Origin of the sequence: Microbacterium sp. CH-015 (assembly GCF_049707015.1) — a bacterium.
Lineage (GTDB): Bacteria > Actinomycetota > Actinomycetes > Actinomycetales > Microbacteriaceae > Microbacterium > Microbacterium aurum.
This window is the reverse complement of the sequence record NZ_JBNAFJ010000003.1, coordinates 1-54333: the sequence shown is the minus strand read 5'-3', so window position 1 is coordinate 54333 and position 54333 is coordinate 1. Positions and strand designations below refer to the sequence as shown.

General features: G+C 68.6%; 63 protein-coding genes, 2 tRNA genes and 3 pseudogenes (1 of these 68 only partly in view). 46 read left to right on the top strand and 22 right to left on the bottom strand.

The features are described from left to right. The 4 genes from ACPYN4_RS06775 to ACPYN4_RS06760 form a co-directional block, all read right to left on the bottom strand. On the bottom strand, window positions 1-814 hold the 5' portion of the coding sequence (locus ACPYN4_RS06775) for a diacylglycerol/lipid kinase family protein (protein WP_424445965.1). Its footprint begins 191 nt before the window's first position; the window shows 814 of its 1005 coding nt (coding positions 1-814); its start codon is at window positions 812-814; its stop codon lies beyond the left edge, outside the window. Window positions 815-902: 88 nt separating this feature from the next. Next, the gene (locus ACPYN4_RS06770; protein WP_076688952.1) at window positions 903-1328 is read right to left on the bottom strand and encodes a type II toxin-antitoxin system VapC family toxin; all 426 of its coding nucleotides are present in this window, start codon (window positions 1326-1328) and stop codon (window positions 903-905) included. 4 nt (window positions 1329-1332) lie between these two features. Continuing rightward, entirely contained in the window at window positions 1333-1596 is a 264-nt protein-coding gene (locus ACPYN4_RS06765) for a type II toxin-antitoxin system Phd/YefM family antitoxin (protein WP_076688954.1), read from the bottom strand. 148 nt (window positions 1597-1744) lie between these two features. Then, window positions 1745-2011 carry a helix-turn-helix domain-containing protein gene (locus ACPYN4_RS06760; RefSeq protein WP_076688956.1) on the bottom strand — a complete coding sequence of 89 codons (267 nt, stop codon included), beginning with the start codon at window positions 2009-2011 and terminating at the stop codon, window positions 1745-1747. 104 nt (window positions 2012-2115) lie between these two features. Between ACPYN4_RS06760 and ACPYN4_RS06755 the strand changes: the two genes are divergently transcribed. The 7 genes and pseudogenes from ACPYN4_RS06755 to ACPYN4_RS06725 all read left to right on the top strand — a co-directional run. Then, the gene (locus tag ACPYN4_RS06755) at window positions 2116-2742 is read left to right on the top strand and encodes an N-6 DNA methylase (protein ID WP_424445964.1); all 627 of its coding nucleotides are present in this window, start codon (window positions 2116-2118) and stop codon (window positions 2740-2742) included. Further along, complete coding sequence (locus ACPYN4_RS06750) at window positions 2739-4334, top strand: Eco57I restriction-modification methylase domain-containing protein (protein ID WP_424445963.1); 1596 nt, start codon at window positions 2739-2741, stop codon at window positions 4332-4334. Before ACPYN4_RS06755 ends, ACPYN4_RS06750 begins: the two co-directional genes overlap by 4 nt. Continuing rightward, complete coding sequence (locus ACPYN4_RS06745; protein ID WP_424445962.1) at window positions 4327-6906, top strand: restriction endonuclease; 2580 nt, start codon at window positions 4327-4329, stop codon at window positions 6904-6906. The genes ACPYN4_RS06750 and ACPYN4_RS06745 overlap by 8 nt, the downstream gene beginning before the upstream one ends. Continuing rightward, window positions 6903-7490 (top strand): hypothetical protein, encoded by a 588-nt coding sequence (locus tag ACPYN4_RS06740; protein WP_239281747.1) that lies wholly within the window; start codon window positions 6903-6905, stop codon window positions 7488-7490. Before ACPYN4_RS06745 ends, ACPYN4_RS06740 begins: the two co-directional genes overlap by 4 nt. Before the next feature lie 11 nt (window positions 7491-7501). Further along, window positions 7502-8734, top strand: a complete 1233-nt coding sequence (locus ACPYN4_RS06735) for a hypothetical protein (protein ID WP_424445961.1) — start codon at window positions 7502-7504, stop codon at window positions 8732-8734. Between the two features lie 264 nt (window positions 8735-8998). Beyond that, the gene (locus ACPYN4_RS06730) at window positions 8999-10513 is read left to right on the top strand and encodes a DUF222 domain-containing protein (RefSeq protein WP_424445960.1); all 1515 of its coding nucleotides are present in this window, start codon (window positions 8999-9001) and stop codon (window positions 10511-10513) included. A gap of 112 nt (window positions 10514-10625) precedes the next feature. Then, window positions 10626-10754, top strand: a pseudogene (locus ACPYN4_RS06725) (Fpg/Nei family DNA glycosylase); the annotation flags it as partial. Between the two features lie 15 nt (window positions 10755-10769). Here the strand turns inward: ACPYN4_RS06725 and ACPYN4_RS06720 are convergent. Beyond that, window positions 10770-11060: a hypothetical protein gene (locus ACPYN4_RS06720; protein WP_424446055.1), complete on the bottom strand. Its 291-nt coding sequence runs from the start codon at window positions 11058-11060 to the stop codon at window positions 10770-10772. A gap of 93 nt (window positions 11061-11153) precedes the next feature. Between ACPYN4_RS06720 and serS the strand changes: the two genes are divergently transcribed. From serS to ACPYN4_RS06695, 5 genes are all read left to right on the top strand, one after another. After that, window positions 11154-12419: a serine--tRNA ligase gene (serS, locus tag ACPYN4_RS06715; protein WP_424445959.1), complete on the top strand. Its 1266-nt coding sequence runs from the start codon at window positions 11154-11156 to the stop codon at window positions 12417-12419. Beyond that, the gene (locus tag ACPYN4_RS06710; protein ID WP_424445958.1) at window positions 12416-13339 is read left to right on the top strand and encodes an HAD family hydrolase; all 924 of its coding nucleotides are present in this window, start codon (window positions 12416-12418) and stop codon (window positions 13337-13339) included. The genes serS and ACPYN4_RS06710 overlap by 4 nt, the downstream gene beginning before the upstream one ends. A 118-nt stretch (window positions 13340-13457) precedes the next feature. Next, window positions 13458-13542 (top strand) — tRNA-Ser (locus tag ACPYN4_RS06705). Window positions 13543-13575: 33 nt separating this feature from the next. After that, window positions 13576-14883, top strand: a complete 1308-nt coding sequence (locus ACPYN4_RS06700; protein WP_424445957.1) for an LCP family protein — start codon at window positions 13576-13578, stop codon at window positions 14881-14883. Window positions 14884-15108: 225 nt separating this feature from the next. Beyond that, window positions 15109-15200 (top strand) — tRNA-Ser (locus tag ACPYN4_RS06695). A gap of 245 nt (window positions 15201-15445) precedes the next feature. Here the strand turns inward: ACPYN4_RS06695 and ACPYN4_RS06690 are convergent. Next, a complete protein-coding gene (locus tag ACPYN4_RS06690) occupies window positions 15446-15781 on the bottom strand; it encodes a hypothetical protein (RefSeq protein WP_424445956.1) in 336 nt (111 codons plus the stop codon). On the opposite strand from ACPYN4_RS06690, the gene ACPYN4_RS06685 reads away from it, so the two are divergent. From ACPYN4_RS06685 to ACPYN4_RS06605, 17 genes and pseudogenes are all read left to right on the top strand, one after another. Further along, window positions 15758-16300: a sensor histidine kinase gene (locus ACPYN4_RS06685; RefSeq protein ID WP_424445955.1), complete on the top strand. Its 543-nt coding sequence runs from the start codon at window positions 15758-15760 to the stop codon at window positions 16298-16300. The genes ACPYN4_RS06690 and ACPYN4_RS06685 overlap by 24 nt on opposite strands. Window positions 16301-16645: 345 nt before the next feature. Further along, window positions 16646-18511 carry a molecular chaperone DnaK gene (dnaK, locus tag ACPYN4_RS06680; protein ID WP_179608810.1) on the top strand — a complete coding sequence of 622 codons (1866 nt, stop codon included), beginning with the start codon at window positions 16646-16648 and terminating at the stop codon, window positions 18509-18511. An 18-nt stretch (window positions 18512-18529) separates the two neighbouring features. Continuing rightward, window positions 18530-19069, top strand: coding sequence for a nucleotide exchange factor GrpE (locus ACPYN4_RS06675; RefSeq protein WP_331791340.1), 540 nt, complete (start codon window positions 18530-18532; stop codon window positions 19067-19069). A 3-nt stretch (window positions 19070-19072) separates the two neighbouring features. Next, window positions 19073-19960, top strand: coding sequence for a DnaJ C-terminal domain-containing protein (locus ACPYN4_RS06670; protein ID WP_424445954.1), 888 nt, complete (start codon window positions 19073-19075; stop codon window positions 19958-19960). Next, window positions 19957-20268 carry a chaperone modulator CbpM gene (locus tag ACPYN4_RS06665; RefSeq protein ID WP_424445953.1) on the top strand — a complete coding sequence of 104 codons (312 nt, stop codon included), beginning with the start codon at window positions 19957-19959 and terminating at the stop codon, window positions 20266-20268. The genes ACPYN4_RS06670 and ACPYN4_RS06665 overlap by 4 nt, the downstream gene beginning before the upstream one ends. Then, entirely contained in the window at window positions 20259-22886 is a 2628-nt protein-coding gene (gene clpB / locus ACPYN4_RS06660) for an ATP-dependent chaperone ClpB (protein WP_424445952.1), read from the top strand. The genes ACPYN4_RS06665 and clpB overlap by 10 nt, the downstream gene beginning before the upstream one ends. Further along, window positions 22883-23335, top strand: a complete 453-nt coding sequence (gene trxA / locus ACPYN4_RS06655; protein WP_424445950.1) for a thioredoxin — start codon at window positions 22883-22885, stop codon at window positions 23333-23335. The genes clpB and trxA overlap by 4 nt, the downstream gene beginning before the upstream one ends. After that, on the top strand, window positions 23332-23592 hold the full coding sequence (locus ACPYN4_RS06650) for a UBP-type zinc finger domain-containing protein (RefSeq protein WP_424445949.1): 261 nt from the start codon (window positions 23332-23334) through the stop codon (window positions 23590-23592). The genes trxA and ACPYN4_RS06650 overlap by 4 nt, the downstream gene beginning before the upstream one ends. After that, on the top strand, window positions 23589-25301 hold the full coding sequence (locus tag ACPYN4_RS06645) for an FAD-dependent oxidoreductase (RefSeq protein ID WP_424445948.1): 1713 nt from the start codon (window positions 23589-23591) through the stop codon (window positions 25299-25301). The genes ACPYN4_RS06650 and ACPYN4_RS06645 overlap by 4 nt, the downstream gene beginning before the upstream one ends. 77 nt (window positions 25302-25378) lie before the next feature. Beyond that, window positions 25379-26203 (top strand): alpha/beta fold hydrolase, encoded by an 825-nt coding sequence (locus ACPYN4_RS06640; protein ID WP_424445947.1) that lies wholly within the window; start codon window positions 25379-25381, stop codon window positions 26201-26203. A 139-nt stretch (window positions 26204-26342) separates the two neighbouring features. Further along, complete coding sequence (locus ACPYN4_RS06635; protein ID WP_424445946.1) at window positions 26343-26756, top strand: Hsp20/alpha crystallin family protein; 414 nt, start codon at window positions 26343-26345, stop codon at window positions 26754-26756. 257 nt (window positions 26757-27013) lie between these two features. Next, window positions 27014-27541 (top strand): general stress protein, encoded by a 528-nt coding sequence (locus ACPYN4_RS06630; RefSeq protein ID WP_424445945.1) that lies wholly within the window; start codon window positions 27014-27016, stop codon window positions 27539-27541. Between the two features lie 115 nt (window positions 27542-27656). Next, window positions 27657-27881: pseudogene (locus ACPYN4_RS06625) on the top strand (IS3 family transposase); the annotation flags it as partial. Next, complete coding sequence (locus tag ACPYN4_RS06620; protein WP_424445944.1) at window positions 27778-28422, top strand: zinc ribbon domain-containing protein; 645 nt, start codon at window positions 27778-27780, stop codon at window positions 28420-28422. The pseudogene ACPYN4_RS06625 and the gene ACPYN4_RS06620, both read left to right, overlap by 104 nt. A 245-nt stretch (window positions 28423-28667) precedes the next feature. Beyond that, entirely contained in the window at window positions 28668-29288 is a 621-nt protein-coding gene (locus ACPYN4_RS06615; RefSeq protein WP_424445943.1) for a hypothetical protein, read from the top strand. Between the two features lie 549 nt (window positions 29289-29837). Beyond that, window positions 29838-30431: an RNA polymerase sigma factor gene (locus tag ACPYN4_RS06610; RefSeq protein WP_424445942.1), complete on the top strand. Its 594-nt coding sequence runs from the start codon at window positions 29838-29840 to the stop codon at window positions 30429-30431. Further along, on the top strand, window positions 30397-31482 hold the full coding sequence (locus tag ACPYN4_RS06605; protein WP_281653557.1) for a CU044_5270 family protein: 1086 nt from the start codon (window positions 30397-30399) through the stop codon (window positions 31480-31482). Before ACPYN4_RS06610 ends, ACPYN4_RS06605 begins: the two co-directional genes overlap by 35 nt. 173 nt (window positions 31483-31655) lie before the next feature. On the opposite strand, the gene ACPYN4_RS06600 is transcribed toward ACPYN4_RS06605, so the two are convergent. Next, window positions 31656-32648, bottom strand: a complete 993-nt coding sequence (locus tag ACPYN4_RS06600) for a Fic family protein (protein ID WP_232321702.1) — start codon at window positions 32646-32648, stop codon at window positions 31656-31658. A gap of 278 nt (window positions 32649-32926) precedes the next feature. On the opposite strand from ACPYN4_RS06600, the gene ACPYN4_RS06595 reads away from it, so the two are divergent. Beyond that, entirely contained in the window at window positions 32927-33226 is a 300-nt protein-coding gene (locus tag ACPYN4_RS06595) for a hypothetical protein (RefSeq protein ID WP_281653556.1), read from the top strand. Window positions 33227-33342: 116 nt separating this feature from the next. Here the strand turns inward: ACPYN4_RS06595 and ACPYN4_RS06590 are convergent, their stop codons facing one another. After that, window positions 33343-34596 (bottom strand): hypothetical protein, encoded by a 1254-nt coding sequence (locus ACPYN4_RS06590; RefSeq protein ID WP_287270650.1) that lies wholly within the window; start codon window positions 34594-34596, stop codon window positions 33343-33345. Window positions 34597-34615: 19 nt separating this feature from the next. Between ACPYN4_RS06590 and ACPYN4_RS06585 the strand changes: the two genes are divergently transcribed. From ACPYN4_RS06585 to ACPYN4_RS06575, 3 genes are all read left to right on the top strand, one after another. Then, complete coding sequence (locus tag ACPYN4_RS06585) at window positions 34616-35035, top strand: hypothetical protein (RefSeq protein ID WP_239281565.1); 420 nt, start codon at window positions 34616-34618, stop codon at window positions 35033-35035. 273 nt (window positions 35036-35308) lie between these two features. Then, window positions 35309-35680, top strand: a complete 372-nt coding sequence (locus ACPYN4_RS06580) for a helix-turn-helix domain-containing protein (protein WP_239281564.1) — start codon at window positions 35309-35311, stop codon at window positions 35678-35680. Between the two features lie 25 nt (window positions 35681-35705). Continuing rightward, on the top strand, window positions 35706-36290 hold the full coding sequence (locus ACPYN4_RS06575) for a PIN domain-containing protein (protein ID WP_239281563.1): 585 nt from the start codon (window positions 35706-35708) through the stop codon (window positions 36288-36290). A 296-nt stretch (window positions 36291-36586) separates the two neighbouring features. Here the strand turns inward: ACPYN4_RS06575 and ACPYN4_RS06570 are convergent, their stop codons facing one another. The 4 genes from ACPYN4_RS06570 to ACPYN4_RS06555 all read right to left on the bottom strand — a co-directional run bounded on the left by ACPYN4_RS06570 (window position 36587) and on the right by ACPYN4_RS06555 (window position 38758). Beyond that, entirely contained in the window at window positions 36587-36976 is a 390-nt protein-coding gene (locus tag ACPYN4_RS06570; protein WP_239281562.1) for an MmcQ/YjbR family DNA-binding protein, read from the bottom strand. Between the two features lie 47 nt (window positions 36977-37023). Further along, window positions 37024-37602, bottom strand: a complete 579-nt coding sequence (locus ACPYN4_RS06565) for a hypothetical protein (protein WP_239281561.1) — start codon at window positions 37600-37602, stop codon at window positions 37024-37026. Between the two features lie 90 nt (window positions 37603-37692). Then, window positions 37693-37920, bottom strand: coding sequence for an RNA-binding S4 domain-containing protein (locus ACPYN4_RS06560; protein WP_239281559.1), 228 nt, complete (start codon window positions 37918-37920; stop codon window positions 37693-37695). 238 nt (window positions 37921-38158) lie between these two features. Continuing rightward, the gene (locus ACPYN4_RS06555; RefSeq protein WP_239281557.1) at window positions 38159-38758 is read right to left on the bottom strand and encodes a TetR/AcrR family transcriptional regulator; all 600 of its coding nucleotides are present in this window, start codon (window positions 38756-38758) and stop codon (window positions 38159-38161) included. A 137-nt stretch (window positions 38759-38895) separates the two neighbouring features. On the opposite strand from ACPYN4_RS06555, the gene ACPYN4_RS06550 reads away from it, so the two are divergent. Both ACPYN4_RS06550 and ACPYN4_RS06545 read left to right on the top strand, forming a co-directional pair. After that, a complete protein-coding gene (locus ACPYN4_RS06550) occupies window positions 38896-39138 on the top strand; it encodes a hypothetical protein (RefSeq protein WP_424445941.1) in 243 nt (80 codons plus the stop codon). After that, the gene (locus ACPYN4_RS06545; protein ID WP_239281553.1) at window positions 39135-39572 is read left to right on the top strand and encodes a type II toxin-antitoxin system VapC family toxin; all 438 of its coding nucleotides are present in this window, start codon (window positions 39135-39137) and stop codon (window positions 39570-39572) included. Before ACPYN4_RS06550 ends, ACPYN4_RS06545 begins: the two co-directional genes overlap by 4 nt. A 56-nt stretch (window positions 39573-39628) precedes the next feature. On the opposite strand, the gene ACPYN4_RS06540 is transcribed toward ACPYN4_RS06545, so the two are convergent. Next, the gene (locus ACPYN4_RS06540; protein WP_239281576.1) at window positions 39629-40006 is read right to left on the bottom strand and encodes a hypothetical protein; all 378 of its coding nucleotides are present in this window, start codon (window positions 40004-40006) and stop codon (window positions 39629-39631) included. Between the two features lie 14 nt (window positions 40007-40020). Here ACPYN4_RS06540 and ACPYN4_RS06535 point away from each other — a divergent pair. Continuing rightward, a pseudogene (locus tag ACPYN4_RS06535) lies at window positions 40021-40194 on the top strand (acyl-CoA desaturase); the annotation flags it as partial. A 9-nt stretch (window positions 40195-40203) separates the two neighbouring features. Here ACPYN4_RS06535 and ACPYN4_RS06530 read toward each other — a convergent pair. Next, window positions 40204-40359, bottom strand: coding sequence for a hypothetical protein (locus ACPYN4_RS06530; protein WP_239281551.1), 156 nt, complete (start codon window positions 40357-40359; stop codon window positions 40204-40206). 231 nt (window positions 40360-40590) lie between these two features. Here ACPYN4_RS06530 and ACPYN4_RS06525 point away from each other — a divergent pair, with 231 nt between their 5' ends. From ACPYN4_RS06525 to ACPYN4_RS06515, 3 genes are all read left to right on the top strand, one after another. Then, window positions 40591-40863 (top strand): hypothetical protein, encoded by a 273-nt coding sequence (locus tag ACPYN4_RS06525; protein WP_239281550.1) that lies wholly within the window; start codon window positions 40591-40593, stop codon window positions 40861-40863. A gap of 23 nt (window positions 40864-40886) precedes the next feature. Continuing rightward, the gene (locus ACPYN4_RS06520) at window positions 40887-41213 is read left to right on the top strand and encodes an ATP-dependent DNA ligase (RefSeq protein WP_239281549.1); all 327 of its coding nucleotides are present in this window, start codon (window positions 40887-40889) and stop codon (window positions 41211-41213) included. Between the two features lie 79 nt (window positions 41214-41292). Then, a complete protein-coding gene (locus tag ACPYN4_RS06515) occupies window positions 41293-41613 on the top strand; it encodes a hypothetical protein (RefSeq protein WP_424445940.1) in 321 nt (106 codons plus the stop codon). On the opposite strand, the gene ACPYN4_RS06510 is transcribed toward ACPYN4_RS06515, so the two are convergent. The 5 genes from ACPYN4_RS06510 to ACPYN4_RS06490 form a co-directional block, all read right to left on the bottom strand. Next, entirely contained in the window at window positions 41557-42378 is an 822-nt protein-coding gene (locus ACPYN4_RS06510) for a glycosyltransferase (protein WP_239281548.1), read from the bottom strand. The two genes, ACPYN4_RS06515 and ACPYN4_RS06510, sit on opposite strands and share 57 nt — an antisense overlap. After that, complete coding sequence (locus ACPYN4_RS06505; protein WP_239281547.1) at window positions 42375-43772, bottom strand: PIG-L family deacetylase; 1398 nt, start codon at window positions 43770-43772, stop codon at window positions 42375-42377. Before ACPYN4_RS06505 ends, ACPYN4_RS06510 begins: the two co-directional genes overlap by 4 nt. Further along, window positions 43769-44869 (bottom strand): acyl-CoA dehydrogenase, encoded by a 1101-nt coding sequence (locus ACPYN4_RS06500; protein WP_424445939.1) that lies wholly within the window; start codon window positions 44867-44869, stop codon window positions 43769-43771. Before ACPYN4_RS06500 ends, ACPYN4_RS06505 begins: the two co-directional genes overlap by 4 nt. Then, complete coding sequence (locus ACPYN4_RS06495; protein ID WP_239281545.1) at window positions 44866-45459, bottom strand: Dps family protein; 594 nt, start codon at window positions 45457-45459, stop codon at window positions 44866-44868. Before ACPYN4_RS06495 ends, ACPYN4_RS06500 begins: the two co-directional genes overlap by 4 nt. 110 nt (window positions 45460-45569) lie before the next feature. Beyond that, window positions 45570-45923 (bottom strand): hypothetical protein, encoded by a 354-nt coding sequence (locus ACPYN4_RS06490; protein ID WP_076689346.1) that lies wholly within the window; start codon window positions 45921-45923, stop codon window positions 45570-45572. Between the two features lie 95 nt (window positions 45924-46018). Between ACPYN4_RS06490 and ACPYN4_RS06485 the strand changes: the two genes are divergently transcribed. Continuing rightward, window positions 46019-46525, top strand: a complete 507-nt coding sequence (locus ACPYN4_RS06485) for a hypothetical protein (RefSeq protein ID WP_239281544.1) — start codon at window positions 46019-46021, stop codon at window positions 46523-46525. Beyond that, entirely contained in the window at window positions 46522-47481 is a 960-nt protein-coding gene (locus ACPYN4_RS06480; protein ID WP_239281543.1) for a cation diffusion facilitator family transporter, read from the top strand. The genes ACPYN4_RS06485 and ACPYN4_RS06480 overlap by 4 nt, the downstream gene beginning before the upstream one ends. A gap of 24 nt (window positions 47482-47505) precedes the next feature. Here the strand turns inward: ACPYN4_RS06480 and ACPYN4_RS06475 are convergent, their stop codons facing one another. Then, window positions 47506-48093, bottom strand: a complete 588-nt coding sequence (locus ACPYN4_RS06475; RefSeq protein WP_239281542.1) for a flavin reductase family protein — start codon at window positions 48091-48093, stop codon at window positions 47506-47508. 83 nt (window positions 48094-48176) lie between these two features. On the opposite strand from ACPYN4_RS06475, the gene ACPYN4_RS06470 reads away from it, so the two are divergent. The 4 genes from ACPYN4_RS06470 to ACPYN4_RS06455 all read left to right on the top strand — a co-directional run bounded on the left by ACPYN4_RS06470 (window position 48177) and on the right by ACPYN4_RS06455 (window position 52253). Then, window positions 48177-48671: a sulfurtransferase gene (locus tag ACPYN4_RS06470; protein WP_239281540.1), complete on the top strand. Its 495-nt coding sequence runs from the start codon at window positions 48177-48179 to the stop codon at window positions 48669-48671. Window positions 48672-48862: 191 nt separating this feature from the next. Further along, window positions 48863-49867: a pyridoxal-phosphate dependent enzyme gene (locus ACPYN4_RS06465; RefSeq protein ID WP_239281539.1), complete on the top strand. Its 1005-nt coding sequence runs from the start codon at window positions 48863-48865 to the stop codon at window positions 49865-49867. Then, complete coding sequence (locus tag ACPYN4_RS06460) at window positions 49864-51030, top strand: cystathionine gamma-synthase (RefSeq protein WP_281653548.1); 1167 nt, start codon at window positions 49864-49866, stop codon at window positions 51028-51030. The genes ACPYN4_RS06465 and ACPYN4_RS06460 overlap by 4 nt, the downstream gene beginning before the upstream one ends. 242 nt (window positions 51031-51272) lie before the next feature. Further along, the gene (locus ACPYN4_RS06455; RefSeq protein ID WP_281653547.1) at window positions 51273-52253 is read left to right on the top strand and encodes a Gfo/Idh/MocA family protein; all 981 of its coding nucleotides are present in this window, start codon (window positions 51273-51275) and stop codon (window positions 52251-52253) included. 10 nt (window positions 52254-52263) lie between these two features. On the opposite strand, the gene ACPYN4_RS06450 is transcribed toward ACPYN4_RS06455, so the two are convergent. Beyond that, entirely contained in the window at window positions 52264-52686 is a 423-nt protein-coding gene (locus tag ACPYN4_RS06450) for a hypothetical protein (protein WP_239281536.1), read from the bottom strand. Between the two features lie 272 nt (window positions 52687-52958). On the opposite strand from ACPYN4_RS06450, the gene ACPYN4_RS06445 reads away from it, so the two are divergent. Continuing rightward, on the top strand, window positions 52959-53474 hold the full coding sequence (locus ACPYN4_RS06445; protein WP_239281535.1) for a fumarylacetoacetate hydrolase family protein: 516 nt from the start codon (window positions 52959-52961) through the stop codon (window positions 53472-53474). 228 nt (window positions 53475-53702) lie between these two features. Here ACPYN4_RS06445 and ACPYN4_RS06440 read toward each other — a convergent pair. Continuing rightward, the coding region (locus tag ACPYN4_RS06440) for a GTP pyrophosphokinase (protein WP_424445938.1) at window positions 53703-54333 on the bottom strand (631 nt) is incomplete at its 5' end.

Sequence of the window (54333 nt, the reverse complement as noted above, 5' to 3'; positions counted from 1 at the left end):
GGATGCGGCGGCCCGCGCGGAAGCGGCGCAGGACGCTGTTGTCCCAGGCGACGCGACGCCAGACGGCGAGCCAGCCGATGGGATTCTTCGGCTGGAAGATGACGATGTCGAGCTCGCCGTCGGCGACCGAGGCCTCGGGGATGAGCTCGAGGCCGGCCGGGAGGGAGCCGCAGTTGGCGAAGAGCACGCTCTGGACGTTGGCGCGGTGCATCCGGTCCCCGGCGACCTGGTACATGAGGGCGAACGGCTTCGCGCCGACGAGGGAGCGCGCGGCTCCGTCGACGTAGGCGACCCAGCCGACCTTCTTCTTGAGGTCACCGCTCGTGTTGGCGATCATCGCGGCATCCAGCCCCATACCGCCCATCACGACGAAGGCGCGCTCCTCGCGCTCGCCGTCCTCGCGCAGGAACTCGGCGAAGCCGATGTCGATCGCGCGGACGTCGCCCTCGAACGCCGCCACGACCATCGCCTCCGGGGCGGTCAGGGGCAGTCCGAGGTTGCGCGCGAGCAGGTTGCCGGTGCCGCTGGGGACGATCGTGAGGGGGATGCCGGTGTCGACCATCGCCTCGCTGACGGCGCGGACCGTGCCGTCGCCGCCGGCGACGAGCACCGATGTCGCGCCCGCCTCGAGGGCTTCGCGGGTGACGCCGTCGCCGAGATCGTCCACCGTCGTCCTATAGAAGAGGGGCTCGCCCCACCCGGCACGCTGCGCGTGCGTCGTCACGGAAGCGCGGAGGGTCTCCGCCTCGACCTTCGTCGGGTTGTAGACGAGCGCCGCGCGGCGCTCGGCGGTCTCGGCGTCAGCGGGGCACATGCCGCCACGATACTGGGCGCGGCGGGGCTGGCGTCTCGGCTTCACCGCTCCTGCGGCGGAGGCCCGGGGGAATACCTCGCAGCGACGCTCAGATCGTCGGGTTGATCGTCGTGATGCCGATGGCCTCCCAGGCGTCGAGGAGCTCGGAGTCGCCGCTCACCGCGACCATTTCATCAGTGGCGACCGCCAGCGAGGTCGCGCATTGGACCGCGTCATAACCGCGCAGTCGGTGTAGCGCGGCGAGGTGAGCTGCGCTGAGCACGATCGATTCGACCGGGGTGATCGGCGTGACGCAGTCCCATAGGCGGTCGAAGTCGATGATCGCCTGCTGGTGCTGGTCACTTCCGATGCGGTGTGAGCGCTCTGCTCGTGCGAGAGCGGCTCGAGCTTCCACATAGCTCAGCAGACTGGTCGTCACCCGGTGGGCGGCGTTCCATGCAGTTCGGACTCGTGCGGTGGACGGCTCGTCGATGACCAGAGGCACGAGAGCGGAACTGTCGAAGTACGCGAGCATCGAGCTAACGGCGCTGCTCTTTGATCAGGTCGCTCACGGTGCCGTTGGCCTTGATCGGCTCGGGGAGAGGGGCGCGAGGCGCCCGTGGAGGGCGGGCGACGCCGAGACGGATGAGGCGATCGAGGGGGGACTCCTCCCCATAAGGAAGGATGCGGGCAATCGGCTTGCCGTGGTCAGTGACGACGATCTCATCGCCCTCCTGAACTGCTGCCAGATGACGGCTCAGACCGTCGCGCAACTCACGGATTCCGATTGTGGCCACAGTCATGCCTGAATTGTAGCCACTTCCGACGGCGAGCGGGTCTGCCAAAGATGCCTTCATGCGCCCATGGTGCACGGGATCGAGACGCTGAATATGCGGGAGTGGTCGTTCTGGGGATAAGCGGTCGACTCGGGGCGCTGTGCAGAGGGTGATGTCAGCCGACCCGACGGGCTGACTCGGCGGGGAAGAGGTCCACGGTGAGCCCGTCGATGAGGGAGCCCGGCGTCACGCCTAAGGCATCGGCGATCCGCACGAGGGTGAGGACGCTCGGCATCGCCCGACCGCTCTCGTAGCTGCGGATGTTCGACGAGTCGATGCCGGTCTCGGCCGCCAGCTGGTCGTGGGTCTTCGTGTAGCGGATCCGCGCGGCCCGGATCTGCTCGCCGACATAGGCGGCTGCGGCAGAGGGGACTCGGGGCATCCCTCAAGGTTCGACGCTCCCGGTCACCCTCACCAGGGCGCATGTCCCCGGGTACTTGTACCTTAGGCTCGGATCGAGTAGTGGGACTTGGGGAAGGGGCGTCGATGGCCGACGAGAAGCTGGTGAAGTCGCGCCAGCGGGTCGCCGATCACGGCGAGGTCTTCACGCCCCGCTGGCTCGTCGACGACATGCTCGACCTGGTCAAGAGCGAGACCGAGCGCATCGACTCGCGGTTCCTCGAGCCGGCGTGCGGTTCGGGCAACTTCCTCGTGCCGATCCTGGAGCGCAAGCTCGCGGTGGTACAGCGCAGGTACGGCAAGAGCGCCTTCGAGGAACGGCACTACGCGCTGTTCGGCCTCATGTGCATCTATGGCATCGAGCTGCTCGCCGACAACGCTATCGAGTGTCGCGAGAACCTCGCGGGTACGTTCGCCCGGGTACTGAAACTCGATGGGTCCGATCCTCTCACCGCCGCCGCCGAGGCCGTGCTCGCGTCGAACATCGTGCAGGGCGACGCCCTGGCCATGACGGATGCCGCCGGCGCACCCATCGTCTTTCCCGAGTGGGCGTACCTCGGGCGCGGCAGATACCAGCGACGGGACTTCCGCTATGACGCGCTGACACAGCGATCCGCGGCATCCGAAGGGCTCTTCGCCCACTTCGAGGAGCACGAGATCTTCACGCCCGTTCGCACCTATCCCGTGATGACCATCGAGGAGATCGCTGCATGAGCGCGCCCGTTCTCGAAGGCCAGGCGAGCTTCGCGCTGCGTGGGCACAATCCCGACGTCCTGACCTGCATCGCGAACCTCTCGAACGATGAGGTGTTCACGCCTCCCGAGTTCGCGAACCAGATGCTCGACACCGTCGCCGATGCATGGGCGAATGCCAACGACGGCGCCGTCATCTGGGAGAGCCCGGATGTCACCTTCCTTGACCCCTTCACGAAGTCGGGAGTGTTCCTGCGCGAGATCACCCGGCGTCTCACCGAGGGGCTCGCAGAGTGGGAGCCCGATCTCGAGAAGCGTGTCGATCACATCCTGACGAGGCAGGTGTACGGGATCGGCATCACGCAGCTCACGGCGCTCCTCGCGCGCCGCAGCGTGTACTGCTCGAAAGACGCCACGGGCGAGCACTCGATCGCGAAGAGCTTCGACCGGCACTGGGGCAACATCTGGTTCGAGCGCACCGAGCACACGTGGGCCGGTGACCGGTGTGCGTACTGCGGTGCCGCCAAGGCGGGGTATGAGCGCGGGGATGCGCTCGAGTCGCACGCCTACGCCTTCATCCACACGACCAACCCGCGGGCACTGCTCGCGACCATGTTTGGAGCCGACGTGCAGTTCGACGTCATCATCGGGAACCCGCCGTACCAGCTGGATGACGGCGGCAACTCCAACTCTGCAACCCCCATCTACCAGCTGTTCGTGGAGAATGCGTTCGACCTGGGGCCTCGATATGTGTGCATGGTCACGCCGTCTAGGTGGTTCGCTGGTGGCCGTGGACTGGGTGCATTCCGGGACCGCATGCTCACTTCCCATAAACTTCGACGACTTGTCGACTACCCCAAGCTTTATGACGGGTTTCCGGGTGTGAAGATTCGAGGTGGGATCTCGTTCTTTCTCTGGGACCGGGAGTTCGATGGTCCTTGCCACGTCCAGACCATGTGGGACGGGGCACCATTAGGAGAAGCGGTCCCACGGTTTCTCGACGCGTACGACGTCCTCGTCCGCAGGAACGAGGCGGTGTCCATCCTGGATAAGGTCAGGCGCCTGCATGAACCCACTCTGGACCTCGTCGTCTCCAGTCAGAAGCCGTTTGGGCTGCGAACTTTCTTTCACGGCTCTGACACTCCCCGTGGGCTCGCAGATCCCGTTCAACTCTTCGGCTCTCAACGAATCACCTGGATAGACCGTCGCGACATTCCGCAGAATTCCGACTGGGTTGATGACTGGAAAGTGCTGATGACCCGAGTGCAGGGCACGAGCGCCGCGGTAGAGACCAAGTTTCTGAGCAAGCCAATCGTGGCGGGGCCCGGAACCGCGTGCACTGAAAGCTATCTTGTCGCTGGTCGATTCAGTGATGAGGTAGACGCGCGACGGTTTGCTCGGTACCTGCGAACGCGCTTCCTTCGCTTCATGGTGTCGTTGCGGAAGTCGACGCAAGATGCGCCCCGCCATGTCTACGCGTTCGTGCCGGACCTGCCCACCGACGAGGAATGGACAGACGAGAAGCTCTATGCCCGGTATGGGCTGACCGACGACGAGATCGCCTTCATCGAGTCGCAGGTTGCCGCTCACGACGACGAGCCCGCGAATGGTTAAGCCTGAGTCCGAGCTCCTTCCACCGAAGCCGGAAGCCCGACCGCGCCTCTATGCGTGGTCCTCCGACGAGGTCGCCCGGCGGTGGCGCGGATGCCTCAAAGTCGGGCAGACCTCGCGAGACGTGAACGCCCGCATCCGTGAGTCGCAGGGGCAGGCACGCGTCGATTACATACTCGAGGTCGACGAGCCGGCCGAACGGCCTGATGGTCCGCCGATCACCGACGTCGAGGTGCGCCGACGCCTCATCGAGAAGGGCTTCGAGAACGTCGTCTTCGAGTCGAGCAAGGAGTGGATGCGCTGCTCCGCCGACGACGTGAAGACGGCGATCGCCGAACTCCGCGCCGGCCAGGCCTACGAGGGCTCCCACCACGCCACCTTCGGGATGCGTGAGGAACAGGCATCCGCGGTCGAGCAGACGCTCGCATACTTCGCGAGCCGATGGGCGCAGGATGCCGACGCCGTGCCGGAGTTCCTCTGGAACGCCAAGATGCGCTTCGGCAAAACCTTCACGACCTACCAGCTCGCCAAGCGCATGAACGCGACGCGCGTGCTCGTCATGACCTTCAAGCCTGCCGTCGAGGATGCGTGGGACACGGACCTCAAGACCCACGTCGACTTCAACGGGTGGCAGTACCTCTCTCGCAAGACCGGCGGCGACCCGGCATCCGTCGACGCCGACCGTCCGCTCGTCTTCTTCGGCTCCTTCCAGGACCTCATGGGGCGCGACAGCGCCGGCAACTTCAAGCCGAAGCACAAGTGGCTGACCGAGCTGAGCTGGGACCTCGTCGTCTTCGACGAGTACCACTTCGGCGCCTGGCGCGACGCGGCCAAGGAACTCTTCGAGGGTGAGGACGACAAGGCGTCGAAGAAGGCGACCGAAGACGAGTTCAGCAAGGACCTCGAGACCTTCGCGGAAGAGCTCGAGACGAACGGTGCCGACGAGGACGCCTTTGTGCCGATCCGTGCGGGCGCGTACCTCTACCTCTCCGGCACGCCGTTCAAGGTGCTCAAAGAAGGACGCTTCATCGAGGAGCAGATCTTCAACTGGACCTACACCGACGAGCAGCGCGCCAAGCAGAAGCACGTCGAGCAGCATGCGGACGAGCCGAACCCGTATGCGTCGTTGCCCGAGATGCGGCTCCTGACGTACCAGATGCCCGACGAGCTCACCGCGATCGCGAGCCAGGGGGAGTTCGACGAGTTCGACCTCAACGCGTTCTTCGAGGCGAGGGTCGTCGACGGCGCCGCCGAGTTCGTGCACAAGGATGACGTGCAGAAGTGGCTCGACATCATCCGCGGGCAGTACGCGCCGACGCAGGTCGACTTCCTCAAAGCCGGGACGCGGCCGCCGTTCCCGTACTCCGACACGCGGCTGCTGCCCTACCTGCAGCACTCGATCTGGATGCTGCCGCGCACGGCATCCTGCGCGGCCATGGCATCGCTGCTCGCCGAGCCGCAGAACGCGTTCTGGCACGACTACACCGTCGTCAACGTCTCCGCGCCCGGCGTCGGCGTCGGGCTCGACGCGCTGCCGCCCGTCCGCCAGGCGATCGGCAGCGGATTCGACACGAAGACGATCACCCTCACGGTCGGCAAGCTCACGACCGGCGTCACCGTGCCGCAGTGGTCGTCGATCCTGATGCTGCGGAACCTCCAGGCGCCGGAGACGTACTTCCAGGCGGCGTTCCGCGTCCAGTCTCCGTGGACGATCCGCAACCCAGACGGCGATGACCCATCGCGCGAGGACATCCTCAAGCCGGTCTGCTTCGTCTTCGACTTCGCGCCGACGCGCGCGCTGCGGCAGATCAGCGAATACGGCATCGGCCTCGCGCCCGAGGAGCGCAACCCCGAGAAGGCCGTCGAGGAGCTGGTCAAGTTCCTGCCGGTGCTCGCCTACGACGGCGTCCACATGATGCAGATCAACGCAGGTGAGATTCTCGATCACGCCATGGCGGGCACCTCGGCGACGCTCCTCGCGCGCAAGTGGGAGTCGGCGATCCTCGTGAACGTCGACAACGCGACGCTGAAGAAAATCATGTCGTCGCAGGCCGCGATGGATGCCGTTATGAACATCGAGGGCTTCCGCGCGCTCGGCTCAAACGTGTTCGAGACGGTCGTCAACAAGAGCGAGGCCGTGTCCAAGACGAAAAAGGAGAAGGGCGACGACCTCACGCCGAGCGAGAAGAGGGAGATCTCCGAGGAGGAGAAGGAGTACAAGTCCAAGCGGAAGCAGATCCAGGAAAAGCTGATCAAGTTCGCGACCCGGATCCCCGCGTTCATGTACCTCACCGACTACCGCGAGAACACGCTCTACGACGTCATCACCAAGATCGAGCCTGACCTGTTCAAGGCGGTCACCGGCCTCACCGTCGACGACTTCAACCTGCTCGTCGGCCTCGGCGTCTTCAACGCTGGCCACATGAATCAAGCCGTCTTCGCCTTCCGGCGCTACGAAGACGCGTCACTGTCATACACCGGCATCGAGTCGCACCAGGGTCTCACCCGGTACGGGCTCTACGACACCGTCGTCGCGGTGGAAAGCGCGCTTTCGGGCGCAGAAGGAGAGAAATGAAGGCAATAGTCGGGACGATCGCCGGGCTGCTGATCGGCCTGCTCGTGGGCGCCTTGGTCGGCCCCATGCTGGTTCCCCGATTCTTCGGATCCAGTTCGGAGAGTAGAGACTCGCAGGTCATCACCGCGATCGCGCGCGAGGAGCAGGTCGTTCTCTTGAGCCTCGGCGTGCAAGGGCTCCACACCAAGGATGCCAACAGCCAGCTCTTAGGTGTGGTCATCCCGTGGAGCGATCGCACGTCGATCCTCGAGTATTCGTTCACCGCCAAGCTGGGTATCGAGGGAGGCGATGTAAAGATTGAACCGGCCGGGGAGAACAACTACCGCATCACTATCCCGAAGTTCATCTTCATCGGGCATCAGAACGAGAACTTCCGACTCGCCGAGGAGAAGGACGGAGTCCTGAGCTGGATCACTCCGGACTTCGACACCGCCGACCTGATCACCGAGATCCTCAACGACGACGCGAAAGACGAGTACGTCGCGAAGAATCTCGAAGATCTGCACGCTCAGGCCGAGGTCTTCTACCGGGGGATCGTCACCGGAATCGACCCCGACATCACACTCACCTTCGACTTCGTTTGAGGACGCTCGCAATGACTGATTCAAAGCCCGCCGCCGAGACCGCGGCATCCACTGAGCTGAGTGCGCTCGTCGCGGAGAAGGCGAAGGACGCCGCGAAGGGCGAGGGGTTCCAGGCGCAGATCTTCAAAGCGATCGCCGTGCAGCGGCCGGTGGTCATGGAGTACCTCCGTACCGTCCGCCGCGAGAAGCCGGATGCGACGCCGGTGGAGATCCTGAAAGAGCTGGACAGCCGGTACGTCGCGACAGTGACCATCACCAGCACCGGCGTCGGCGCGTCTGCGGCGATCCCGGGGGTGGGCATTCCTATCGCACTGGGCATGGGAGTGGCCGACCTGCTCTTCTTCTACGAGACGAGCGCGCTGTACGTCCTCGCGGTCGCTGAGCTTCACGGCATCCCGGTGACGGATCCCGAACGGGCGAAGCCGCTCGTGCTCGGCACACTGCTCGGCCAGAAGTCGCAGAGTGAGATCAGCAAGCTCGTCCTCGCGGCGCTCCCCGGCGGGGTGAGCGTGTCGGCCGCACGCCAGACGGCCGGTAAGACGCTGCCGAAGGGGTGGGGTGACGTGCTGACTCAGCAGCTGCCCGACTCGGCTCTCGCACCGCTGGCCATCGTCATCGGTCGTGAATCCCTCAAGCTCGGCGGCAAACTCGGCGCAGGAACCGCTGCGAAGGCGATTCCGTTCGGCGTCGGCGCCGTAATCGGCGGCGTCGGCAGCTTCACCTTCGGCCGCGACGTGGTGAAGGCTTCGCGCATCGCGTTCCCCGCCACCCCCGAAGCCTTCCCCGAGTGGCTCGAGGACTTCGCCAAGCCGCCGAAAGAGGACGTGCCGCCCTCCCGCGCTGCGCTCGCGTTGGATGCGGCATCCAGCAGCGTCAAGGACTTCGGCGAGAACGTGTGGGGCAAGGTCGGCGCGGTCGCGGACAACTTCCGGTCCATCGACCTCGACGGCGACGGCATCCCGGACGAGGCTCGCGCGCTCACCGCAGCCAAGCGGGCCGGTAGCGCGCTGGCCGGAACGGCCGGCAAGGCAACCGAGGCGTTCCGATCGGTCGACCTCGATGGCGACGGGGTGCCCGATGAAGCGCGTGCCGTAACGGCGGTTAAGGGTGCGGGCAGCGCCATCGCGGGCGCTCTGGGCGGTGCGCGCGGCAAGGCATCCGGCCTCTTCGCGGGGCGCAAGCAGAGTGGGAAAGCTTCTACCGGGGACAGCGATGGCGAGGAAACGCAGCCCGTCGACGCCTGACCTGCCTGCACAGTCCGCTCAGCCAGATGCCCAGCATCCGCCACGCACCGCGAGCGCGTGGCGAGATGCTGACGCCCTCGCCGAGCTTCTCGAGGGTGCGCGCGTCGCGCCGTTGCGCTCGGCGCGGATGACGCCGGAGCGCGTGGACGAGCTCGTGGAGGCTGCGCGCGCCGGTCGTATCGCAAAGTGAGCAACACCGTCGCCCGCGCATCTCACGATCTACCGCGCCCGAGCAATGTCGGAGGCCCTCGGCACACTGTCTATATGAGCTTCATCGGTGATCTTCGGGACGGCGTCGACCGTCTGGCGCAGTTCGCCGAGCTCGATTGCGAGGCGACGACCCTCGCGGCCGGTGCGAGCGCGCTCAGCGATGCGTCGGTGCGTGAAGCCTTCACTGCGGTCGCCGACCTCTCTCGCCATGTCCAGAAACTCGAGGTCGCTCTCGCGGGCGTCATCGCGCGCCGCTCGACCCGATCCGCCGGACACTCCGGCCTCGCGCAGACCGGCGGATTCCGCACTCCGGTGCAGATGGTGCAGGAGATCACCGGTATCCCGCGCAGCGAAGCTATTCGCGTCGTGAAGGTCGGCGAGACACTGGCCGAAGGTGCGGATGCCGCGGGCTCGCGGGTCGTCGACGATGTTCTTCCGGGCAGCGACGCGCGGCGTCCCTGGCATGAGCCTTTGGGTGCGGCTCTTCTCGCTGGGTCGATCACGCACGCTCAGCTCGACGCGATCCGGCGTGGCCTGGGCGAGCCGCCCCTGATCGAGGGGCGCGCGGAAGACGATGTCGTCGAAGTGTGGCGAGTCGCCGCCGCCCAGCTCATCGACGAGGCGCCGCGCTGCACCGTCGAAGATCTCTCGGCGTCGGCGCGCGCCGTGCGCGATGCGATCGACCCGGCGGGCGCGGAGGCGCGGTGGGCGGAGCACTACCAAGCCCGTTCCTTCCGGATGCGCATTGATGCTGACGGGCGGACGCACGGACACATCGTGTTCGACGATGTCACGGCCGCGTTCTGGCAGTCGGTGATGGATGCCGCACTGCGCCCGCGTCGGGGCGGCCCGCGGTTCGTGTCGGCTGACGAAGCGGCGCAGGCGCAGCAGCTCAGTGAGGATCCGCGGACGAACGAGCAGCTCGCGTTCGACCTGCTCGCCGACCTGGTGCGGGCGGGGGCGACGGCCGAAGCGAAGGACGTGTTCGGGACGAAGCAGGCCGGCGTGCGGTTCGTGACGATCCGCGGCGCGGGTGGCACCGGCGGCGGGGGAGCCGGTGGTCTGGGCGCGCGGGACGCGTTCGGCCGTCTCCTTGCTGTCGCGCACACCGAGGACGGTCGGGTATCCGTTCCTGGCTCCGTCATCGACCGGATGGTCTGCGAGACCGGCGTCGTCCCAGTGAACCTGGACTCCTGCGGCAATCCGCTCGATGTGGGACGGGAGAGTCGACTGTTCACGCCCGCGCAGCGCACCGCGCTGGCCGTGCGAGACGGCGGATGCATGTGGCCCGGATGCGACCGACCACCCCTGTATTGCGAAGCGCATCACATCGACGAATGGTGCGCCGACGGCGGCCGCACCGACATCGATCGAGGCATTCTGCTCTGCGCCTACCATCACGTGCATCTGCATCTCACGGGGTGGAAGATCGTCCGCGAAGGACAGGGTGCCTTCCTGCTCGTCCCGCCTCCGGGCGAGGGCTCGCCGCCGATCGAACTGAGATCGAAGGCGCCCCTGCGGTGGATGTTCGACCCGCCGCCGAGAACGGGATGGCGCACCGCCGCCTGAACTGACGGACGGCGTGCCGCCCGACGGGTGACACGTCGCTGCCTGGGCGCCGCGCCGCGGTCCTGGGTCGGCGGCCCTGGCGCGACCTCTCGTCCCTTGACACGATGGGCCCATGCCGGAGTCACCTGAGGTCGACGCGCTCGCGGGTTTCCTCCGCACGCACATCGTCGGGCGTCAGATCGCTGGTCTGGAACTCGTCGAGTACGGCGCCCTCAAGACGCGGGGTCGCCTCACCTCAGAACTTGTCGGCCGCGCGTCAGAACTTGTCGGCCGCGCGGTCACCGGCATCCGTCGGTTCGGCAACCGCCGTGCGCAGCGTGCTGGGCGGCGCCTTCGCGCGGCAGCGGAGCGTTCCGATAGACGAGCTCAAGGCGCGCAAGATCGCGGCGATGGCGGTCCATGGCCGCACCGGTGAGGAGTGTCCGGACTGCGGCGGCGTCGTGGCGGATGTTCCGGGGTCGAAGGGCGCCGCCCAGTACTGTCCCGTCTGCCAGCCCGAGCGCTGACCCTGGCGCGATCCGGCGACCTGCGCGGCACCGCGTGCCACCGCCCGCGCCCGCGCCACCACACGCCCGCCGCCTGCGCCACCGTGCAACCACCCGGCATCCGCCCCGCCGCACCCCGCAACTAGACTTGCCGCGTGATCGATCTCGCCCTGCTCCGCGACAACCCGGACCTCGTCAAGCGCTCGCAGGAGGCCCGCGGCGAGTCGCCCGACACCGTCGACGACGCGCTCGCCGCCGACCGGGCGCGCCGTGCCGCGATCACCGCTTTCGAAGAGCTGCGGGCGGAGCAGAACGCTCACGGCAAGAAGGTCGCGCAGGCGCCCAAAGACGAGAAGGCCGCGCTCGTCGCCCAGGCGAAGGACCTCAGCGACCGGGTCAAGGCGGCCCAGCAGGCCGTCACCGAAGCCGAAGCCGCCGCCGAAGAGGCTCTCGCTCACATCGAGAACATCGTCATCGACGGCGTCCCCGCCGGCGGCGAAGAGGCCTTCGTCACGCTGCGCACGCACGGCGAGCCGGCATCCTTCGATTTCGAGCCCCTCGACCACCTCGCCCTCGGCGAGAAGCTCGGAGCGATCGACATGGAGCGCGGCACGAAGGTGTCGGGCTCGCGCTTCTACTTCCTCACCGGCATCGGCGCGCGCCTCGAGTACGCACTCATGTCGCTCGCGCTGCAGCGGGCGGTGGATGCCGGGTTCATCCCGATGATCCCGCCCACGCTCGTCCGGCCCGAGATCATGCGCGGCACCGGATTCCTCGGACAGCACGCCGACGAGGTCTACCGCCTCGAAGCCGACGACCTCTACCTCGTCGGCACCAGCGAAGTGCCGCTCGCGGGCTACCACATGGGCGAGATCATCGACCTCTCCGCCGGCGCAAAGCGCTACGCGGGTTGGTCCACCTGCTACCGCCGCGAGGCCGGCTCGTACGGCAAGGACACCCGCGGCATCATCCGCGTGCACCAGTTCAACAAGCTGGAGATGTTCGTCTACACCACGCCCGAGGATGCCGAGGCGGAGCACCTGCGCCTCGTCGCCCTGCAGGAGAGCATGCTGCAGGACCTGGGGCTCAGCTACCGCGTGATCGACGTGGCCGCCGGCGACCTCGGCTCGTCCGCGGCGCGCAAGTACGACGTCGAGGCGTGGGTGCCGACGCAGCAGGCGTACCGCGAACTGACCAGCACCTCCAACTGCACGAGCTATCAGGCGCGCCGGCTCGACGTGCGCTACCGGCCCGATGGGGGCAAGACCGTGCCCGTCGCGACGCTCAACGGCACGCTCGCGACGACCCGGTGGATCGTCGCCCTGCTCGAGACGCACCAGCGCGCCGACGGGTCGGTCGTCATCCCCGAGGTGCTGCGGCCGTACCTCGGCGGCCTCGAGGTGGCGGAGCCGGTGGCATGACGGCCGGTGCCGCGGAGCACCTGCCGACGGGCTCGGTGAAGGTCGTCGCCCCGACGGATGCTGCGGAGCTCGTCGAGGAGATCGCGGAGGATGCCGAGAACCCGGCCGTCTCGACGGAGCGGCTGCTCATCGCGCTCGACGTCGACGGGACGGTGCTGCTCGAGGATGAGACGCTCAGCCCCGGCGTCGTGGATGCCGTCGCCCACGCGCACCGCGCCGGCCACGAGGTCATGCTCGCGACCGGTCGCAGCTGGGAGGGCACGCGCGGCATCCAGCACGTCCTGGAGTTGGCGCCGGAGTACGCGGTGTGCTCCAACGGCGCGGTCATCATGAGGCGCGTCGGCGGGCCGTTCGGCGACGACAGCGTGTACGAGCGCTTCCACGTCGAGACGTTCGACCCGACGGAGGTCGTCACGCTGCTGCGCGAGCACCTGCCGGAGGCGCGCTACATGGTCGAACTCGCCGACGGGCGGCGCCTGTACACCGAGCACATGGACGACTGGAACCTCGCGCACGCGCAGCGGGTGGGGTTCGATGAGCTCGTCGCGCAGCCGGTGTGCCGCGTCGTGGTGGTCTCGCCCGACGACACCGACGCCGACTTCGTCGAGCTGGTCTCGCGGATCGGTCTGAACAAGGTGTCGTATGCCGTGGGGTGGTCGGCCTGGCTCGACATCGCCCCGCAGGGCGTGGACAAGTCCACGGCGCTGGAGAAGGTGCGCGCCTGGCTGGGCGTCGAACCCGAGCGCGTGCTGGTGATGGGCGACGGGCGCAACGACCTCGGGATGTTCCGGTGGGCTCGCGAGCACGGCGGGCGCGCGATCGCTATGGGACAGGGGCCCGACGAGGTGCGGGCCGAGGCGGGCGAGATCACGGCATCCGTCCACGCCGGCGGTGTCGCGGACGTGCTGCGCCGGCTGTAGCGCAATTGCAGGCGCGTCTTTCAGGGCCTGCTCAGGCGCTCGCGGGAAGATAGGACGGGTCTGCTCGGATAGACTCGCCGTTCGATGGATGCCTCGCGTACCCGTGTCGCATGCGTCTGGAGGGTTGTCCGAGCGGCCGATGGACCCGGTCTTGAAAACCGGTGGGCAGCAATGTCCCGTGGGTTCGAATCCCACACCCTCCGCTCCGCGGCCCTGCCGCACCTGAAAGGACTCCCGTGAGTGCACGCACCGACGGCTCGCGCCGCCAGCCCGTCGCCCGCCACGGCATCCTGACCTCGCCGAAGCCGTTCGCGCAGATCCTCACCGTGCTCGGTGCGATCGTCGCGGTCGTCGTGCTGAGCGCCACGTCCGTCGCGGCGTTCGCGGCGTGGAACGCGGTGAGCTCGGTCGAGGCGGCAGGCGTGGATATCGGCGACGCCGGCGAGGCGCAGCTGCCGCCGACGCTCGGCGAGATCGAGGGCGGCGTGAACCTGCTGCTGGTCGGCACGGACTCGTGCGAGGGCGCGAACGCGTCGCTGTCGGGCGCGTGCCAGAACGGCGACACCGACGGTGAGCGCAACGACGTCACGATGCTGCTGCACATCTCGGACAACCCGCGACGGGTGACCGTCGTGTCGTTCCCGCGCGACATGATCGTGCCGATCCCGTCGTGCACGGGCGAGGACGGCAGGCAGTACTCGGCGATGAGCGCGCAGATGCTCAACGTGTCGTACATGTACGGCGGGCTGTCATGCTCCGTGGCCACGGTCGAGAAGCTCACCGGGATCGACATCCAGTTCGCGGCGGCGATCCGGTGGACGGGCGTGATCAACATGTCCGATGCGATCGGCGGCGTGCAGGTGTGTCTGTCCGACCCGATCAAGGACGACCACACCGGCATCAACTGGCCGGCGGGGGAGCGGACGCTCCAGGGCGTCGAGGCGCTGCAGTTCCTGCGGATCCGGCACGGGATCGGCGACGGCTCCGACCTCGGTCGCATCTCCAATCAGCAGCAGTTCATGAGCTCGTTGGTGCGCAGGCTTCAGTCCGACGGTGTGCTCGCGAACCCCGGAACGCTCCTCAACCTCGCCACGACCGCGGTCAAGCAGGTCAACGATGGACAGCTCGTGCTGAGCAAGTCCCTCGCGAACCCGCAGAAGATGGTGCAGATCGCGATGGCCGTGAAGGACGTCGCGTATGAGGACATCGTGTTCGTGCAGTATCCGACCGTGTATGCCGAGGGCGGGCTGCGCGTGCAGCCGGTGCTCTCCGATGCCGCGGTGCTCTTCGACGCACTGGCCAACAACCAGCCGCTGCAGCTGACCGGGTCCACGAGCGATGGCTATGGGACCGAAGTGGTGGGCGAAGCCACCAAGCCCGACGCCGGCGCGACGGCGACGCCCGCTCCGACCGAGACGGCGGCGCCGGATGCCGGGACCGGGGCCACTGAGGCGCCCGCCCCGACCGAGACCTCTGTGGCGCTGCCGAGCACCGTGACTGGCCAGAACGCCGCGCAGGTCACCTGCACCGTCGCCCAGCGCTGATCCGCGGGGGTTGGGGGCGTGCGGCGGCGCCCGCGAGACGGCACATCCGCGACGAAACGGGACGTGACCCATCCCGTCTCGTCAGGGATTGGCCGTCTCGTGCGGTGACGGCGGCCGGCGGATGCCGCGGGATCCGGCGGATGCCGCGGCATCCGGTTCTGGAGGGCACGCGCGACCGGTTATGATTGCCGGGTGCGTTCGCGCCGTTTCGGCGGCGGGACGCCTGGAGACGTCGCATAGTCAGGCCTAGTGCACCACCCTGCTAAGGTGGAGTCCCCTTACGGGGACCGAGGGTTCAAATCCCTCCGTCTCCGCCACGCTCCATGGCCCGCGATCCCTTGTAAACACTGGCACCTCGGGCCATAGCTTTCTCATAGAAACCCTAAGTGGGTAAAAATGGGTAAAGTCGCGCGGAATCACCGCCGGAGTGGCAGCCGGCAAGCCGTCGGATTGGCGCCGTCGGAGCCCCGCTTCCTCAGGCTCGGGCCCTCGTGAGAGACGTGGCGGAGCGAGTGCTCGGGCACGCGATCGGCGTGCCGGGATGTCGTGACGAGGCTGCCGCCTACAGTCCGAGCCAGCCGCCGTTCGGGGGCTGCGGCTGGGTGGGGGCGGCGGCTGACGCGTGTGCTGCGCGATCGAGTGCGGTGGCGACGTCGTCGAGGTCGTCGTCGAAGAGGTCGGAGTAGACGTCGAGGGTCATGGCGGCTGACGTGTGTCCGAGCATCCGTTGGATGGTCTTGACGTTCGCTCCCGACTGGACGGCGAGGGACGCGGCGGTGGGACTGCCGCTGCTGAGGCTCGTGCGAGAGGCCGCCTGCTCGTCGAGTTGCGCACGGCGCGGGCGGAGGCAACCGTGGTGCGCGAGCAGGAGCGCATGATGCTCCACCGGGATCTGCACGACGGTCTCGGTCCGCTCCTGACCGGCGCGGCATTGCACCTGGACGCGGCCCGGAACCTGGACGGCGCAGCGTCTGCGACGGCGATCGACGAGGGTCGTGCCGAGTTGCGAACCGCGATCGCCGACATCCGTCGCGTCGCGCACGGACTGCGGCCGACGGAACTGGAGAACGGCGATCTCTGGACGGCGCTCGAACGTCGTAGCCTCCGCTCCGGGGCGCGGCTCCAGTTTCCTGAGCCGCGACCTGCGCTCACCCCGGCGACCGAGCTCGCCGCCTATCGCATCATCGGTGAGGCTCTCGCGAACGCGGAGCGGCACGCCCCGGCGCCCCGGTCATCGTCACGGTCACCTCGTCCGCGAAGGCGCTCGGCATCGAGGTCCGCAACGAGCTGGCGGCACCCGGCCCGGGCCTTCGTCACGCGGACGGCATCGGCATCGGCTCGATGCGCGCTCGGGCGGAAGAGCTCGGCGGTCACGCCGATGTGGGTCTACGGGGCCGCGAGTGGCGGGTGTCGGTGAGGTCGGTATGGGCTCGGATCGTAGCGCAAAGGGGGGGCGCCCCAGTTAGGGCGGCAGGAGATCAGAGGTAGCAGTCGATGCGCTCAGGGAGCGCGGAGGTTGTTCGAGCGTCTTCTTCCAGTTCGGTTGCTTGTAAAAAATGGAACAGCGGTCCACGATGAGACATGACGGCGAGGCGGGTATGTCATCGCGGGGTGCTTGAACTCGAAGACGTTCCAGGAGGCGTTTGCGCCCCGTACACAAGGACAGCGAGATCTAGGTGTTTCACCTCCACTGAGAACCGTGCGGCGCTCGCTTCGGCGGCTCGGAAACCGGGCGCTCACCTCAATCGAAAGGAAGCTCGACATGGCCAAGGCAGTAGGAATCGATCTGGGAACCACGAACTCCGTTATCGCCGTCTGGGAGGCCGGCGAGGAGAAGGTCATCCCGAACGCGGAGGGAGCCCGCACTACCCCGTCGGTGGTCGCTTTCACCGAGGACGGTGAACGGCTGGTGGGGCAGCTTGCCCGCCGGCAGAGCATCCTCAACCCGAAGGGCACCATCTCGTCCGCCAAGCGGTTCATCGGCCGGTCCTTCGACGAGATCAAGGAGGAAGCCAACGCCGTCGGCTTCGACGTCGTGGAAGGCCCCAACGGCGAAGCACGGTTCAACATCCGCGGCAAGCAGTACGCGCCGGAGGAGATCAGCGCCCAGGTGCTGCGCAAGCTCGTCGACGACGCCAGCAAGTTCCTCGGTGAGAAGGTGACCGAGGCCGTCATCACCGTTCCCGCCTACTTCAACGACGCCCAACGCACCGCGACCAAGGACGCCGGACGCATCGCCGGGCTCGAGGTGCTGCGCATCATCAACGAGCCCACCGCCGCCGCACTGGCGTACGGAATGGACAAGAAGAACCACGAGACCATCCTGGTGTTCGACCTCGGTGGCGGCACGTTCGATGTCAGCCTCCTCGACGTGGGCGACGGGGTCGTCGAAGTGCGATCCACCGCCGGTGACACCCACCTGGGCGGCGACGACTTCGACCGCCGGCTGGTGGACTACTTCGCCGACGAGTTCAAGAACGAGAACGGCATCGACCTGCGCAACGACCCGCAGGCGCTGCAGCGACTGTTCGAGGCGGCCGAGAAGGCGAAGGTCGAGCTCAGCTCGGTGTCCCAGACCCAGGTCAGCCTGCCCTTCATCACCGCCGACGCCAGCGGACCCAAGCACCTCACCATGACCGTGAAGCGGTCCAAGTTCGAAGACCTCACCGCTGACCTCGTTGAGCGGTGCCTCGGTCCGGTGCGTCAGGCGATGGCCGACGCGAAGGTCAGCGAGAACGATATCGACGAGGTCATCCTCGTGGGCGGTTCCACCCGCATCCCCGCTGTCCAAGCGCTCGTCAAGCGGCTCACCGGCGGCAAGGAGCCGAACATGACGGTGAACCCCGATGAGGTGGTCGCTGTGGGCGCCGCCATCCAGGCGGGCGTCCTCAAGGGCGACGTCGACGACGTGCTGCTGCTGGATGTCACCCCGCTGTCGCTGGGTGTGGAGACCCGCGGTGGCGTGATGACGAAGATCATCGAACGCAACACCACCATCCCCGCCCGACGCAGCGAGGTGTTCTCCACGGCCGAAGACAACCAGCCGTCGGTGGAGATCGTCGTCCTGCAGGGCGAGCGGGAGAACGCCGCAGACAACCGGGTGCTGGGCCGGTTCCAGCTCACCGGCATCCGCCCCGCTCCTCGCGGTGAAGCGCAGGTCGAGGTCACCTTCGACATCGACGCGAACGGCATCCTGCACGTGACGGCGAAGGACAAGGACACCGGCACCGAGCAGGGCATCACCATCAGCGACACCTCGAATCTGGACCAGGGCGAGATAGACCGGATGATCAAGGAAGCCGAGCAGCACCGTGCTGACGACCAGGCGCTGCGCCAGGCCGTGGACGCCCGCAACGAGCTGGACTCCGCCGCCTACCAGGTCGAGCGGGCACTGCGTGAGCTCGGCGACGCTGCACCGCAGCACGAGCGTGCCCGCGCGGAGCTGCTCATCACGCAGGCCCGCGAGGCAGTGCAGAACAACGTCGGCGAGCAGGAAGCGAAAGAGCGCACCGGCGAGCTGCTGCAGGTTGCGCAGTCCCTTGCTGCGGCCCGCGCGAACGCCAGCCACGCTGAGCAGCCCGCTCAGGACGACGAAGACGACGTCGTCGATGCCGAATTCGACAAGTAGCACGGAGGGAGGATCGCGATGGTCGAGGAGCAGAACGAGGACACGCGGGCCTTGGACCTGCTGAACGACGACCTCACCGATGTATCCCCGGAGGAGATCCGCGCCGCGCAAGCAGCGCTCGCCGCCCAGTTGGAGACGGCCGACGACCGGTGGCGCCGGACGGCGGCGGACTACGACAACCTCCGCAAACGGATGGCGCGCGAGATCCAGACCGTCCGCGAGCAGGAGCGGCAGCACACCGCCACAGCCTTCTTGCCCGTCGTCGACGCGCTGGACCGGGCGCTCACCTTCGGAGTGGACCTTGACGAGGGCGTTCTGGATGGCATGCAGGCCGTCCGGGCGCAGGCCGCTGATGCGTTGCGCGCACTCGGGTACCCCGAGATCGTCATCGACGGTGCGGAGTTCGACCCGCAGCTGCACGAGGCGGTCTCGGTCGTCGAGGATGCCAGCGTCCCCCCGCGCAGCATCCTCGCCGTCACTCGCCCCGGGTTCGGAACGCCTGAGCGGATGCTGCGACCGGCTGCGGTCGTGGTCACCCGCAGGCCGGATGAGGAGTAGGAGATGGCGGAGGATCTCTACAGCGTGCTGGGGGTCTCCCGGTCGGCGGATCAGAAGGAGATCCGCCGCGCCTACCGGGAGAAGGCCCGCAAGTTCCACCCGGACGTCAACAAGACCCCGGGGGCGGAGGAGACCTTCAAACGGATCAGTGAAGCCCACGATGTGCTGTCGGACCCGGAAACCCGCGCACAGTACGACCGGTTCGGTGAGAACTTCCGGCAGTACGCCGCCGCAGACGCGGCTCGCTCCTCCGAGCAGCCGCGCCGCGGCGGCGGCGCCCGATACACGTGGAGCGGGGGCGGCGCGCAGAGCGTGAACTGGGAGGACCTCTTCGGGGGCGGCTTCGGTGGTTTCGGTCGCGGCGCCGACCACACCGCGGAGCTGGAGATCACCGTCGAGGAGGCCTACCGGGGCGGGCGGCGCACCGTGCAGGTCGCGTCGCCGTACGGTGGCGCGCAGGAGTACACCATCGACATCCCAGCGGGCGCTGTCGACGGGCAGCGGCTGCGGATCGCGGGCGCAGGCGGAGCGGGCGCCGACGGACAGGACGGGGACCTGCTGGTCACGCTGCGCGTGAAGGACAGCAAGCGGTACCGGCTCAGCGGCGCGGACATCGAAACGGACCTTCCCATCTCACCGTGGGAGGCGGCGCTGGGCGCGGATGTCAGCGTGCCCACCCCCGGCGGCCCGGTCACCGTGCACGTTCCGCCCGGCTCGTCCACTGGCAGGCGGCTCCGCCTGCGCGGGCAGGGGATGCCCCGCAGAGGACAGCCGGGAGACCTGTATGCGCGGGTGAAGGTCGTCGTTCCCCGCACTCTCAGCAAGAAGGAGAAGGAGCTGTTCGAACAGCTCCGCGACGTATCGTCGTTTGATGCCAGGAGAGGATCATGACCTCACATCACCTGCCCGTCCGTGTCGCCCGGGCCGACCTGGCGGAGACCGCGGTGGCCGCAGGTATCCACCCGGATACGCTGCGGAAGTTCGTCGAGCTGGGGCTGGTCACCGCCCACGTCGACACCAGCGGCCGGCTGTGGTTCGCCCGTACCGTCCCCGCCCGCGTGCACACCATCGTGCGTCTGCACTCCGATCTTGCCGTGAACTACGCCGGCATCGCACTCGTGCTCGACCTGCTCGCCCGCATCGAGCAGCTCGAGCAGCACCGGACCATCCGACTCGAAGGAGACACCTCATGGACATGAACTCACTCACTCAGAAGTCGCAGGAAGCGCTCACCTCGGCCCAGAACATCGCGGTCCTGGCCGGTCAGACCGAGACGGATGAGGAGCATCTCCTGCTCGCACTGCTGCAGCAGGAGGAGGGGCTGGTTCCCCGACTGCTGCAGACAGCGGGTGCTGACGTGGAAGCGGTACGCGCCGATGTCGAAGCGGAGATCGCCCGCAAGCCCAGAGTCTCCGGGTCCTCCCCGCAGACCGGTCAGGTGTACCTCAGCCGCAGCCTCACCTCCACCCTGGAACGGGCGGAGCGGGAGGCAAAGCGGCTGAAAGACTCCTACATCTCCGTGGAGCACCTTGTTCTGGCCCTCGCCGACGACTCCTCCAACCGTGCCGCGTCCCGCGTGCTGCGCGGGCACGGTGTCACCCGGGAGAGCTTCCTCAGCGCGCTCACCAAGATCCGCGGCAACCAGCACGTCAACTCCGCCACCCCCGAGCAGACGTACGAGGCGTTGGAGAAGTATGGCCGTGACCTGGTCGCTGACGCCCGGTTGGGCAAGCTTGACCCCGTCATCGGGCGTGATGCGGAGATCCGGCGGGTCATCCAGATCCTCTCCCGCAAGACCAAGAACAACCCCGTCCTCATCGGCGAGCCCGGTGTCGGAAAGACCGCCATCGTGGAGGGCCTTGCCCAGCGGATCTTGCGTGAGGACGTGCCCGAGGGCCTTCGCGACAAGACCGTGTTCTCGCTGGACCTGTCTGCCCTGGTCGCCGGCGCGAAGTACCGGGGCGAGTTCGAGGAGCGAATGAAGGCAGTCCTGGCGGAGGTGAAAGCAGCGGAGGGACGCATCCTGCTGTTCATCGACGAGCTGCACACCCTGGTGGGGGCGGGAGCCACCGAAGGGGCGATGGACGCCGGCAACATGCTCAAGCCGATGCTCGCCCGCGGGGAGCTGCACCTCATCGGTGCCACCACCCTCGATGAGTACCGCAAGCACATCGAGAAGGACGCTGCCCTGGAACGCCGGTTCCAGACGGTGATGGTCGAGGAGCCTGACGTGGAGGACGCGATCTCCATCCTCCGCGGCCTGCGCGAACGGCTGGAGATCTTCCACGGTGTCCGCATCCAGGACAGCGCACTGGTCGCGGCCGCCGTGCTGTCCCACCGGTACATCCCCGACCGGTTCCTGCCCGACAAGGCCATCGACCTCATCGACGAAGCCTGCGCGCGACTGCGAACCGAGATCGACTCAATGCCCGCTGAGCTCGACGAGCTGACCCGGCGGGTGACCCGCCTGGAGATCGAGGAAGCCGCGCTGTCGAAGGAAACGGACCCTGCCAGCAAGAAACGGCTGGAGGAGCTGCGCCGGGAACTGACCGACCTGAAGGCGGAGGCGGACTCCAAGCGCGCCCAGTGGGAGGCGGAGCGTCAAGCGATCCGCAAGGTCCAGGAGCTGCGCAGTGAGCTGGAGCGGCTGCGGCGGGAGGCGGAGGAAGCTGAGCGCTCCTACGACCTCAACCGTGCCGCTGAACTGCGGTACGGGGCTATCGCTGACGCGGAACGACGACTGCGCGCCGAGGAGGAGCGTCTCGCCTCCAAGCAGGGCCGGCAGCGGCTGCTGCGGGAGGTGGTCACCGAGGACGAGATCGCCGAGATCGTCGCAGCGTGGACGGGGATCCCCGTGGCCCGGCTGCAGGAAGGTGAACGCAACAAGATCCTCACCCTGGAAGCCACCCTCAAGGAGCGGGTGGTCGGTCAGGACGAGGCCATCAGGCTCGTCAGCGACGCGATCATCCGTGCCCGCTCCGGCATCCGCGACCCGCGCAGACCTATCGGCTCGTTCATCTTCCTCGGCCCCACCGGTGTGGGAAAGACCGAACTGGCCAAAGCGCTCGCGCAAGCACTGTTCGACAGCGAGTCGGCGATGGTCCGGCTGGACATGAGCGAATACCAGGAACGTCACACCGTCAGCCGGCTCGTCGGTGCACCTCCCGGGTATGTCGGGTACGACGAGGGAGGGCAGCTGACCGAGGCGGTGCGCCGCCACCCGTACAGCGTGGTCCTTTTCGACGAGATCGAGAAAGCGCACCCGGACGTGTTCAACACGCTGCTGCAGGTCCTCGACGACGGCCGCATCACCGACAGCCAGGGACGCACCGTCGACTTCCGCAACACCATCATCATCATGACCTCCAACATCGGTGCCCATCACCTGTTGGGCTCCGATGGCGGCGCGATCCCCGACGACGTGCGAAACAAGGTGCTCGGTGAGCTGCGCGCCCACTTCCGCCCCGAGTTCCTCAACCGGGTGGACGACATCGTGGTGTTCTCGCCGCTGGGTCGCGAACAGATCCAGGACATTGTGGAGCTGCAGTTCACCGACCTGCGCTCCCGGCTGGCCGAGCGTCAGATCCGCATCGAGCTGACGCCCGCGGCACGCCAGCTCATCGCCGACCGCGGCTACGACCCCGTGTACGGTGCGCGTCCGCTGCGACGCTACATCAGCCATGAGATCGAGACCCGACTGGGTCGTGCGCTGCTGAGCGGGGAGGTGATGGACGGGTCGACGGTCACGCTGGACGTGCAGGACGGCGACCTCGTCTTCAACATCGCAGCGCCCGTCGAAGAGGAGGACACGGCGTGAGCGCGATTGTGACCTGCCCCAACTGCGGGAAGAAGAACCGTGTCCCCGCCGCCGCGTCGGGGTACCCGCGCTGCGGCGTCTGCAAGAGCGCCGTGCCGTGGATCGTCAATGCGGGCGATGCGGACTTCGCCGAGGTGGTCGAGCAGGCCCCGCAAGTGGTGCTCGTGGACTTGTGGGCGACCTGGTGCGGACCGTGCCGGATGGTCAGCCCTGCCCTCGAGAAGGTCGCCACGGAACGTGCCGGCAAGCTCAAGCTGGTGAAAGTGGACGTGGACGCCGCCCCGGAGACGGCCCGCAAGTTCTCCGTCCAGGCGGTGCCGACCCTGCTCATCCTCAACCGAGGGAACGTGCTCTCCCGCCAATCCGGAGCCGCCCCGCCGGACGTGCTGCTGCGCTGGGTCGACGAGGCGCTGCAGAAGAAGGCTGACTCGGCCAGCGGTGCCCCATGACATACGTCGACCCACACGTCCCGCTCATCCGCCCGGTCCGTCCCCGGACACCCGGGTCATGTGAGGACTGCGTGGCGGCCGGCACGCCCTGGCTGCACCTGCGGATGTGCCGCACCTGCGGGAAGGTCGGGTGCTGCGACTCCTCCCCGATGCGGCACGCCCGCACGCATGCGTTCACGGCGGGGCACCCCATCGTGCGGTCGCTGGAACTGGGGGAGAACTGGAGCTGGTGCTACGTGGACGAAACGTACCTATGAGTGACGCGCTCCCCGCCAACCTCCGCCAGGTCGCTCAAGCCGAGACGCCCGACACCATCGGCGCCTTCCCGCGGCTCAGCGACGAGCAGATCGCGGTGCTGCTCGCACGAGGGCAGCGCCGCACACTCACCGACGGGGAGGTTCTGATCCAGCCCGGCGAGCACCCGTCCTCCCTGTATGTCGTCCTGGAAGGGTACCTGCTCACGGCGGACACCGAACCTGCGGCGGATCCGCGTCGCTCCGATGAGCCGTTGGCGGTCGGGGTGCACGGCCGCGGCCGGTTCGTGGGGGATGTCGGGTTGCTGGAAGGACAGCCGTCTTTCGTATTCGTCTCCGCCTTCGGCGCCGCCGAGGTGGTGGAGGTGCCCGTCGACGAGATGGAGGCCATCGTCACGTCGGACCCGCTGTTGGGTGAGATCATCCTGCGGGCCTACCTCATCCGCCGCTCCCTGGCCATCGGGGCGGGAGCGGGCTTGCGGATCGTCGGCTCCTGCTTCTCCCCGCAGACCCGGGATCTGCTGGACTTCGTCGCACGAAACCGGCTGCCCCACCGGCTGGTGGACCTGGATGAGGACGAGAAAGCGGAGCGGCTGGCCCGCCAGTTCGGCGCCACCGTCGCCGACTTCCCGCTGGTGATCCTCGGCGGCTCACGCACCGTCCTGGGTGCCGCCCCGGCACGGCTTGCCGAAGAGTTGGGGCTGCGCCCGCCCGCCCCGCCGGCCACCTGCGATGTGGTGGTCGTCGGCGCTGGGCCGGCTGGTCTTGCCGCGGCGGTGTACGCAGCCTCCGATGGGTTGTCGGTCTACCTGTGCGACGCGGTCGCCACCGGCGGGCAGGCGGGAACGTCAGCGAAGATCGAGAACTATCTGGGGTTTCCTGCCGGAATCTCCGGCTTTGAGCTCGCCGACCGCAGCCTCCTGCAAGTGCGCAAGTTCGGTGCCACGTTGGACATCCCGACCAAGGTCCGGGAGGTCGTAGAGGATGAGGACCGCTTCCGGGTGACCTTCGAAGATGGCAGGGAGGTCACCTCAGATGTGGTGGTCCTTGCCACCGGGGTGCGATACCGCTCGCTTCCCGCCGCGGGGCTGGACCGGTTCCAGGCCACGAACGTGTTCTACGCGGCAACAGCGCAGGAAGCGCGGATGTGCGTAGACACACCTGTCGCTGTTGTCGGTGGCGGCAACTCCGCTGGCCAGGCCGCGCTGTTTCTTGCCCGCACGTCCCCCCGTGTGCACCTTGTGGTGCGCGCCGCGGACCTGGGAGCGGGAATGTCCAGATACCTGGTGGACCAGATCCAACATCACCCCCGTATCAACGTGCTGCTGTCCTCGGAGGTCGTGGAAGCACAAGGCGGCAATCGTTTGGAAGCGGTCACAGTCCGTCACGGTGACGTGTTGGAGAAGCTCCGCGTGGGGCACGTGTTCGTCTTCGTCGGCGCCGCTCCTGCGACGACGGGATTGAAGGTCGATGTGGCACGCGATCCTGACGGGTACATCCTCACCGGCGTGGAGGCGGAGTTGGTCGGCGCGCGGACGGACGGAAGCCCCCGCTTCTCCTTGGAGACCACCATCCCCGGAGTCTTCGCTATCGGCGATGTGCGGCACGGGTCTGTGAAGCGAATGACCTCGGCTGTGGGTGAGGGCGCCAGTGTGGTCCGGCAGATCTACGAGTACCTGAACGAGGGTCGTCACAGTCGGGTGTGGGCATGAGCTCCGACATCCAGGGACACCTGACGCCGCACGCCGCCCCGAATCCGGCAGCCGTGGGAGAACCCGCGGATCCTCCGGTGGCCCGTGCGGGCGTAGCGGGCGAGATCCGCTCGAGGTTGCGTCGGATGAGGTGGTTTCGCCGCATGCCGGTGCTGCATATCGCCGAGGAACGCGGCGAGGGCCCGACGGTGCTGCTGCTGCACGGTATCGCGTCCTCGTCGGTGACGTTTCACCACGTGATCCCGCTGCTCGAGCGCACCCACCGGTGCATCGCCATCGATCTGCTCGGCTTCGGCGAGTCGCCGGCGCCGGAGTGGGCCGATTACACCCTGGCCGACCATGTCGCCGCTATCGAGCGGACGGTCGCCTCGTTGCGGCTGCGGGAGCCGTTCACTGTGGTCGGGCATTCTATGGGCGCCCTCATCGGCACTCGGTACGCCGCCCGGCGGCGAAAGCGAGTCGCGAAGCTCGTGATGGTCAGCCCACCTATCTATCTGGCACCCAATGAGATCGGGGACGTCATCGAGCGGGCCCGGATGGACTTCTACCTGCGGCTTTACGAGTACCTCCGCACGAACCGGGAGTTCACCCTCCGGCATGCTGCGCTGATACAGCGGCTGCTGCCCATCCCCAAAGCTGTCGATATCAATGAACGCAACTGGGAGCCGTTCATCAAGTCGTTGCAGCACTCCATCGAGTCACAGACCACGCTCAGCGACATCGCCCATGTCAAAGCCCCCATCGACGTCATCATGGGCAACCTCGACGAGTTCCGCTCCGAAGCCGTGCTGCGCATCGTGGAGCGGATGAAGGGCGTCACCGTCCGGCGTGTGCGGGCAACGAACCACCTCATCGGCAAGCGTCTCGCCCAAATCGTCGCTACGACAGTGACCACAGAGTAATCGAACGGGTGCCACTCCCGTGCCGATATGAAGGTCGGAAAACAAAGAGGTAATAGTAGCACCCATGGGGTGAACCAAGCTAACATGGGCGCCGTCGGAGACATCCGACGCCACCATATCGGAAAGGAATCGATTTACTATGGCAACGTCCTCCGATCCTTTCGGCGAACTGGACCGCCTCGCATTGAGCCTTCTGCAGGCTCGTCCAGGACCTCGGCTGATGCCGGTCGACTTGTACCGGGAAGCTGACCGTTACATTCTCACCGCCGACCTGCCCGGGGTCGAACCGGAGTCGGTAGACATCGACGTCGACGGGCAGCTGCTGACCATCCGCGCCCAGCGCACTGCGCCCCGCACCGAGGGAGCCAAGTGGCTCGTTCAGGAGCGGCCCGCCGGCACCTACCTCCGCCAGTTCAGTATTGGCGAGGGTGTCGACTCAGCCAACATCTCCGCCTCCTACGACAACGGCGTGCTCAGCCTGGTGATCCCAGTAAGCGAAAAGGCAAAACCCCGCAAGATTCATGTCCTGAGTCAGCACTCGACTCAGGAGTAACGCCCGGCCGGAGACCCATCGACGAGCCACAGTTAGCCAGACGACAAGCCCCCCACCGACATAGAACATGCCGCGGATGTAGGGCACGAAACAATTCAACTCGATGCTTCTCGTTCGCGGGACGCGCCGAAAGCAAACAAGGGCGACCGTTCCCTGATGCCGAACGTCGCAACACCCGTCCTTGCAAGACCGGCGTGCACCCAGCCTTCTGGTCTTAGCACGGTGGTTCATCCAGTTTTCACTAAAGGAGTACGCCCATGACCAGCCCCGAGGCCCCTCGCAACAACCCTCCGGAACAGGACGCCAGTGAGCTCCCGTCCACCAATGACCCCCGCTGGAAACAAACGATCGCGCGGTTCTCTGACTACGCCAGTGCGCAGGCAGCGGTTGACCGTCTTGCCGACGCCGGCTTCGCTGTGGAACGAGTGGCGATCGTGGGTCTCGACGTTCGTGTTGTCGAGCATGTACTCGGTCGCTTGACAGGAGGAAAGGCTGCGCTACGGGGCGCAGCCGCTGGAGCATGGTTCGGTCTTCTGCTAGGTCTGCTGTTCGGGCTGTTCGCCCCCGGATTCGGTTGGCTGGGCATCCTGATCATCTCGGTCGCCTCCGGCGCAGTTTGGGGCGCTTTGCTTTACTTCCTTGGACACCTGGCTACGGGCGGCCAACGGGACTTCGAATCACAGAAGACCCTCGAGGCGGCCCACTACGAGGTCCAAGTGGAAGCACCATACGCTGCGGAGGCCGCTCGTCTCCTCGCGGACCAGACCGCCCACCCCGGAGACTGAAAAGGCGTGAAGCGCCCTGAGTCTGATGGAGAGTCGCGCTATTTAATTCCCACCTGAATCGGCGTGAGTCGCCCCGGCGTGTCCGGAGACAGGATTCCTTGGAAGGATCTGTCTCATGGGACGTCCCAGTAAGTACCCGCGCGAGCTTCGTGAGCGCGCTGTCCGTATGGTCGCCGAGGTGCGATCCGACTATCCGAGCGAGTACGCCGCGATGATCGCTGTCGCGCAGATGCTCGGTGTCGGGTCGCCCGAAACGATCCGCACTTGGATCCGCAGGCAGCAGGTCGACGCGGGAGACCGGCCCGGGGTCACAACCGACGCGGCGGTGGAGATCAAGCGGGCGTGAGCACTACCTGAAAGGGACGGTGTTCTGTGGGCAGTGCGGCTCGCGGCTACTGGTGTGCAACGCCAAGAGCAGTCAGGGCACGATCTACCCGTACTTCGTGTGCGCGAGCCGGCATGCAGGACGAGGCGACTGCACCCGGCAAGCGATGCTGATCGAGCAGGTCGAACGGCTCATCGAGCGCTTCTACGCCAAGGTGCAGATCGACACGGAAACGATCGAGGCGATCTCGGCGATGATTCATGCCCGGTTCGACGAGATGATGGCGGAAGGAGCCGCCGAGCTCGCCGACCTCGCGTCCCGGAGAACCCAGCTCGAAGGCGAGCAGCAGAAGCTGCTCCAAGCCCACTACGCCGGAGCGATCCCGCTCGACCTCCTCAAGCGCGAGCAGGACCGGATCACGGCGTCGCTGGAGACCATCGAGCACCGGATCACCGCGCACCACGGCCACTACGCTGATGCGCGGGCGAACCTCGATGACTCGCTGAAGCTGCTGTTGTCAGGCCTCAGGCCGCACCCTGGTCTTCGAGGCCGATGATCGCGCCGGCGATCCCCTCGCGCGATCTGGGCTGAAAAATGAAAACCCCCCGGCCGATGGCCGAGGGTGTTTCCATGTAGAAGACGAGGGACCTTGTCCTCGTATTGGTATCAAGGATACTCCAGACTGGAGACATGCCCCAAGCGAAGACGACGGAGCTGATCGCCGGGGCGCTTCACGTGTCGAGGTTCGGCACATACGCGACGGCGACCGGTGGAGACATCGAGCGGGCTCTCCGGCTGTACTTGTGGAACGTCCAGCTGTCGAGCGCGTTTCACGCCAGCCTCGGACTGCTTGAGGTGTTGCTGCGCAACGCGATCGATCGCGAGCTCCGGGCGTGGAACGCGCAGCAGCTTCGTGCAGACGGAAGTCAGCTCGCGGCCGAATGGCTGCTCGACCCTGCGCGCCCGCTGAACACATTGACGGCGACATCGCGAAAGACCGCGGAGGCCAACGCTGTCAGGGCCAGGGCTGCGCGTCCCGCCGGGCATCCTCGAAAGCACTCGCCGATCACGCACGACGACATCCTCGCGCAGCTCACGTTCGGCGTCTTCGTGCGACTTCTGCCTGTGGACGATCCCGAGGACAAGACGTACCGTGCGCGCCCCGTGCTATGGGAGCAGGCCCTCATTCACGCGTTCCCGGCAGAGAGTGGGGACAACGCAGATGATGTCGTCGCCGGCCGCGCGGACAGACTGCTTGCGCTGCGCAACAGAGTCGCGCACATGGAGCCGCTCTTGGCGGTGAATGCGAAGGCGCGTCACCGCGACGCCGTCCGTTTGGTCGGCGCTATCAACCCTGCACTGCAAGGATGGTTCGCGGGCGTCTCTCGTGTCCGCGAGGTCGAACGGGAGCGGCCAGCATGAGTACGGGCGGTCGTTCCTGGCGCCGAAGACGTGAGTAAAATTTGCGTAAACCTGAGCCACTCCGAACGTCTCTGAACGTGGTCGAGCCGCACCAAAACTTGCGCCTGATCAGCCTGAAAGTGGTCGAGCGTGGCGGAACGAATTCGACCGTCGCCCCAAAAGTCGGAGTTCAAATCCCTCCGTCTCCGCTCTAAAAAGCCCCGATCAAGGGATATTTTTCTTCGCTTCTGCCACGAAATCTGCCATTTCTGCCACGTTTTCGATGTGGTTGGCGTTGAGCAATCTTGCGGTTCTGCGGGATTCTGCTGAGCGTTCTGCTCACTGTGAGTTGCTCGGCGCATGGTTGCGGCTACTCAAGGGTGAGACCGAGCGCGCGAATCCCTCCGTCTCCTCCCCGACTCGGCGTGCCCGCTCGGGCGCTCGCTTCCGCTCGCTGTGCTCGCGCCGTCGGCGGCTATCGTCGCGTTGTCCGCACCGGCACGTCGTGTCATCAGATCGGGTCGAGGTGGTGGATCGTGAACTCGAACGGGAGGAATGAGCAATACAGACGTGAGTACAGACAACGAGGTGATCGAACGTTCGGCGGATGAGCCGGGTGCGTTCGCGTTGCTCTTCGATCGACATGCGCCGACGATCTACCGCTACGCGGCGCAGCGGCTGGGAGAGGGCAGCGCCGAGGACGTGATGTCGGAGACGTTCCTCGTCGCCTTCGAGAAGAGAGCCGCGTACGACCTCGCGATCGTCGATGCTCGCCCCTGGCTGTTCGGGATCGCCACCCGCTTGATGCATAAGCATGTGCGGCTGGAAGCGCGGGCATGGAAGGGCATGGTCGCGGATCTCGCGGCGCAGCTCTCGCCCGACATGATCGAGCAGGCGGGCGCGCGGTTGGACGCGGCGCGGCTCACGCGGCGCTTGGCTTCGGCGCTGCGTGGCCTGCCCGCGTCCGACCGCGACACCCTGCTGCTGTACGCCTGGGGCGACCTCGACTACGCGGGCATCGCACGCGCTCTCGACGTGCCGATCGGCACCGTCCGTTCACGCCTGAATCGTGCCCGCCGCATCCTGCGGACCGCGGCCGGCACCAACGATCCCGAACTGGAGAAGGAACATGGACGAGTTGACGCTGCTGCGCAACACGCGTAGCGAGACCGAACCGCCGGAGTCGACGTTGCACAGGGGCAGGGCGGCGCTCCTGGCCGCAGCCTCGGCCCAGGCGCACATCAGCACGTCGCGCCGACCGAGACGCGCCCGACGCTTTGCGATCGGCGGACTCAGTACGGTCGGCGCCGCGGCACTGGTGGCGGGGCTCGTGCTGACGGACGTGGTCGGCCTCGCTGGCTGGCGTGGTGGGGCGGATGCCGCTGCCGCCGCCGTGCTCGACGAGGCGAGCGCCGCCGCGATCACCTCAGTCGATCCCGCGGTGCAGCCCGGCCAATATCTGAGGGTCAACACCACGGGCGTACACCTCTCAAGCGGAGGTATCGGTGATGTTGTGGCGTCGTACCAGTACGCGTCCGATGACACTCTCTACCGCCCCGCAGATCCCTCCGATGACTGGGTGTGGGTCCGCGGTCCGCAATCCATCGCGGCGACATTCGGTCCGGAGTCCGAGCAGGTGGCGAACGCGTGGTGGGAAGCCGTGTCCTCCTCGTCGGGTTCATTCGAGGCTGGGGATCTTCTGCGGGCACCTGGGGGCGCGTTCTACGGGGGTGACGCCGGGGCGGGGTTTGCCGATCTGGACCAGCTTCCGCGTGACCCGTATCGACTGCTCAACTACATCTACCGTGTCACCCTCGGCTCCGGTCCCTCGCCCGACACCGAGGCTCTCGTGTACATGGCCGACCGTCTCCGTGTCGGGAACGTGCCCGCCGACCTGCGCGCCGCGATGTACAAGGCTGCGGCCATGATCCCGGGCGTCACGTTCATCAGCGATCAAGCTACCCTTGACGGCCGCACGGGGGTCGCGATCGGCCGCGTCGAGGACGCGTGGGGCACCCGGGTGGACATCATCATCGACCCCGATACCGGCACGTTCATCGGCGATCGCGAGGTCCTCCTCCGCGACCAGGACGGCGTACCGGCGGGCACGGCGGTGCGCTGGACGAGCGTCACCTCCTCGGTCGTCGACGAGGCGCCCGAGGGCGGATCGGTGTGCGGGAAGATGACCGTCAACCCGGAGACCGGGCAATGCTGACCGGGACAACTGTCGGAGTCGAACCGACGAGTCTCATCCTCCCTCCGACGGAGTCGCTTGTGATTCCGCTCGACCTGCACCGACCTCATGCGATGAGCGACCAGCGCTGATTGCACCACATCGATTCCCCTCGCGACCCGTGAGGGGGATCGATGTGGTGAAGCGCGTGCCGACTATTGCTTCTTCTCGCCACGCGAGTACTTTGATGCCTTGTACTCCTCGAGAGCAGACTTGCTCGACCGGTACCGGCCGTCGCTCCCGATGATGGCTTCGAGGCGCCCGCGCGATGCGGCTTGCTTTAAGGCGACGAGGCTGAAATCGTCGTCGACGAGTGCCTCGAGAGGCACGTACTTGGCAGGGCCGGCGATGTTCGGGATGAGCCGATGGAGATTGTCGACGACGGAGCGGCTGATCACCTCTGCCAGAGGCCCGTCATCCCCTTGATCCGAGCGTTCGAGTGCGCGGAGGTACTTCCGTCGCTGTTCCTTGAGGATGATCGCGGGCGGCCACCCGAGCCGGATGAGTAGAAGGTTGAGCAGGAGTCTTCCGCTGCGTCCGTTGCCATCGATGAACGGGTGGACGCACTCGAACTCGCGATGCAGCCGGGCCAGCTCTTCCGGAACCGCGGCGATGGTGAGTGATCCATCGGTGATCTGTTCTTGCAAGTGATTTGCTCGATCGACCCACGCGGTGATCTCGGACGGGATGAGCGGGAAGGTCGGGGGCTTCATGCCGCCCGCAAATCCCTGGATCTCATGCTGCCGCCAATTGCCTGGCCCTTCGGTGTCATGCGCATCCGGGTGTGGCGCCACCTCCCACACCTTCGCCATGGCGAGAGCATGGACGCGCCGAACCTCGGTGACGGTGACCAGACCGTCGTGCGACCACTCATCCGGGGCGACGGCCTGCTGGTATACCCACCGGGCGGCTTCGGCGTATCCGAGGACCTCCATGTAGTCCTTCAGCTCTTTCGCCCCCACAGCGCGCCCCTGTTCGAGCAGGGTCTCGACTTCGCGGAGGACGAGAGTGTTTCCCTCGATCGCTGTCGAGTGGTGAGCTTCAAGATGCCACAGATGATCCCACAGCGACTTGGCTTCGTAGGGCTTCGGCAGCCCGCCGTAGTTCGCCAGCTCATCGATTGCGGTCGCGAAACGCTTGTAGATCACTTCACGGCTCGGTCGTCCGCGTCCCGGCCGCCCACTCGTAGAATTTGTCATCACCGCTCCGCCCTAAATCAACATCGACAACTTAGCATGTTGTCATCGCTGACCACTGATTAATCAACAACGACAAACTCAAGTCCGTCAGGCGTCTGAATGCACAGGACCGGGTCTTCGTGAGGAGATAGCTTCCGCCCAGAATCCTCGACCGTTTTGACGCGGCGCGGAGCGGTCGAAGCCCTCGAAATGATCGTCGAGTCTGAATCGGCGTAGGCTGAAATCGCGTGCTGACAGCGGCGCGCGGCCGCGGAATCGCTCCTCAATCGCTGCCACGTTTCCGCCACGAATCGAACCGAATCGACCTGATCGAAACGGACGCCGCCGGGGTCACAACCCGCGGAATCACGCGGTTTCAGTTGACTTCGATTGCCGTCGGCGCGATTTCAAATCCCTCCGTCTCCGCTCTAAAAATGCCTGATCAGAGGCTGTTTCGTTCCGGTACTGCCACGAAATCTGCCATTTCTGCCGCGTTGCGGTCGTGGTTGGTGTTGAGCATTCTGGCGATCATGTGCGGTCTTACGTAGCTTTCTGCTCGCCGCGCGGTCGTTCGACTCGCCGTTTCTCCCGCGTGAGCGCGAGCCGGAGAGTGCAAATCCCTCCGTCTCCTCCGAGCGGTTGCAATCGCGACGGGTCTGATGGGTCAGAGTCCGGCGGCATCCATTCGCTTGATCAGGGACGGGCGCCGGGCGTTGCGGCGGCGTACGTCAGCGAGGTAGTCGTCGGCGATCTCGGGGCGTCCGGCGGCGCGGGCCGCGGCGCGTAGTTTCGTCATCCTTCGCACGGCGCCGGGGTAGGCGCGGGTGTTCGCCTCGATGAGGCGGTCGTCGATGAGCTGCGCCATGACGGGGAGCACGGCCACGGGGTCGATCTTGCTGTATCGGCCGACGAGGTCGTCCCACTGCGACGCGTGGAGAGACTTGCTGTTCGCGGATGCTCGGAGCGCTTCGGTCCATGCGCGCGCGAGGTCGTCGGCATCTGTCAGGTACGCGATCAGCTCCCAGGGGCGTTCGCGCATCCGCTCGATCGCGTGCTCGCGGATCGCTGGCCAGTTCTGTCCTGAGGCTGCCTGCAACGCTTCCGCATTGCTCGCTGTGGGCCATCGTTCGAACACCTCGGATGCCGCGTCCGCGGCGTATGCACCTGTCTCGATGGCCAGCGCCGCCCAGAGCTCGCCGCACTCCTGCTGTTGGTGCGCTCCGCCGGGGAGGGTCATGCCCTCGTGTGCGATGACGGTCGCGCGGCCCGGCAGTCCTGCCTCGCGGAGTGCTTCGGCGGCGGCGGCGTGCAGGTGTGCGCGTGGCATGTCTCCGCCGTGGGTGCGGACGATCGCCTCCTCGTCACCGTGCAGGACGGCGAGGCGTTGCAGGTTGTAGAGGACGGCGTGGCGGGCGTGCCACTCGTCATCGTGGGTGAACTCCGCGTCTGGGCGCCCGTCGAAGGGTGTGGTCAGCGCCTGGCGCCGCTTGTCGAGGTGCGCTTCGAACCTTGCGATGCCCGCGGCGCCGAGGGCGTCCGCGTAGTCGACGACGTCGACCGAGAAGTACTCGCCGAGTTCGCCGAATTGCTGTTTCTGGATCCACCCGCTCAGCGCCGCCGGGGCGGGCGGGCTCTGCGTGCACAGCTCGGCGTGCAGGTTCAGTAGCTGCCGGATGACGAGTCGGATGAGTCCGCCGGAGTCGTCTGAGCGCATGAGGACCCGGAGGGTGCTCGCGATCGCCTTCTGCACGACGGGGATCACACCCTCGGCGCCGTAGTCGTCGGCCATGTCCGCCAGCAGCGACGCCCCGAGTTCGGCTTCGAACGCGTAGCTGTTCACCGCTCCCCAGTCCCACATGTCGCGTCTGGTCGTGCGGAACGAGGCGAGGACGTTCGGGATGTCGCGAGCCAAAGACATCCGTCCAGGATGCCACCGCGTGATCCTCATCCGCGATCTGCCCGGACGGTGGCCGCTTCTCTCAAGTGGCACGCGCAGGCAGGCGCGAGTAAGGGGGCCGGAATGTGCCGGACCCCTGAGGAGCAACACCGATCCGCCCAGGTCGGCGCTCGAGGCGCTGGGAGAGCATCTGGTCGGGCGATCGGACATGGCGCACGGTTACCTTCGTGGCGGCGGCCTTGAAGACGTCATCGATGAGGCTGGTCTGGTGGACGACGCCGATGGCCGCCTTGTCATCTATCGGCTGAAAGCGGACGATCAATCCTGGCCGACCGGTCACGTGGCGCCGCGTGCGCTCGTCGCGGTGGACTGCGCCCGCTCGGGCACCGCGCGTGTCCACACGGTCGGAGTCCGCACGCTCGAGGACCTGAGGCGGAGATGGCTGACGCGCAACACCTGATCAGGATCTCGACGCAAAAGTCGAGCGATGTCGCCCTCCCTGCGACTGTGTCGACGGCGCGTGCTACTCTAATCGCAACAAACGCAATCTCCTGCGTTCACGTGTATTGGGGGGATTCCCGTGGCTCGCGCTGCCGTTATTGAAGAAACGTACCTCCCTAGTAGGGGCGACCAGCTCGCTCCTGTGCTGGACTTCCTCACCGCTCACGAGGCCGCCGGTCGAGCTCTTCCCGAACCGCGGTACTTCCTCGCGGGCGCACGCCCAGGAGACCAGGTGGAGCTTCCGGAAGAGGTCTACCTCGCGCTCCGCAAGATCGTGGACGCGATGCAGAGCGGGCTGGCGGTGTCCGTCGTGCCGCAGGCGACACGGCTCACCACCCAGCAGGCGGCGGATCTGCTGAACGTGAGCCGCCCGACAGTCGTGAAGCTGCTCGACGAAGGTGAGATCCCGTTCGAGAAGGCCGGCACGCACCGCCGCGTCATCCTCGCGGATCTCCTCGCGTACCGGGAGCGACGCCGCGCTCGCCAGTACGACATGCTCGCCGCCACGCGCGACACCCTCGACGAAGACAACATCGAGCAGACGCTCGAGGACCTCAAAGCGGCCCGGAAGGCAGTCGCAGCGAGGCGGGCCGTCCGAGACTGAGATCGTCGCCTGACAGGATTGCGCTATGTTCACGGCCACTCTCGACACGAGCGTGCTGTGGCCGAGCCTGCAGCGCGACTTCCTTCTTTCCCTCGCCATCGAGGGCACCTACCGACCCACATGGAGTTCGGCGATTCTCGACGAACTCCAGTTCCACGAGGAAGCCAAGCTTGTGAAGCGTGGGATGCCTGTAGCGGAGGCTGCCCGCCGCGCCGCGACCCTCATTGCCGCGATGCGCCGAGAGTTCGCCGACGCAGAAGTTGATGGGTGGCAACCGCTCGAGGGTACTTTCGGGCTGCCCGATCCCGACGACGAGCATGTGCTCGCTGCGGCTGTCATCGCGGGAGCCGGCGCGATCGTCACCGAGAATCTCAAGGACTTCCCCGCCGACCGGATTCCGCCGGGCATCCAGGTGCTCAGCGCCAGGGAGTTCGCGAAGAACACTGTCGCGCTCAACCCGCGGCTCGCGCTCGCCGCGGTGCACGAGATCGCGAGCCGGTCTGGCCGCTACGGCGCGACGCTCGCCGTCGGCGAGATTCTCGAGACTCTGCGAGACAGGTACGGAATGATCGAAGCCGTCGACATGATGACTGAAGCCGAGTCGGCGTAGGCTCAGATCGCGCTTTGAAGGCGGCCCGCGGCCACAGCAACGCCCGTCGATCACTGCCACGTTTCTGCCACGAATCGAACCGAACTGACCTGATCGAAGCGGATGCCGGCGAGGTCAGAACCCGCAGGATCACGCGGTTTCAGTTGACCTCGATTACCGACGGCGCGATTTCAAATCCCTCCGTCTCCGCCAAGAAATCCCCGGTCACGCCGGGGATATTTTTGCGCGCGCTTCTTTGTACAGGCCGGGAGGCTGCTGCCCGTGATCGAGGCGAATCCTCTGGCCTGAGCACGCAGTCAGCCGTTCGTCTCGTCGAACTCACGGCGCAGGTATCGCGGCGCCTGCACGCGCCACGCCTCGGTGACGAGTTCGGCGAGATGGTCCGCCTCGATCAGCGCCATGCGGAACGCGACCTTGGGCTCACCCCAGCGTGTCGTGGTCCGCAGGAAAACCGCGGGAGCCATGTCGATGAGTGCGAGCGCGTCCAGCGGCTCGCCGACCTTCACCCCCACGACGAGCTCGGACGAGATGATCTCGCGCATGTCCTCGGGGATGCTGGGCCACGGGTGGCACTCCCACGCGTAAAGCTTGCTGCGGACGAACCACGCGGCCCCGCCGGTCATCGCCCGCTCTTGGCTGCCGGGCAATCCGGCCGCGATCGCGCGCACATCATCGAGGCTGGCCACGAGCGAAGACTATGCCGCGCCGCCGACACGAGCCGCCGCGGAGAGGATCAGCCCTGACCGGGTGCGCCCCACGTGCCGCCTCCGGGCGGCGTCGGGCACGTGGCGGATGCCGTGAGCGCGGCGATCTCGGCGCGCACCGCGACACCGTCCTCCGTCTTCGCGATCGTGTACACGACACCCTCCTGGGCATCCCACTCAGGGATGAACCCCACGGTGGCGCCGTCGATCGAGCTGTCCTCGGGAATCGCAGCACCCGCCGTGGAAAGCAGATCCGCGGTCGGATTCTCCCGCAGCCAGTTCGCGGTTCCGGCGACCGTCGCTCCGGGGACGCTCCAGAACGCCTCCCGTTCCTCGATCGGCCCGCACGGCCACCCGGTGTAGGAGGTGAATGCGGCAACCGACGCGTCGGCGGGGGTGGCACCGGGCGGGAGCGCCGCGGCATCCAGCCACGCCTGCGCCTGCGCCCGTGCGGCCGCATCGCCGGCATCGGCGGCAGGCTGGGCGCCGACGCTGCCGGTCGCCTCCGCCGCACCCTCGCGATCCCCGCGGGCGGTTTTGGTCGCGCAGCCGGTCACCGAGAGGCTGAGGAGCACCGCGCCGGCCACCAGTCCTGAACGCCATCGCATGGTCCCACGGTAGCCGGAGCTCACAGCGATCCGACCGCTCCGCCGCCGTGTCGCAGTGCTGCCGCGCCGCCGACACGGTTCGGGTCGGAACTACGCGCGGACGCGCAGGCGGCGTCCGTCGAAGCCGACCACATCGCCGACCTGCAGCTGGCGACCACGGCGCCGGTCGACCTCGCCGTTGACCGTCACGAGACCGTCGATGATGGCCTCCTTCACGTCGCCACCCGAATCGAGCACGCCCGCGAACTTCAGGAACTGTCCCAGCCGGATGCCCTCGCTGCCGATCGGAACGTCGTCGATCGGCGCGGAGTTCGTCATGCCGGAAATCGTAGCCCAGCGGGCGAGCGCTCCATCGCCGCCGTCGCGCTGCCCCTCATCGTCCTCCAGACCACGGGAACTGCGTTGGCAGCCGGAATCGTCGCCGCCGCGACCGCGATCCCCGTCATAGCTCAAGCGTCCCACCGTGCACCTCCGCCTCCCACCAGGATGAGCGCGATGTCTGGTCGGTGCCAAAGCGGTGAACCCGGAATGGACGCTGAGCGTCACGACCGTCCGCTCAGCGCTGCAGCAGCGCCCCGAAGGTCCGCAGCGTCTCGGTCAGTTCGATCGAGGGTTGCAGCAGCCACTGGATCTGCAGACCGTCGGATGCCGCGATCAGCAGCGCGGCGAGGTGGTCGGCGTCCACGTCGCCCCGGATGCTCCCCTCCTCCTGCTGACGACGGAAGGATGCCGACAGCTCCGCCCTGAGGCGGTCGAACCGCGTCGAGAAGTACTCCCGGCCGACCTCGCTGCTCGCGTCCAGCGACGCCGCCAGCAGGGTCGTGTACAGCTGCACGAGACCAGGGACCTCGACGTTGGCGATCGCCGCGTCGATCATCGTGTCGACGCCCGGCGGCCCCGAGGGCGTCGTCGTCGCCCCCCGCCGCGCCTCGGCGTGCGCGTACACCGCGACCAGCAGCTGCTCCCGGGAGTCGAAGTAGTGCAGCAGCGCGGCGTGCGAGACGCCGATCGCCTCCGCGATCTTCCGCAGCGACGTCCCGTCGGCGCCGCGCGCGCGGAACACCTCGATGGCGCGGTCGAGGATCTCCTGCCGCCGGGCGACGCCCTTCGGCTGCGACCCGCGGCGCCCGATCACGGGGCCCTGACCTGTGTCCACGGCATCCAACCTAGCCCACGGCGGAAAAGAAAACCTCCAACTGGAGGTTTCGTGATATCGTCGCCTCAATCGCCGCTCCGAGTGAGGCCCGGGCATCCGCCCCTGCTGCGCCGATATGCTCCTGCTAATGTATGAGCATGAAGACCGAGCGGCTGCAGGTGCTCATCGACAGCGTGCAGCGCGCGCGCCTCGAGTCGACCGCCGCCGCTCGGGGCGTCTCGGTCGCCCACCTGGTTCGGACGGCGATCGACGTCGTCTATCCCCCTGATCAGACCCGGCGGGCCGCGGCGGCCGCCGCGATCCTGGAGGCTCCGCCGATGGATGTGCCGGAACCCGCGGAGCTTCGTGCCGAGCTCGACACACTGCGAGCCGGGCGGTGATCCTGCTCGACACCAGCGTCCTCGTCTACGCGGTCGGCGCGGACCACCCGCTGCAATCGCCGTGCCGCGCTCTCATCGCGGCGATCGGCGACGGCCGGGTGTCCGCGACCACGACGGTCGAGGTTCTGCAGGAGTTCGCGCACGTGCGGGCGCGCCGGCGCGGCCGTCAGGATGCTGCGGAGCTGACGGAGCGCTTCGCAGACCTGCTCGCCCCGCTCGTTCCCGTCGAGGCGGAGGACCTCGAACGCGGCATGGAGGTGTTCCGCCGCCACGAGAGTCTCGGCGCGTTCGATGCCGTGCTCGCCGCAACGGCGATGCGGCGCGAGCACATCACGGGGCTGGTGTCCGCCGACCGCGCGTTCGCCGACGTTGCGCGCCTCCGTCACCTCGATCCCGCGTCGAGCGACTTCGACGCCGAGCTCGGCATCCGCTGAACGGGCGCGCCGACATGACGCCCTCGCTCACTCCTCGGTGAGCATCCGGGCGGGGGTCAGCAGCTCGCTCTCGAGCCAGCGCGCGGCCGTCTCGACCGGCGGGAGTCGCGATTCCCGCGCTGTCGATGCGCCTCGCGCTGCCGGACGGGACGAGCGAGGCCGTCGACAGTACGCAGTACCGCGCGTATCAGACGGTGGCCGAGCAGTTCGGCGCGGGGCAGAACGGGCCGCTGCTCGTCGTCGCGCAGACCCCGGATGCCGTCGCGGAAGCCGACCAGCTGCGCACGCAGGTCGAGGTCGCCGCCGTCCTCGCGGAGCAGAGCGACGTCGTCGCGGTCGCGCCGGTCGGCGTCTCGGACGACGGCACGGTGTTCGCGTTCCAGGTGATCCCGCACGACGGTCCCGCGAGCGAGTCGACCGAGCAGCTCGTGCACACGCTGCCGGATCTGTCGCCGAAGCGCGCCTCGTGGTGCGCGACTATTGCGACAGCCTCGGGGTGCCCTACACCGAGACGAGCCTGTGGCGCTCGTACGCGATCGTCATCGACTACCTCAACCGCGTCGGCCTCGCCGCACGGGATCCCTTCGCCTGCCCCATGGTGTCGCAGTACCGCCGCGCCTGAGCCCGGCGGTCAGGCGTTTCGCTTGACGACCCTCATCAGCCAGGCGATGATCGCGACCAGCAGGATGACGAGGCCGATCCACAGCAGGAACTTCGCCGCTTCGACGAAGACGCCCAGCAGGATGAGCACGACGGCGACGATGAGGAGAATGATTGCGAGTCCCATACCGGGATTGTGCTCCTCGGTCGGCGGCGGTGTCTGGGGGTTGACAACCGTCCCGCGGCTCTGTCAGACCCTCACGCCCGGGCGCCTCCTCGGCGCGGCGCGGGTGCACGTCCCGCTAGCTCCCTGACTAACGGGCGGCGCCGGAGCCTGTCAACCCCCTCGCCGGTGCGCGCGGCGTGCCACTTGACTGTCAGCAACCATCACGAGAGCCGACAGGTGAGGTGCTGCAGCATGAAGGACATCCTGATCGACGGTCATCGCATCCTCACGACGGACGAGGTCGCCGATGCCGTGGTCGACTACGCGCGTGTGCTGCAGGACCACGGCAGAGTCGACGTCGTGCACTTCCCGAGCATCCACGACGGCGAGCTCTCCCGTTGCTCGATGCTGCTCGGCTCCGGGCTGCTCGCCGTCGTCGAGGCGCCCGTCGCGATCTCGGCGACCGTGCTCGGCGCCGACCGCGCGTGCGCGGAGATCGTCCGCCGTGCCGACGCGATGCGGTGACACCGACGCGCTACGGTGAAGGCGTGGGCAGATTGAGTTACGACGGTGCGGTGAAGGTCGACTTCGACGACAGGGTGCTCGCTCACCTGCAGGTGGTGATCAGCCAGAAGCTCCGCCGCGGCGAGCCGTTCCCGTTCACCTGGCGCAACGACCCCAGCCTGGGCGACGGTCGCACCACGGTGTGGCTGCACCCCCACGCGACGATCGTGTACAAGTACCACGGGAGCCGGCAGCCGGCTCTGAACCGGGCCTGGCTGGAAGCCCTGACGCACGCCGCGAACTCCACGAGCGGGCTGTACTTGGTTCCCGAGCCCGAGGGCCCGTACACCGGCGAGGTCCTCACCGGCTGACGTCCGCGGCAGGCACCGCCGCAGGCACGCCCATCTCGACCTGTCAATCCCCTCCCGCTCCCGCTGGTTCCGGGGGACGGTGGTGGAGAAGGCGGTGGCGACGATGACGCAGGTGGCGGATGACGGGGGTCTCCTCGATCTGCAGGCGATCGACACCGACGCCTGGCGGCTGTGCGACACCCGCGCGCCGGCAACGGATGCCTCGTACATCGTCGCGTACGTGGAGCGGGTGGACGACGGCTTCGAGGTCGTGTGGATGCGCGGCACCCAGCGTCGCTGCCGCATGGCCACGCTCGAGGAGTGCGCCGAGGCGGCGGCGCGACGGCTCGCCGAGGAGGACTCGTCAGGCGCGAGCCGCCCCATCCCGATCGCGCACTTCCCGCCGCGGCGCGGACTCTGACCCGGCGGATGCCGCGCCCTCCGATGCCGCGCCGTCGGACACCTCCGCGGCCGATGCGGGGACCTGCCGAGCCAGTGCGATGAGGTCCTCTCGGAGGTAGCGCGCGTAGCCGCCGTCGGTGCGCCCGAACGTGCGGCCGGAGGTCTGCACCCAGGCGGTGTCTGCGGCGACGCACACCGCGCCGGTCTGCCGCATCCGCTCCACGAGGTCCACATCCTCGTGCTCCGCGAGCGGCGCGTAGCCGCCCGCGGTGAGCAGCGCCGAGGCGCGCACGCCCAGGTTCGCGCCGTGCACGTGGCCGTTGGCGACGCCCGGCGTGTGCGTCGCCCACCACGCCGCGCACTGCTCGGCGCTGAGGTCGCGGAAGTCGGGACGCACCGTGCCGATCACGACGTCCGCCCCGGCATCGGCGAGCCGGAGCTGGTCGGTGAGCCAGTGCGGCGGGACGGTGGAGTCGGCATCCGTGTTCCCGATCCACAGCCGCGCCGGCGGGACGTCCGCGAACGTGGCCGTCAGCGCTTCGACCCCGGCGGCGCGGGCGCGCCCCACGTTGCACGCGTCCACCCGCACGATCTCCACGCCCGCGGCGCGCGCGATCTCCTCGGACCGGTCGCTGCAGGCGTCGAGCACGACCCAGATCCGCACGTCTCGCACGAGCGGGCGCGCCTCCTGCGCGGCGCGCGCAAGCGCGGCGAGGCAGGCGCCCAGCAGCTCCTCCTCGTCGTGCGCCGGCACGACCACGCCGATCGCCTCGATCGCGGTCACGAGGTGAGTCCCTCCGCCTCGGCGACCGACGGCGTCTCGCGCAGGGCGAAGACCTCGATGACGACGTCTTCGTCGAGATACCGGGACAGGCGCGTGCGGGCGCGGCGGGCGATCGCCGCGTGAACCGCGTCGCCCGACTGCGGCGCGTCGCCGACGGGATGCCGCCAGTGACAGGCCGCGATGAGGTCCGCGCCCGCCGCCTCGATCGCCTCCAGCACGATCTCCAGATCCGCGGCGCTCCAGTAGTAGCCGACCTCTGAGAGCACGACGAGGTCGCTGTGCCCCGGCGCGACGCCGGGCAGATCGGTCCGCGCGTCGGCGCGCACGACCTGCACGTGCGGCTGCGCCGCGACGCGCTCGGCGGTGCGGGCGACGGCCTCGGCGGCGACGTCGATCGCGACCACGGCGTCGCAGCGGGTGGCCAGCTCGGCGGTGAACTCGCCCACGCCGCACCCGATCTCCAGCGCGCGTGTGAACCGCTCGCGCGGCAGCATCGCGGCGAGGAGCGCCCGCTTGCGCCGTTCGTACCACCGCGTGCGCACGCCCCACGGGTCCGGGCGCGACCGGTAGCGACGCGTGAAGGTGTCGGTCGGGGTGGACGCGGCATCCGGCGGCGCGATGAACACCTCGAGGTCGCGGTCGAAGTGGGCCAGCATCCCGTCGTGGAGAGTCGGGGCGCCGCTCGAGTCGGGCTGGGTCTGCGAGCGGTGGCGGTCGCGGGCGCGTGTCTTCGCGGCGCGCGCCGCGGCGTCGAGCGGCAGGACGCGCCAGGATGCCGGGTCCACCTCGTCGGGGTCGGCCCAGTGCCACATCCAGACCGGGTAGCCGAGCACGCGCACCGCGTCGCCGGCCAGCCGCAGGGCGACCTCGCCGGCGACGCGGTGGTCGCGGTGTCCGTCGCCCCACCACGGTGCGACGAGTGTCGTGGCGGATGCGGCCGCGGCGTTGCGGGCGAGCGCGCGGCGGGTGGCACCGGGCGCGTCGCCGCCGTCCGCGACGATCGCGCGCAGGCGCTCGTGCAGCAGGTCGGCGTGCTCGCGCACCTCGCCGTCGGGAATGCCGAGGAGGTGCAGCTGTGCGCCGGGCGCGAGGTCGGCGACGGCGTCGACGACTTCGCGACGCCGGATGCGCGCGAGATGTGCGCGCGCGGCGTCGGTGGCATCGGCATCCGCCGCCTCACCGTCCGTCGCGACGACCACGACGATCTCGGCCCCACGGGCGGCCGCCGCCGCGATGAGCCCGCCGGCGCCCAGGGTCTCGTCGTCGGGGTGGGCGGCGAGGACCACGAGACGGCTGCCGTCGAGGTCGAACCTCGCGGCATCGCGCCACGGGCGAGCCCGCGCCCACCGCTCTTCTGCCGTGCCGGCCTCGCGATGGTCGAACGCGACGCTCACGAGGCCACCAGGCGGCCGAGCCGGGCGAGGTCGCGTTCGGCGTGGTGCTGGCGCAGGTAGATCTTGAGGTCCGACACGCGGCGCGCGTGCTCCTCGTCGACCGTGAGCGGGCCGGGACCGAGGGCGTGGCCGCTGCGCGTGACGATGCGCTCCACCGCCGCAGCCGTGACGGCGCGGACGCGCTCCGCCAGGATGCGCAGGTCGTCGCCGGTGTCATCGGCGCCGGAACCGGCGGCGTCTACGCGGCCGGCGGCGTCGAGCAGCGTCGCGCGGGCGCTCCACGACAGCGCGTCGGCCTCGCCGAGCAGCATCTGGGCGATCTGATCGGCGCCCTCGCGCGCCGCGCCCGCGCGCAACGCGGCCAGCAGGGGCAGCGCGCCGCCCCACCACACCGCAGCGACGCCCATCCCGCCCACCGCGAAGCCGGCGCGGCGAAGGTACCAGCCGTCATCGCCGACCGGCACGGCGGATGCCGCGCTGAAGTCGACCGGGGCGCTCACGATGCGGCTGAGACCGCGGGCGACCCACGGTCCGCGGTGCGGCGAGACCGCGGCATCCCGCATCGACACGGCGAACAGCCGGCGGTCGTGCTCTCCGGTCCACGCCGTGACGAGCGCGTGGCTGACGTCCTGCGCCAGGGAGCACCAGGGCTTCGTGCCCTCGAGCACCCAGCCGGACGGAGTCCGGCGCGCGGTGAGGCGCGCCGTGCCGCCCTCGGCCGCGTAGACGCCCCACGACGCGTCCTCATCCACGCCGATCGCGGCGAGGTCGACGGCGATGCCGTCGGCGCGCGCCTCGGCGAGGATCGCCAGCGCATCCAGGTGCGGCTCCAGCACGCGCGCTGCGCCCACGTCCAGGGCCGCCGCGGTAGCCAGCGCGCTCCACCGCTCCGCGGTCGCGGCGTCCGTCGCGGTCCGCGCCGGACCGGGGAGGGGGATGTGCGCGGCGGAGCGGACCGCCCAGTCGATCGTGGCGCCGAGGTGCGTGCCGAGCCCGATGACATCGCGCGCCGCGTCGGCGACCGCCCGCGCGGCGAATCCGGGGTCACCGCCCGCCAGATCGACGGCGTCGGCGACCCCCACCGAGGGGACGCTCACCGTTTCGCGGGCCGACGGTTCTCCGCGCTCACCATCCAGGCGAGCTGCTCGAGCTGCTCCAGCACCTCGTGCAGGAGGTCGGCGCTCGTCGGGTCCTCCTCGTCCACGGCATCGTGCACGTCACGCACGGTGCCCACCGCCGCCTCGAGGCGCTCGGTGATGAGGTCGATCGCCTCGGTGGTGTCGATCTCGCCCTGCGGGAACTCCGGCAGGGTCGTCGTCTGGGCGACGGTGTCGCTGCGACCGTCCGGCAGCGCGTGCAGCGCGCGCATGCGCTCTGCGATCGTGTCGCCGAGCTTGCGGGCGGCGTGCACGATCTCATCGAGCTGCAGGTGCGTGTCGCGGAAGTTCGTGCCGACGATGTTCCAATGCGCCTGCTTGCCCTGGATCTGCAGCTCGACGAGGTCGACGAGCACGGACTGCAGGTTCCGGCTCAGCTCCGGTGACGCGCGGAAGCCGCTCTCGGCGTTCTGCAGACCGGTCCGCTCGGCGCCGCTTCCCCCGCGGGCCGGGCGTCGCTTGTTGCCGGCCGTCGTGGTGCCGGTGGTCGTCTTCGCCGAGCTCTTGGTCGACGTGGCCGTCTTCGCCATGGGATCCTCCTCGTCGGCCGGACGGTGCCGGCCCCGATCCGAACCTACGGTCCGGGGCGGAGGGCGAAGAGGGGGTTGTCAGCGACGTGGCGCGGATGCTACTCCGGCGCTCAGTTGACCGTCACGGTCTGTGGCGCGTCGTCGGCAGCGTCGTCGGGCGCCGGCTCGATGTGCTCCGCGACCAGCGAGATCCCGCCCGAGGAGTTCGCCGACTGCGCGAGGTCTTCGATCCACTCGCGGCTGAGCTCCGCGGGCTCCGGATCGTCGAACACGAAGCGGATCGGGATCGAGGGGTGCAGCCAGATCGTGCTGCGACCCCGCGGCTCGCCCTCGGGGTGCTGCCACGAGACCGTGAAGCTCTCGCTGCGGCGCAGCTTGGTCGCGATGACGACTTTCAGATGCGCGAGCGCCCGGTCCTCGATATGGATTGGAGTCGCCGATCCGCCGTAATAGATGGTGCCCACAGGGCGAGTCTAAGCCTCCGTCGGGCGCATGGCCGATGGCGTCCGGCCGTGTCAAGGGGATGCCGGCGGGTCGGCGTCCGCCCTAGCATCTGGGCATGCCGGTGCCGAGGACCCTTCTGCGCGCGGTTGCGACGTGCGTCGCCGCGACCGCGGTGGCCGTCGCGCTGGCCGGGTGCGGCATCCGCATCCCCACCGACCCGGACGGGGCGCTCGACCGCATCACGGGAGGGCAGCTGCGCGTCGGCGCCTCGGCCAGCGAGGGCCTGGTGGCGCTCGAGGACGGGGCGGTGTCGGGACCGCTGCCCGACCTCGTCGCCGCGTTCGCCGACAGCCGTGACGCGACCGTCGTCTGGACGGTCGGCAGTGAGGAGGACCTCGTCGACGACCTCGAAGCCGGCACGCTCGACCTCGCGATCGGCGGGATGAGCGAGGAGACCCCCTGGGTGGACCGGGTGTCGGTGACGCGCGGGTTCGACGATCTGCCGGGCGTCGACGCCGGCGGCGTCGTGTTCCTGCTGCCGATGGGGGAGAACGGGTTGCAGGCGGCGCTGGAGACGTTCCTCGACGCGCAGAGCCGGACCGGGTCGGGGGCGCGACGATGAAGTCGATGGGGCGCACCGACCTGCCCCCCGCGCAGCAGGAGGCCCTGCAGAAGGCGATCCGGTGGGAGTGGTTCACGATCGGCTACACGTCGATCACGATCGTGCTCATCGCGTTCGTCGTCGGCGGGTCGCAGGCGATGAAGACGGCCTGGATCGAGGACATGCTGTCCCTCATCCCGCAGGTCGCGTTCCTCGTGTCGCTGCTGTTCATCCGGCATCCGCCGTCCCGGTCGTTCCCGTACGGGCTCCACCGCGTCATGGGCGTCGGGCACCTCGTGGCGGGCGTCGCGCTGCTTGCGATCGGGGGCAATCTCGCGGTCGAGTCGATCGGCGGACTGATCCGCCAGGAGCACCCGGCGATCGGCACGGTGCAGCTGTTCGGTCAGACGATCTGGCTCGGGTGGCTGATGGTGGCGGTGATGATCCTCGTCGTGCCGGGCCCCTTCTTCTACGGTCACGCGAAGGCGAAACTCGCGCCGAAGCTGCACAACAAGGTGCTGTACGCGGATGCCGACATGGCCAAGGCCGACTGGACCACGACGGTCGCCTCCGTCGTGGGGGTGCTCGGGATCGGGATGGGCCTGTGGTGGCTGGACGGGGCGGCAGCGCTGTTCATCTCGCTCGGGATCGTGCGGGACGGCTACAGGAACACCCGATCGGCAGTGCTCGACCTCATGGATCAGCGGGCGCGCACCCACGACGATGAGGAGCCGCATCCGCTGATGCGCCGGATCGTCCGCGACCTCGAGGCGCAGCCCTGGGTCCGGGAGGCGTCGGTGCGGATGCGCGACATGGGCCAGGTCTTCCACGTCGAGGCGTTCGTCGTGCCGCACCGCCGCCGCGTGCGGCTGGACAGCGTCGAGGGCGCTCGGCAGCGGATCGCGGGGCTGGACTGGAAGGTGCAGGACGTCGTCGTCATCCCGGTGGCGACGCTGCCGGACGAGACCGTCGGCTGACCGGCGCGTCGGAGACGACGGCCGTCAGACGAGGCGCGAGTGGTCGCCGAGCCGGTGCCAGGTGCGGTTGTGGTACACGAGCGCGTCGCCGTGCTCCCCGGCGGCGACGTCGCGTTCGAGCTGCGCCTGCAGCGCGTGCGCGGCGATGACGGTGGAGCCCCCGGCATCCATCCGCCCGATGACGGCGCAGCGCACCCACGCCCGTACGTCGTTGTAGACCGGCTCGCCGGTGACCAAGCGCGACCAGCGATGCGTCTCCGCGAACCGGTCGACGCCGCTCGTGGCGCCGAGCTGCGCGATCTCGAGATCGTGCGCGTCGAGCAGGTGCACCACGACGGTCTCGGCGCGGGAGAGGACGTCGGATGCCGAGGACAGCGCCGACACGGAGAAGATCAACAGCGGCGGCTCCGCGCTCACGCTCGCAACGCTCGTCGCGGTGAGGGCCACCGGGCCGTCGCCCGCGTCGGCGGTGATGACCGCGACGCCGCCGGGGTGCCCGCGGAAGACCGCTTTGAACTCCGCCGCCGACAGCGACGACGCGAACCGGTGATCGGGGGCACCGAGGTGCGGGGCGGGGGCGGCGGACGACGCGGCGGTGACGTGCTGACTCATGGCATTCGACGGTAACGACCGGGACGCTCCGAGTGTTCCCGTGTGTGGCTGTGTGACCTTCCGTGACGGAATGTGACGCGCGGGTGACCGACTGTTGCACGGCGCGTTCTGCCGGCGGGCGGTGCTCGTCACGATGGAAACTGCAGGCGGCGGCGCAGCGCTGGGGCCTGAACGACGGCGACCGGGTCGTGGTCTACGACGACAACGAAGGGGTCCCCGCCGCGAGCGCCTGGTGGCTGCTGCGCCGGCACGGCGTCGACGTGCGCGTGCTCGACGGGGGCCTGCGCGCGTGGGTGCGCGCGGGGTTCCGGCTGCAGCGCTCCGACGCGGCACCGCGGCGTGGTCAGATCAGCCTGACGGATGCCGCCGGCGCAGACGTCGCGTCGATCGATGATGCCGCCACCGCGCCGCAGCGCGGCGTGCTCATCGACGCGCGCGCCGCAGCACTATCGCGGGACGGTGCCGGGATCTCGCTGCTGCTGATCCAGTCCTCCCCGCTGCGCGAAGAACTCGAGCGCATCGCCGCACAGGTGTTCCCCCTCGTGCCCGGCCACGCCGGAGCGCTGGTCGGCGCCTGACCGCGGCGCGCGCCGAGATGTTACGGCCCGGACGTAACACTCACCGGCATCCGCGCCTGCCGGGTTACCGTTGTCGCGTGTCCCTGACCTGTCGCTGTTGTCGCTGAGCCTCCCCGGCTCTCCTCGACGGCCCCGACAGCCCGCCGCACGTCTGCGCGCTCTGCGCCCGCGGCCACACCCCAGGACCCTCCATGCGCTACGCATCGCACATCGCCGACCTCGCCGGCAACACGCCCCTCGTCCGCCTCAACGCCGTGACGGCGGGAGACCCCGGCATCCGCGCCACCGTGCTCGCCAAGGTCGAGTACCTGAACCCCGGCGGCTCCGCGAAGGACCGCATCGCCTCGCGGATCATCGAAGCCGCCGAGGCGTCGGGCGAACTCCGCCCCGGCGGCGCCATCGTCGAGCCGACGAGCGGGAACACCGGCGTCGGGCTCGCGCTCGTCGCACTGCAGCGCGGCTACCGCATGGTGTTCGTCGTGCCCGACAAGTTCGCCGGAGAGAAGGTCGCGGTGCTGAAGGCCTACGGCGCCGAGGTCGTCATGACGCCGACGAACGTGCCGCCGGAGCATCCGGACTCGTACTACAGCGTGTCCGATCGGCTGGCGCGCGAGATCCCCGGGGCGTTCAAGCCGAATCAGTTCGCCAACCTCAACGGCCCCCGCGCTCACTACGAGACGACGGGGCCGGAGATCTGGCGCGACACCGACGGGCGGGTGACGCACGTCGTCGCCGGCATCGGCACGGGCGGCACGATCAGCGGCACCGGCCGCTTCCTCAAAGAGGCGACGGCGGGCGAGATCGTCGTCGTCGGGGCCGACCCGGAGGGCTCGATCTACTCCGGCGGGCCCATCCACGGCTATGCCGTCGAGGGCGTCGGCGAGGACTTCTATCCGGCCACCTTCGCCCCGGGCGTCGTCGACCGCTACGAGCGGGTGTCGGATGCCGAGAGCTTCGCCATGACGCGCCGACTCGCCCGTGAGGAGGGGCTCCTCGTCGGCGGCTCCTCTGGCATGGCGGTCGTCGCCGCTCTCCGCACCGCGCGGGGGCTGCCCGAAGACGCCGTCGTCGTCGTGGTGCTGCCCGACCACGGCCGCGGCTACCTCAGCAAGCTGTACGACGACGCGTGGCTGGAGGCTCGCGGCTTCGCGACGCGCACCGACACCGAGATCCCCACGACAGGAGCACACCGATGACCACCGACGCCGCCCGCGGGTTCGCGAGCCTCGCCGTCCACGCCGGCCAGGCGGCCGACGCAGCGACCGGGGCGGTCATCCCGCCCGTCCACTTCTCCACGACATATGCCCAGGACGGCATCGGCGGCCTGCGGCAGGGATACGAGTATGGGCGCAGCGGCAACCCGACGCGCACCGCCCTGCAGGAACAGCTCGCCGCGATCGAGGGCGGATCGCACGCCTTCTCGTTCGCGTCGGGACTCGCCGCCGAAGACACGCTGCTGCGTGCGGCGCTGTCGCCCGGCGACGACGTGCTGCTCGGCAACGACGTCTACGGGGGCACCTACCGGCTGCTCTCGCGCGTGCTCGGACCGTGGGGCGTGCGCCTGCGCACCGTCGACATGAGCGATGCGGATGCCGTCCGCGCCGCTGTCTCGGAGCGCGGACCGCGGCTGGTGTGGGTGGAGACCCCGTCGAACCCGCTGCTGCGCGTCACCGACATCGCCGGTCTTGCCGCCCTCGGCCGCGAGGCGGGGGCGCTCGTCGTCGTCGACAACACCTTCGCCACCCCTGCCCTGCAGCAGCCGCTCGCCCTCGGCGCCGACGTCGTCGTGCACTCCACGACCAAGTACCTCGGGGGCCATTCCGATGTCGTCGGCGGGGCGCTCGTCCTCTCCGACGCGCACCGCGGCGGTCCGCTCGCCGACGAGATCGGCTTCCTGCAGTACGCGGTGGGCGCGGTGTCGGGTCCGCTCGACGCGTGGCTCACGACCCGCGGGATCAAGACGCTGGCCGTGCGCATGCAGCGGCACAGCGAGAACGCGGCATCCGTCGCCGCATTCCTGCAGGGGCATGAACGAGTCGCGCGGGTGTACTACCCCGGTCTGGCGGATCACCCCGGGCACGATCTCGCCGCCCGGCAGATGTCGGGGTTCGGCGGGATCGTGTCGGTCGCGCTGGAGTCCCAGGAGGCCGCCCGCCGGTTCGCGGAGTCGACCCAGCTGTTCCAGCTCGCGGAGTCGCTCGGCGGGGTGGAATCGCTCGTGAACTACCCCGACGCCATGACCCACGCCTCGGTGCGCGGCACCGACGCCGCCGTCCCTGTCGAGGTCGTGCGCCTGTCGGTCGGCATCGAGGACATCGCCGACCTGCTGGACGACCTCGCGCAGGCCCTCGCCGCCTGAGCGGCGGGCGCAGGAGCGGCCGACCGCACCGAGCGGCCGGTGCCTGAGCGGCCGGTGCCTGAGCGGCCGGCCCGGTGCCTCTGCGGCGCCCGCACCGTGCGTAATTCAGTCTCCGGCGTTGGCAGCGCTTCGTCGGACGGCGTGATTCCGGGAGGGCGACGCCATCCGTCACCCGTGCAGACTGAATTGTGACCCGGCGACGGGCGCGCGCCGCATACGCACCCACTCGATAGCGTGAGAGCATGAGCGACACGGCGCGATGGGCGGTTCTCGGGGCGGGCGGGATCAGCGGCGACTTCCTCCGCGCGCTGCCGCACGCCCGGCTCGGCGCACTCCACGCCGTGGGGGCGCGGGATGCCGCGCGGGCGCGGGCGTTCGCCGACGAGTTCGGCGGTGCGGTCGCCGGCACGTACGAGGAGATCCTCGGCCGTGACGACGTCGACGCTGTCTACATCGGCACGGTGCACACCTCGCACCGCGAGCTCGCTATCGCCGCGCTCGCGGCGGGCAAGGCCGTGCTGTGCGAGAAGCCGCTGGGGATCTCCGTCGCCGAGACCGAGGAGATCCTCGCCGCCGCGGACGCAGCCGGGCTGCCGCTCGTCGAGGCCTTCAAGTACCGGTTCGGCCCGTTCCCGGACCGGGTGCGCGAACTCGTCAGCAGCGGCGCCCTCGGCGAGATCACCGAGGTCGAAACGGCGATCGGATTCGCCGCGGACCGTGGCATCCGGCGCCTGTTCGATCCGGCACTGGCCGGCGGCGCGCTGCTCGACGCGGGCTGCTATCCGGTGTCGCTCGCCGTCGGCGTCGCCGCGTGGGCGGGCCGCCTCGACGCGCCGGCGATCGTGTCGGCCGACGGGGTCATCGGCACGACCGGCGTCGACGAGGACGCCACCGCAGTGTTCGACCTCGGCGGCATCCGCGCCCGAGTCTCCACGTCGATCATCCGCACTCTGCCCCGTGCCGCGACGATCCGCGGCACGCGCGGGGAGCTCGAGATCCCGAACGTGTGGGGCAGCCGCGTGGAGTCGACGGCGACCGCCGTGCTGCACCGCGAAGACGGCACGCGCGAGGAGGTCGCAACGGGCACGGTCAGCCCCATGGCCGCCGAAGCGGATGCCACGATCGCGGCCTTGCGCGAGGGCCGCACCGAGGCGCCGGAGATGCCCTGGCGGGAGACCCTCGCGACGGCGCGCCTGCTGGCCGAGTGGCGGTCTGTGCTCTGACGATGCAGCGTCAGCTCAGGGCGTCGGCGGGCTCCGGACGGTGCACGCCCCGCGGGCGGTAGCCCAGCGCGTCGGCGAGCCCGAGCAGGTCGGCGAGATACCAGGTGATCGCGAGCCACATCTCGGTGCCCTGCAGTCCGGGCTCGTCGCCCGGGCCGAATGCGACGCCGGCGCCGTCCTGCCACCGTTCGAGCGCGGCGTGCAGGAGCGTCCGTGCGACGGCGGAGACCTCGGCCGAGCGGTGTCCCGTTGCCCGAGTGAGCCACAGCGGATGCGCCACGTCGAGCACGTTGCAGGCATCCAGCCGCTCCGACGCGAAGAAACGCTCGTCGGTGGCGTGTGCGAGCACCGTGTCGATGACGCGTTCGGGATGGCTCACCGGCACGCCGAACTGCGCGAACGTGCCGCGGGATGCCCGGTAGAAACCGTTCACCGGCAGCAGCATCCCCGTCTCGGGCGCGGGCGATCCCCACACGCCCGTCGACGGATCGACGTTCGTGACGAGCCAGCCGAACAGCGCCTCCGCATACCCCGCGGGGACCGGCGCGCCGGCCTGGCGCGACCACAGCAGCGCGGTGCCGAAGGAGTCGACCCAGTGGCCCGCGTGCCAGGCGTCGGCCTCCCACGGGGGCTACAACTACCGCGGACACGTCCCCGACGGGGGTCGACCCCACCGCGAACGACTCGGAGTGCCCCGACGTCTTCGTGAAAACGCCCACCACGCTCGCCGGTCCCGATGACGCGGTCTTGCTGCCGACCGGGGCGACGGATGCCGACTACGAGGGCGAGCTCGCGATCGTCATCGGTCGCCGCGCACTCGAGGATGCCCTCGCGCACGTTGGCGGGTACACGATCCTCAACGACGTGTCCGACCGGGCGTGGCAGCGCCGGCAGAGCCAGTGGGCGCTCGGCAAGTGCTCCGACGGTTCGCACCGCTCGGCCCGTGGATCACCACGGCCGACGCCGCCCCCGACCCGCGGACGTGCTCGTCGAGGTCGTCCGCGACGGTGTCGCCACGGTGTCGCAGTCGACGTCGCCGGCGATGCCTTGGCCGGCGGATACCTCGCCCCCCGCCTGTCGGGTGCGCCCTTCGCCGCGCGCGTGAAGTCCGGCCACGACCGCGCGGGGTTGACGCTCGCCACGACGGCGGACTTTCCCAGTCCGGCGGCCGCCGGCGCGACCGTCGGCGGCCCGACCGTTCCCGCCCCGACAGAAAGCTGATCTCGTCACCGTCGCAACCGATCTCCCCTCGACCGATGCGTTCTTCGCGCGGACCTTCGCGATCGCGGTATCGGGCGCGTGACGCGGGCGGACCCGGCACGCGCTACTGAAAGCGGCACGCGCTGCTGAAAGAAACGAGCGCGGATGCTGATTTCGATAGCGGGACGCGTCGCGCGGGCGACGCCGCCGGCGCGCCCGAAACGCGGCGTCGCACAGCGCGCGGGCGCGTTACACCGCGCGGACGGGGCCGGTGTGCGTCCCGTGCGGGCCGTGCAGCTCGTGATGGAGCCGCTCCATGCGCGCGTCGAGCAGGGCGGCCGAGTCCGCGGCATCCTTCAGCTCGGCCACGAGGCCCTCGGGCACCGCGCCGGCGTACTTGTAGTAGATCTTGTGCTCGAGGCTCGCCCAGAAGTCCATGGCGATCGTGCGGAACTGCACCTCGACCGGCACCTCCACGCGCCCCGACGACAGGAACACCGGCACCTCGACGATGACGTGCAGGCTCTTGTAGCCGTTGGCCTTGGGGGCGGCGATGTAGTCCTTCACCTCGCGTACGGTGATGTCGTCCTGCTGGGTGAGCAGGTCGAACAGGCGGTAGGCGTCGTTCGTGAAGCTCGTCGTCACGCGCACGCCGGCGATGTCCATGATCCCGGCGCGGATGCCGTCGAACGTGGGCTCCACGCCCTTGCGCACGACCTTGTCGACGAGGCTGTCAGCCGTCTTCACGCGGCTGGAGACGTGCTCGATCGGGTTGTAGTCGTGCATGAGCTGGAACTCATCGCGGAGAATGCCGAGCTTGGTCTCGACCTCGCGCAGCCCGAACTGGTACTCCAGCAGGAAGCGCTGGAACTCGTCGCGC

Coding starts and splice junctions, on each gene's coding strand:
- ACPYN4_RS06550 (WP_424445941.1), top strand. CDS start 38,896: ATGAAGACCGAGCGGCTGCAGGTGCTCATCGACAGCGTGCAGCGCGCG.
- ACPYN4_RS06670 (WP_424445954.1), top strand. CDS start 19,073: ATGGCGGAGGATCTCTACAGCGTGCTGGGGGTCTCCCGGTCGGCGGAT.
- clpB (WP_424445952.1), top strand. CDS start 20,259: ATGGACATGAACTCACTCACTCAGAAGTCGCAGGAAGCGCTCACCTCG.
- ACPYN4_RS06770 (WP_076688952.1), bottom strand. CDS start 1,328: ATGCTCGCGTACTTCGACAGTTCCGCTCTCGTGCCTCTGGTCATCGAC.
- ACPYN4_RS06495 (WP_239281545.1), bottom strand. CDS start 45,459: ATGGCGAAGACGGCCACGTCGACCAAGAGCTCGGCGAAGACGACCACC.
- ACPYN4_RS06635 (WP_424445946.1), top strand. CDS start 26,343: ATGGCAACGTCCTCCGATCCTTTCGGCGAACTGGACCGCCTCGCATTG.
- ACPYN4_RS06645 (WP_424445948.1), top strand. CDS start 23,589: ATGAGTGACGCGCTCCCCGCCAACCTCCGCCAGGTCGCTCAAGCCGAG.
- ACPYN4_RS06685 (WP_424445955.1), top strand. CDS start 15,758: ATGATGCTCCACCGGGATCTGCACGACGGTCTCGGTCCGCTCCTGACC.
- ACPYN4_RS06675 (WP_331791340.1), top strand. CDS start 18,530: ATGGTCGAGGAGCAGAACGAGGACACGCGGGCCTTGGACCTGCTGAAC.
- ACPYN4_RS06565 (WP_239281561.1), bottom strand. CDS start 37,602: ATGCGATGGCGTTCAGGACTGGTGGCCGGCGCGGTGCTCCTCAGCCTC.
- ACPYN4_RS06590 (WP_287270650.1), bottom strand. CDS start 34,596: ATGTCTTTGGCTCGCGACATCCCGAACGTCCTCGCCTCGTTCCGCACG.
- ACPYN4_RS06745 (WP_424445962.1), top strand. CDS start 4,327: ATGGTTAAGCCTGAGTCCGAGCTCCTTCCACCGAAGCCGGAAGCCCGA.
- dnaK (WP_179608810.1), top strand. CDS start 16,646: ATGGCCAAGGCAGTAGGAATCGATCTGGGAACCACGAACTCCGTTATC.
- ACPYN4_RS06525 (WP_239281550.1), top strand. CDS start 40,591: ATGAAGGACATCCTGATCGACGGTCATCGCATCCTCACGACGGACGAG.
- ACPYN4_RS06750 (WP_424445963.1), top strand. CDS start 2,739: ATGAGCGCGCCCGTTCTCGAAGGCCAGGCGAGCTTCGCGCTGCGTGGG.
- ACPYN4_RS06630 (WP_424445945.1), top strand. CDS start 27,014: ATGACCAGCCCCGAGGCCCCTCGCAACAACCCTCCGGAACAGGACGCC.
- ACPYN4_RS06755 (WP_424445964.1), top strand. CDS start 2,116: ATGGCCGACGAGAAGCTGGTGAAGTCGCGCCAGCGGGTCGCCGATCAC.
- ACPYN4_RS06575 (WP_239281563.1), top strand. CDS start 35,706: ATGTTCACGGCCACTCTCGACACGAGCGTGCTGTGGCCGAGCCTGCAG.
- ACPYN4_RS06480 (WP_239281543.1), top strand. CDS start 46,522: ATGAAGTCGATGGGGCGCACCGACCTGCCCCCCGCGCAGCAGGAGGCC.
- ACPYN4_RS06730 (WP_424445960.1), top strand. CDS start 8,999: ATGAGCTTCATCGGTGATCTTCGGGACGGCGTCGACCGTCTGGCGCAG.
- ACPYN4_RS06530 (WP_239281551.1), bottom strand. CDS start 40,359: ATGGGACTCGCAATCATTCTCCTCATCGTCGCCGTCGTGCTCATCCTG.
- ACPYN4_RS06765 (WP_076688954.1), bottom strand. CDS start 1,596: ATGACTGTGGCCACAATCGGAATCCGTGAGTTGCGCGACGGTCTGAGC.
- ACPYN4_RS06650 (WP_424445949.1), top strand. CDS start 23,332: ATGACATACGTCGACCCACACGTCCCGCTCATCCGCCCGGTCCGTCCC.
- ACPYN4_RS06485 (WP_239281544.1), top strand. CDS start 46,019: ATGCCGGTGCCGAGGACCCTTCTGCGCGCGGTTGCGACGTGCGTCGCC.
- ACPYN4_RS06740 (WP_239281747.1), top strand. CDS start 6,903: ATGAAGGCAATAGTCGGGACGATCGCCGGGCTGCTGATCGGCCTGCTC.
- ACPYN4_RS06560 (WP_239281559.1), bottom strand. CDS start 37,920: ATGACGAACTCCGCGCCGATCGACGACGTTCCGATCGGCAGCGAGGGC.
- ACPYN4_RS06460 (WP_281653548.1), top strand. CDS start 49,864: ATGACCACCGACGCCGCCCGCGGGTTCGCGAGCCTCGCCGTCCACGCC.
- ACPYN4_RS06710 (WP_424445958.1), top strand. CDS start 12,416: ATGACGGCCGGTGCCGCGGAGCACCTGCCGACGGGCTCGGTGAAGGTC.
- ACPYN4_RS06665 (WP_424445953.1), top strand. CDS start 19,957: ATGACCTCACATCACCTGCCCGTCCGTGTCGCCCGGGCCGACCTGGCG.
- ACPYN4_RS06475 (WP_239281542.1), bottom strand. CDS start 48,093: ATGAGTCAGCACGTCACCGCCGCGTCGTCCGCCGCCCCCGCCCCGCAC.
- ACPYN4_RS06465 (WP_239281539.1), top strand. CDS start 48,863: ATGCGCTACGCATCGCACATCGCCGACCTCGCCGGCAACACGCCCCTC.
- ACPYN4_RS06455 (WP_281653547.1), top strand. CDS start 51,273: ATGAGCGACACGGCGCGATGGGCGGTTCTCGGGGCGGGCGGGATCAGC.
- ACPYN4_RS06605 (WP_281653557.1), top strand. CDS start 30,397: ATGGACGAGTTGACGCTGCTGCGCAACACGCGTAGCGAGACCGAACCG.
- ACPYN4_RS06735 (WP_424445961.1), top strand. CDS start 7,502: ATGACTGATTCAAAGCCCGCCGCCGAGACCGCGGCATCCACTGAGCTG.
- ACPYN4_RS06760 (WP_076688956.1), bottom strand. CDS start 2,011: ATGCCCCGAGTCCCCTCTGCCGCAGCCGCCTATGTCGGCGAGCAGATC.